Raw genomic sequence first — 57,671 nt, forward strand, 5'->3', positions numbered from 1 at the left:
CTGTGGCTGTTTCAAGTTCAATGATAAGGGACGTTTGCATTGACAAGAAGCGCCTGCCACGGATCAATACCGGCTAAGCAACCTGAAAATACGACGGTCTCATCGAAGGATTATCCATGGCGCATTCACTAAAGACCCAGACCGCTCCCGGTGCCGCAGGCCCAAATCAGCCGGCCCTCGATTCCGAGGAGGTCTGGCAGGCCCGCGTCGATCTAGCCGCATGTTTTCGCATGGCTGCCAGACATGGGTTGGAGGAAGGGATCTGCAATCATTTCTCCGCGGTGGTGCCGGGATATGACGACCTGTTCCTCGTCAATCCCTATGGCTATGCCTTTCGGGAACTGACGGCATCCATGCTGCTGGTTTGCGACTTCCACGGCAATGTCGTCTCGGGGACCGGTCAGCCGGAAGCGACGGCGTTCTACATCCACGCCCGTATCCACAAGAACGTCCCGCGCGCCAAAGTCGCTTTCCACACGCACATGCCCTATGCCACCGCGCTCTCGATGACAGAAGGAGAGCCGCTGATCTTTGCCGGACAGACGGCACTGAAATTCTACGGCCGGACGGCGTTTGACAGGAATTACAACGGTCTGGCGCTGGACGAGCGTGAAGGCGACCGTATTGCTTCAACGATCGGGGATGCGGACATCGTCTTCATGAAGCACCATGGGGTCATGGTGCTTGCTCCCAATATCGCCGAGGCCTGGGATGATCTCTATTATCTGGAGCGGGCTTGCCAGGTTCAGACGCTTGCCCTGTCGACTGGAAGAGAGGTTGTCGCGGTTGATCCGGCCATCGCGGAGGCGGCTTATCGGCAGATGCGGGAGGGTGACCCGGAATCCGCTCGCCTCCACCTTGAGGCGATTAAGCGCACGCTCGATGTAGAAGCACCACACTATCGCGATTGATGCCTATTTCGCCTGCTGCGATATGTGGAAGAATGCGGTCACGCTGATTTTGGTTGTCAGCGCTTTACCAGATGGATGCCCGCCAAGGTGCAACGGACCGACCCGCCCGCTTTCTCGATCGTCGGGATATCAAGGGCGACGGGTTTGGCACTTTCCTCGATCGCGGCGAGCTGATGCCGGTCGAGGCAGGCGAGCGCCGTGGTCGAAAGCGCCAGGATACGGCCGTCCTTTCCCTGAAGCTCCAGGGCGTTGCCGGCAAAGTGCGCAATCTGTTCGTTCGTCAGTGCAACGATGTTCCGGCCGGAACGCTCCAGTCGGGTGACGATCTCCTGCCGTCTGGCCGGATCGGTCATCATGTCCAGCCCGATCATGGCGAAATCGGTGGCGATGCACATCAGGACATTGGTGTGATAGACGGCGACGCCATTTTCGTCGCGGGCGTCGAACACCATCGGCTCGTAGTTGAAATGGGTTGAGAAGCGTTCGAGCGCAATCGGATCGGTGCGGTCGGAGCGCACCGCATAGGCGACCCGGTCGATATGGTCGAGCACCATGGCGCCGGTGCCCTCGAGAAAGAGCCCGTCGGGTTCGAGGCCCGAATAGTCGATGACCTCCTGCACTCGGTATCGGGTCTTCAGCATTTCGATGACGTCGCTGCGCCGCTCGCGACGGCGGCTGACGGCTTTCATCGGATAGATCGCGACGTGACCGCCGGCATGGGTGGAGAACCAGTTGTTGGGAAAGACCGAATCCGGGGTCAGCCGACCGGTATCCTCGAACAGATGCACCTCGACGCCGTGACGTCCGAGTGTCTCGGCCGCCTCGGTTATTTCCCCGTGCGCCACGGAAGAGAGGTCTTCTCTGATGTCCTGGCTGCTCTGAAAATGATTGTCGGCCGCCGTTTCCGTGTTCACGGTGAAATGGTGCGGACGCACCATGGCGACTGCGGAGGGTGCCTGAATGGAATAGGCTGAATGTCTGGACATCATCTTACTCCTACGCCTATCTTGCCCGCTGCAGCATGCCGAAGAGATCGCGCGGATCGTCGGGATCGGCGATGATGTCGAGGTCCTGGTAGAACCCCGTGCCCTTGAGCCGGTCGCGGACATAGCGGAGTGCGGAAAAATCTTCGACTGCGAAGCCGACGCTGTCGAACAGGGTGATCTGGCCGGCCGTGCGCCGCCCCTCCGCCTGCCCGGTGATGACTTTCCACAATTCCGTGACGGGGTAGTCCGGCTCCATCTGCTGGATCTCGCCCTCGATGCGCGTCTGCGGCGGATATTCGACGAAGGTATCGGCGCGCAGCAGGATATCGCGATGCAGTTCGGTCTTGCCGGGGCAGTCGCCGCCGATGGCATTGATATGGACGCCGGCGCCGATCATGTTGTCGGTGAGGATCGTTGCACATTGCTTATCGGCGGTGCAGGTGGTGATGATGTCGGCGCCTTCGATCGCGGATTGCGACGAGGTGCAGGCGGTGACCGTCAATCCGCTGCCTGAGAGGTTGCGCACCATCTTCGCCGTCGCCAAGGGATCGATATCGAAGAGCCTGATATGATCGATGCCGCATACGGCTTTCATGGCAAGCGCCTGGAACTCCGCCTGCGCGCCATTGCCGATCATCGCCATGATGCGTGCGCCCTTCGGCGCCAGATGCCGTGCCGCCATGGCGGAGGTTGCGGCGGTGCGAAGTGCGGTCAGCAGCGTCATTTCCGTCAACAGCACCGGATAGCCGGTCGAGACTTCCGCCAGGAGGCCGAAGGCGGTGACGGTCTGCAGGCCCTGCGCCATGTTCTTCGGATGGCCGTTCACATATTTGAAGCTGTAGATCTCACCATCCGAGGTCGGCATGAGCTCGATCACGCCCTCGCGGGAATGGGAGGCGACACGCGGTGTCTTGTCGAACAGCTCCCAGCGGCGGAAGTCCGCCTCGATGACGTCGGTGAGCTCGGCGAGCAGGGTCTCCAGCCCGATATGATGGACGAGCCGCATCATGTTCTCGACGCTGACGAAGGGAACGAAGGCTTTTTCCGATGGAAGGGGTGACGACATCACGAATTCCTCTGGCGCTGGGCTGATAGACAGAGGCTAGCCTTCCCAAGTGTTGGCCGAAAGCGCAAAACTGTGCTAATTCCGGCAGTCGATTGTACAATTTGTTCAGCCGGATTGCATAAATTTACTAGCCCGGAGTGGGAGACATGGATGTCGCGAAATATTCACCCGATGATCTCGACCGCCGCATCATCGGCCATCTTCGCGCCGACGGACGCGCCTCCCTGACCAAGCTTTCGGATGCACTCGGCGTTGCGCGCGGCACCGTGCAGAACAGGCTGGACCGCCTGATGGAGACGGGGACGCTGCTCGGATTTACCGTGCGGGTAAGAGAAGACTATGATCTGAGCGCGGTGCATGCGGTGATGATGATCGAGGTCGTCGGAAAATCGACGACGCAGGTCATTCGCAGGCTGCGCGGTCTGACGGAGATTTCCGCCCTGCACACGACCAACGGCAACTGGGATCTCGTCGCCAATATCCGCGCGGCGAGCCTTGCGGATTTCGACCGCGTTCTGCGCGAAGTGCGGATGATCGACGGCGTTGCCAACAGCGAGACGAGTTTGCTGCTCAGCAGCGTTTGATCGGGTTTCTCGGATCTGGTGACCAATGCCGGGTCATTCGCGCGATTTTTAGAACTTGCTGAACTGCGGCGTTTCGGTGGCGGTTGCGATAATACGGCTTGCTCGCGTCCGGTCATGCAGACATTGTAGTTGAAATCGGCTTCCGGCCGTATGATGACATAGCATGGATATCGGCGGTGCGCGGCACGGGAGGCTGCATCGCCGGTTGGGAGGGGACCGAACTGACGATCCACTCGGAGGGCTCAAGCTTCGTGATGAAGCCCCGGCTCTCCTCAACCGATAGATTTGCCTCCCATGCCCTACACGACGACGATCGAGAATACGGTCTTCCGCTTTGGTGATTTGAAGGATCTTCTTGCCAAGGCGACGCCGGAGCGTTCCGGCGACCAGCTCGCGGGCATTGCCGCATCAGGTCCGGTCGAGCGTCTGGCCGCGCAGATGGCGCTGGCCGATCTGCCGCTGAAAGCGTTCCTGAGCGAGGAAGTGATCTCCTCCGACGATGACGAGGTGTCGGCGCTGATCGCCGCGCGCCACGATGCGGCGGCCTTTGCGCCGATCTCGTCACTCACGGTCGGCGAATTCCGCGAATGGCTCTTGAAGCCTGAGACCGGGCAGCGGGCGCTCGAGGCGGTTACCTATGGCGTGACGCCGGAGATGGTGGCCGCAGTCTCGAAGATCATGCGGCTGCAGGATCTGATCTCGGTCGCGGCCAAGCGTGAGGTCGTCACCCGCTTCCGCAACACGATCGGCCTGCGCGGACGGCTGTCGACGCGCAACCAGCCGAACCATCCGACCGACGACAGCCGCGGGATCGCTGCCTCGGCCATCGACGGCTTGCTGATGGGATCGGGCGACGCGGTGATTGGCGTCAATCCGGCGACCGACAGCGTCGCGGATTATATCCGTATCGTCTCCCTGCTCGACGAACTGCGCGAGCGGCTGGCGATCCCGACGCAAACATGCTGTCTCGGGCATGTGACGACGGCGATTAGGGCCATCGAGGCCGGCGCGCCGGTCGATCTTGTCTTCCAGTCGGTAGCCGGCTCGCAAAAGGCGAATGCCGGTTTCGGCATCAATCTCTCGCTGCTGAAGGAAGCTTATCAGGCCGGCCGTTCGCTGAAGCGCGGCATGCCCGGCGCTAACGTCATGTACTTCGAGACAGGGCAGGGAGCGGCCCTGTCCGCCGACGCGCATTTCGGCGTCGACCAGCAGACGATGGAGGTGCGCGCCTATGCGGTTGCGCGCGAATTCGATCCGATGCTCGTCAATACGGTCGTCGGCTTCATCGGCCCGGAATATCTCTTCAACGGCAAGCAGATCATCCGGGCGGGGCTAGAGGATCATTTTTGCGGCAAGCTTCTCGGACTGCCGATGGGGGTGGACGTCTGCTACACCAACCATGCCGACGCCGATCAGGAAGACATGGATACGCTGCTGACGCTTCTGTGCGCCGCCAACGTGAACTTCGTCATCACAGTGCCGGGCGCCGACGACATCATGCTCAACTATCAGTCCCTTGCCCATCACGACGCCATTTACTGCCGCGAAACGCTGAACCGTGCGCCGGCGCCGGAATTCGAACGCTGGCTCTGCGAGATTGGCCTGACCGATAGGGCAGGCGCTCTGGTCGGGGCGCCGGCAATGCTGACGGATTATTTTTCCAGTTCAACCCTTGTTGGAGCCTGACATGGCCAATTCCGTCATCAATGCGCGCGCGGCAAGCATCGTCGATCTCAAGGACATGACGGATGCGCGCGTCGCGCTCGGTCGTTTCGGCGCGGGCGCGCCGACAAAGGCGGCGCAGGCCTTTCTGCTCGACCATGCGCGAGCTCGCGAAGCGGTCTGGTCGTCGGTCGATCAGGAAGGTCTGCAACGGCAGTTGCTGGATCTGCAGCTCGATGCCGTCGTGGTCGAGAGCCTTGCCGGAGACCGGAGCCAATATGTCCGCAGGCCCGATCTCGGCCGCAAACTGTCGGCGACATCGCTGGCGCAGCTGGACGCGATCCGGCATGGCGACGATGGGTTTGATGTCGTCATCATCGTTGCCGATGGCCTTTCCGCTAGCGCCGTTGATATCAATGCCGCTGCCGTGGTTGGGGCACTTGCCGACCGGTTGCGCCGGCATGGGTTCTCGTTGGCGCCGGTGGTCATTGCCAGTCAGGCGCGTGTCGCCCTATCCGATCCGATTGGCGAGGCGCTTGCGGCCAAGACGGCCATCATGCTGATCGGTGAACGCCCTGGCCTTTCCGCCGCCGACAGCCTCGGGGCCTATGTCACCTATTCTCCCCGATCGGACACACCCGATTCCCGTCGCAACTGCGTTTCCAACATCCGCGAAGGCGGACTGCCCATCGCGGCGGCGGCCGACCAGATTATCGAACTTGTTATCGCCATGCGGATGACCGGCATCAGCGGTGTCGGGCTCAAGGATGCCGTGGCGAAGCTGGAGGTGACGGCGTAGGTAAAGCTCCCCTGGAGTCGGCTGAATGTTTACAAAAGATCACGAGATCACGTTTCGCACGAACCGGACCGGTGTCTCGTCCGGGTTGATATAGGCATAATCCTGGGCGGTGCTGTAAACGGCAAAGGTCCCGGCCTTGTAGTCGCGGGTCTCGCCGGAGCGTTCGAGGCGCAGCACGCCTTCGGTGATATAGATCATTTCATGCCATCCCTGCGGGTCCGGTTCGGCATCGTAGCGATCGCCGGGTCCGAGCGACCAGAGCCACATCTGGGCTTCGAGGGAGGCCGGGGCCGAGCCCAGGAGTACGGCCAGACTTTCCCCATCTTTGCCGCGCCATGTCACCTGGTTGATGTCGGCCCGCGATGCGCGCGTCGGGTCACGCACCAGATCGACGAAATCCACGCCGAGAGCCGCCGCCAGCTTGTCGAGGCTGGACAGGCTGATATTGGCATCGCCTGCTTCCACCGCGATGATCATGCGCCGGCTGATGCCGGATGCCTCGGCAAGCGCCGTCTGGCTGAGGCCGGCTGATTTTCGCAGGCGGCGCAAGTTGCCGGAAACATGGGCGAGAACGTCGCCACGTTCTTGACTGTGCAATATATTGCTCATAATGTCTTTCTATTCCAATTGCTGTCGCCGTTCAACAGCCTTTCGACGTGTCTGCCAAGGCAGGATCGCGACGGATGCGTTGTACGCGCGATCCGCCAGATACGAGTGAGGGAGCAGGACATGAAGATCCGCGATTTCGGCGTCGAAATATGGATGAACCGCTATGAGACGATATGTGAATGGAACCTCGCCGAGACCTGTGTCGAGTCGTTGACCGTGGCCGAACTGCTGGCGATGGCGGGAAAGACGGAGACGATCCTGTCGGAACTGCTGCCGCTCAAGTTGACCTATGGCGCGATCGAGGGCAGCGATCGGCTGCGACGGCTGATTGCCGGCCTCTATGAAAAGCAGGCCGTGGAGAACGTCGTCGTGACCCATGGCGCGATCGGCGCCAATGCGCTGGTGCATGAAACCCTGGTCGAGCCGGGCGACCGGGTCATTTCCATCCTGCCGACCTATCAGCAGCACTATTCCATTCCGGAAAGTTACGGCGCTGACCTGCAGATCCTCAAGCTTACCGAGGCGAACGGTTTCCTGCCTGATTTGCAGGAGTTGTGGCGACTGGCCACGCCCGACACGAAACTGATCGTCCTCAACAACCCGAACAATCCGACGGGTGCCCTGATGGACCGCGCCTATCTCGAAAAGATCGTCGAAATCGCGCGTATCTCCGGGGCGTGGATTCTCTGCGACGAGGTCTATCGCGGCACCGATCAGCAGGGAGAGGGCATGACCGCCTCGATTGCCGATCTCTATGAAAAGGGAATCAGCACCGGCAGTATGTCCAAGACCTATTCGCTGGCGGGCCTGAGGCTCGGCTGGATCGTCGCCCGGAGTGAATTGATCCATGCCGTATCGATCCATCGCGACTACAATACCATCAGCGTCGGCATGCTGGACGATCATTTCGCGGCCATTGCGCTTGAGAACCGCGACAAGATTCTCGCCAGAAGCCAGGCCATCACCCGAACCAACCTTGCCATTCTGTCCGAATGGGTCGACGGCGAGCCGATGATCTCCTGGGTCAAGCCGAAGTCCGGCACGACGGCGCTTCTCAAATATCATCTGCCGGTGTCGTCCGAAGATTTTTGCATCAGGCTGCTCGAACGGACGGGCGTCATGTTGACGCCCGGTAATGCCATGGACATGGAGGGATATCTGCGCATCGGCTACGCGAACAGCGAGGCGATCCTGCGCGAGGGTCTCAAGCGTTTATCACAGTTTCTGAAGGAGCAACGATAAGTGGTGACCTGATCCAGGGCGCGCTGGCTGATGGCCGGTTGTGCGCTCTCCCGTCAGGCGCTGGTGTCTTGCAAGGCGGATCGACCCGAAAATATTGCCAGGGCCAGAACGATGAGAGTTGCGCCGACCCAATAAGGGGTTGCCGCACCCAGCATGGTACAGATTGCTGCAAGCAGTGGTGCGAACAGCCGCGCCAGCGCTTGTTGCCCTTGATAGGCTCCCTGCAATTGCCCCTGGTTCTCGGGTGAGGGCGAGCTTGTGGCCAAGGCGTTCATTGCGGGCTGGAACAATCCGTCGCCCAAGGTAAAGACCAGGATGGCCGGGATGAGCAGGGCTGTCGAGGATGCGAACGCTATGGCGGCGATCAGGACAAAGCCAACGGCATTGATCAACAGGCCGGCGCGGATAATGCGATGGTTACCAAAGCGGGGCAGCAGTTTTCGCGTCAACATGCCCTGGCTGAGGATGTCCATCACCCCGACGGCGAGCAAGACCATGCCGATGTCAAACGGGCCGAAGTGCAGGATCCGCATAAGATAGGCCGAAAAATTGCTCTGCATCATTGCGCCTGAAAAGAAGAAGAGGAAGGCCGCGGCAAAGGCGATGGAGGTCGACCGCCTGTGAAGTATCGCGGAATAATGCGAAAATGCGCCCAGGGGATTCCACCTTATTTCCTGTTTGCGCAATTCCCGAGGATGGCTTTCAGGCACAGCGACGTAGACCCACAGAATGTTGAGAAGCATGAGAGCTGCTGCGGCGAACAGAGGTATCGAGGGCGAGATTTCACCAAGAAGCCCAGCGGCGACCGGCCCGACGATGAACCCCGCGCCCCCGGCAGCGCCCAGCAGGCCGTATAGGCGCGCCTGTTCGGCCGTCGGTGTCACGTCGGCAGCGCAGGCATAGAGCGTGCTGATGTTTCCGGCGCTCAGTCCGTCGATCACCCTGCCGGCAAACAATATCCAGATCGATCCTCCGATCCCGAATACGAGATATCCGAGTGCGGAGCCGAAAAGCGAGGCGATCAATACCGGCCGCCGGCCAAATCGATCGCCACAAGCACCAAGCACGGGCGCGGCGATGAACTCGCATAGGGCATAGGTCGAGCCGATAAGGCCGATATAGGGGGCGATCTGCTCCTGCTGCACATAGTGGCCGATGAGGAAAGGCACCACCGGATCGACTAGGGTAAGCCCGGAAAAATTAAGGAAAACCGATACGATCAGAACGGCACTGGGGCCGGTCAGACGTGAGGCGAGGCTGTTTCCATTCATAAGGCTGGCTCCGATCGACGGATCCAGCCGGAGCAGCATGTCGTCAGGACAACCACACGGACGAACCCGTGGCGCAATTGCGCCTGGATCGTCGGGGTATCTCAGGGAGAGAAGAGCTCGTCTTCTCGCAAGGACCAGAGCTTCCCTCGCGGGAAGGGCTTGGGCCTACCGAGACCAAGCCTGCCTTTTTCGACGGACGAGCCGTAGCATGAGAGCCACGCCTCGGCAAGAAGCGCCCGCCACTCAAACACAATGGCCGCCCCAGTGTGGAGGCGGCCATTGGTTCGAATAGATGTGGTCCGTCGCCGCCCTGGGACGGCAGTGGATATCAATCCACCGATGTCAGCGTCACCGAGGTGCCGGTGGCGGCGACATTGAGGCCGAGCTGGCCGGTCACGCTTACCGTCTGAAGATGGATCGAGCCGGAGGTGCCGCCGACCAGGATATTGGTGCCGATACCGACGCCGAGCGTCGCCTCGGCGGTTGCGCCCTGATAGAGGCCGCTCAGCGAACCATGATGATAGCCGGCTGTCGGTGCGAACACGGCCCAGACGAGCTTGCTGCGGGTGGTGAAGCCAAGATCGACGCCCATCTTGCGGATGGCGCCGCTATAATGGTCCACGCGCTCCTTGCCGACGGTCGAGTGGAAGGTGCAATCGACTTCCTTGGCTGAGCCGAGCACATAGCCGACGCCGCCGCCGATCTCGCAAGTGAGATAGCCGATCTTCACGCCGTTGCGCTGGTCCTGGTCCTGCTCCTGATAGGAGGGCGACAGGTCAGCCGCGCGTGTCACGGCCGTGCCGGCGACGATCAAAGATGCGGCCGAAAATGCCAGGGTGAGTATTTTTTTCATCTGTTTTCTCCTTGTCAGAGTATTCCGGGTGTCATGCACCCTTTTGATCGAGCCGTTTACGGTCAGCTCTTACTAACGTTTGTCGTCGCAGAAGGATCCCACAAAAATAAGGCGGCCATCGCACTTATCCCGATGATAATATAAGGATCTCCGTAAGCGACGTCATCCCCGCCGGCTCTTCACGTTTTGCGACGGGCTTTATTACACCCATGTTTTGGCCATTGATCACGCAGGATTGAAGATGATGGGCCTTTGGTAGGTCCATCAATCCCGCGTTCAACCGCGGCTTGTTGCCGGCGTGAGGGCAAAGACGTCGACTCGCTCGCCTAGACCCTTGAGGGGGAAGGCGCCGAGACTTTCCATCTCGGCTGCGCAGCCCGCCATATCGACGAAGGCCTTTGAGAGGAGAACGGGCCGCTTGACCTCCTTGGTCAGCGTTTCCAGCCGCGAGGCGATGTTGACGGCCGGTCCGATCACGGTGAAGTCGAGGCGGGTGCTGGAGCCGATATTGCCATACATGACATCGCCGACATGCACGCCGACGCCATAGCGCAGCACCTCGCGGCCATTACGGCTGTTTTCCTCGTTCAGCGCGGCAACCGCCGCCGCCGCCTCGTCGATCGCCCGCAGAAGATTGGCGCAGGCATCGGGATTGCTGAGCGGGAAAATAGCCAGCAGTCCGTCGCCCATGAATTTGAGGATCTCGCCGCCGTGTTTCTCGATCGGCTCCGACATCGCGTCGAAATAGCCGTTCAGAAGCTCGATGACATCGTCGCGCGGCCACATGCCCGAAATCGTCGTGAAGTCGCGCAGATCGCAGATGAGGATGGCGGCGCCGACGGTGGTGCCGCTGCCGCGGGTGGTCGCGCCGGCAAGGATCTGTTCGCTGGCATGCGGCCCGACATAGGTGCGCAGCAGCGTGCGCGCCAATATGTTCTTCAACCGGATCTCCGTCACCAGCGTCAGGGCCGGCAGCAGATCCTTCAGGAAGGTGACGTGTTCTTCGGTAAAGCCGCCCGGCGCGTCGGAGGCGAAGGTGGCGATGTGGCGCTTGCCGAGCGTGTGATAGATCGGCCAGGCAATGTATTCCGTCAGCCCCTCGGCCCGCATTTCGTCGTAGAGGGCATAGGCGAAGCCACCCGGCCCTGGCTGCTCGAGCTGCTGGCGGACCTCGAGCGCGCCATTGAAGATCTCGTTCATCGGGCTCAGCAGGAACTGGGGTGTCTTTTCGACACCATAGCTGAAGGTGGTGATATCGGCTTCCTCCAGCCCCGTGCGCCACAGAATTCGCGCGCCGAGCCATTGCGGATGAAGCGTCCTGAAATGCAGCGTCGCCCTGCCGACGGGGACGCCGGCGGCGCGCAATCTCTCGCAGAGATCCACGAGGATATTGTCGATGAAACGTTGCTCTCGCGTGTCCTGTATCAACCAGTCGAGGATCTTGCTCCGCTTGGTCGGCCAGGTGCCGTCGCGCTCGTCATGCGAATCGGCAGCCGCCTGCGTTGAGAATTGCATTACCCATACCCCACAAATACTTGGCCTGTTTCGGCCGCAACGTTGCTTGCTGCCGAGATGCGAATATACGCCCATTGCCGTTTGGCTGGAACGACAATCGCCCTGGCCGCGGATTTTGTAAATCGCAAGGCAAGGCGCGCTTCATTTTTCTCGGGCGCTATGTCAGGCATCCGCGCGAGATGACTGTACGCCCATGCCGCGCGGCGCTATGTCTGATCCTGATCCATTCCGCCGGTCATCGGTGATCCCAGCGCCGATGCGAAGCCATTTTTGCAGGAGAGCTCTCATGAAACCGTCCGAAGCATCGCTCGTCATCGCGGACGAAGCCAAGATATGGCGCCGCGACATCCATCAGCACCCGGAGATCCTGTTCGACCTGCCCCGCACCTCGGCGCTGGTGGCGGAGAAATTGCGGGAATTCGGCTGCGACGAGGTGGTGACCGGGATTGCGACATCGGGGGTGGTGGCGGTGATTTCGGGCAACAGGGGCGCTGGCAAGACGATCGGGCTTCGCTGCGACATGGATGCACTGCCGATGTCGGAACAGACGAACCTGCCCTATGCCTCGAAAGTGCCGAACATGATGCATGCCTGCGGGCATGACGGCCACACCGCCATTCTTCTCGGCGCGGCCAAGCGCTTTGCCACGGAGCGGAATTTTGCCGGCAAGATCGTGCTCGTCTTCCAGCCGGCGGAAGAGGGCGGCGGCGGCGGCCGTGTGATGCTGGAGGAAGGCTTGCTCGAGCGTTTCGGTATCGAGGAAGTCTACGGCATGCACAATCAGCCGGGGCTTGATGTCGGCTCGTTTGCGATCCGCAGCGGTCCGATGATGGCGGCGGGCGACCGCTTCGTCATCACTATGACGGGGCTCGGCGGTCATGCGGCCACGCCGCATCTTGCCCGCGACCCGGTGCTTGCCGCCTCGCATCTGGTCGTCGCGCTCCAGTCGATCGCATCCCGTTTCATTGATCCGCTCGATTCCGTCGTCGTATCTGTCACCTTTATCAGCGGCGGTGATCGGAAGGCGCTGAACGTCATCCCGCCGGCGGTTGAGATCGGCGGCACGATCCGCACCATGCTGCCGGCGACGCGCCGCGCCGTCGAACAGCGGTTCCGTGATGTGGTCAAGGCGACGGCGGCGCTCTACGACGCCGAAGCCGCAATCGACTGGCGCCCGGGATATCCGGTGACCGTCAACGATGTCGAGAAGACCTCGGTAGCCATTGCCGCCGCCGAAAGCATCGTCGGCGCGGAACGTGTCGATGGCAACTGGCCGATGACCATGGGTTCCGAGGATTTCTCCTACATGCTCGAAAAGCGGCCCGGCGCGATGATCTGGCTCGGCAATGGCGACAGCGCCGATCTGCACAATCCGGCTTACAACTTCAATGACGATGCCATCGCCTATGGCATCGATTATTGGGCCGCCGTGGTTGCGCAGCGGCAGTCGCCCAGCTGATTAAGTGGTAGATATGGGCGAACGGAAGATAAGCGATTGCGGCCGAGAGCCATGGCGACACCTTCTGTTTCGGGGATCTGGCGGCATGAATTGCATCGAAAAGATGCTCGTTTGTCCGCGGCGCTTCCGATGGTGCCTTATCCGGCTTGTCTAGGAAGTGCGGCGCGGCCGAAGATCATGAAAACAGGATAAGTCCCATGTATATCTCCCCTCCGACCCCAGCGGAGAACCTCTATCTCAAGACGGCGACACCGGTGCCGGCAACCGAGCCGCTGCCCGGCGACGCATCCGCCACCGTCGGGATCGTCGGCGCAGGCTATACCGGTCTTTCGACGGCGCTACATCTTGCCGAAAAGGGCATTTCCACCATCGTGCTCGACGCCAGCGAGATCGGCTGGGGATGCTCGGGCCGCAATGGCGGCCAGGTCAATTCGGGGCTGAAGGCCGATCCCGTCGAGGTGGAACATGCGTTCGGGCGCGAGCGCGGCCGACGCATGCTCAAGCTGGCCTATGGCGGGCCCGACGAAGTGTTTGATCTGATCCAGCGCTTCGACATTGATTGCGCTGCCCGCCAGAGCGGCACGATCCGCGCCGCGTTTTCGCAAGCCGGTGGCAAGGCTGCGGCGTCACTCGTCAGCCAGTGTGTCGAGCGCGACGTGCCCGTGGAGCTTCTGAACCGCGAGCAGGTTGCTGAGCGCACGGGGACGACGCGCTATCATTCGGCCTGGTTCGATCCGAGAGGCGGTCAGCTCAACCCGCTTGGCTATGCGCGTGGCCTTGCCCGCGTGGCGATTGCCGCCGGCGCGCGTATTCACACGAGGACGCCGGCCTTGTCCGTTCATCCGGAAGGCCCCGGCTGGCGCATCGATACGCCGACGGGCAAGGTCAGGGTCGAGAAGCTCGTTATCGCGACCAATGGCTATACCGGCGATCTCTGGCCCCGGCTGAAGACGGCAATCGTTCCGGTCTACAGTTCCATCGTCGCGACCGATCCGCTGCCGGCGGAGCTTGCTGCATCGATCATGCCGACGCGTTCGGTGCTTTATGAAACCGGCAGGGTCACCGTCTATTATCGCATCGACGATCAGGGAAGACTGCTGATGGGCGGGCGCGGCAAGCAGGCGCCGAGCGACGCGGCCGGCGATTATGCCCATCTCGTCGCCTATGCGGAACGCCTGTGGCCGGCGTTGAAAGGGCAGCCTTGGCCGCATCGCTGGTACGGGCAGGTGGCAATGACCAGGGATCATTATCCCATTCTCGCCGAGCCGGCTGCGAACGCCTTTGTCGCGCTTGGCTATAACGGGCGCGGGGTCGCGATGGCGACGCTGATTGGCCGGCTCCTGGCGGAGCGGCTTGCTGGTGTTCCGGAAGAGGAGATCGTCTTTCCAATCCGGCGCGATTTCCAGACATTTGCTTTTCATCGCTTCTGGAAGCTTGGCGTTCTTGCCCGTGTCGCCACGGGGCGTGTACAGGATGCGATGGAAAAATGAGTGCCGCTCGATAATTTCAGGGCCGCACATCCGAACAAAGAGGCACTATAGTGAGAGCATATTTGGCAGGCCCGGAGGTCTTTCTTCCGAACGCACGGGAAATCCTCGACCGCAAGATCGCCTTGGCGCGCAGCTACGGTTTCACGCCGGTATCGCCGGGCGACCTGGTGGTTCCGGAGACCGAAACGAAGCGGCAGCGCGGTCTCGCGATCAGCGCCATCAATGAAAGCCTGATGCTGAGCGCCGACCTGATCATCGCCAATCTGACGCCCTTCCGGGGCGTCGCCGCGGATGTCGGCACGGCCTTCGAGTTGGGCTTCATGTGCGCCCGCGGCTGCCCGGCCTTTGCCTTTTCCAACAGCACGAAGAGCCATTTCGAACGGGTGAGCCGCTTCTACGGCGGCTCCATCCATTTGGGTGACGATGGGCGTTATCGCGGCACGGACGGAATGTCGCTCGAGAATTTCGATATGGTCGACAATCTTATGCTGGATGGCGGCATCGAGAGCCGCAGCGGAACGATTATCACGCGGGAAGTGGAGCCCGACAGGCTGTTCCTCGATCTCACAGCCTTCGAAGAATGCCTGCAGGTGGCTGCGGATAGATTGCTGGCGGGTGCAGTGCACGCCGAGCAATCTGCCTAAGAGGTTCGGCTACGTCGGCGGGCCGCATCCAGGTCGACCTGATTTGCCCCCACGCGAAAACAGCAGACGACAATAGGCTTTTTGGCGGATCTGCAAATGTCCTCATAGACCACAGCAGCGCTGGGGTGCAATCAAAGCACGACGACCTTTGTACCCACGCCGACCCGACCATAGAGATCCATCACATCCGGATTTGCCATACGGATGCAGCCAGAAGATACCGCCTTGCCGATCGAGTTGGGCTCGTTGGTGCCATGGATGCGGTAGAGGGTGGAACCGAGATAGAGTGCTCTCGCTCCGAGAGGATTATTGAGGCCGCCATCCATGCGGTCAGGCAGTTCTGGCCGGCGAGCGATCATTTCCTTGGGCGGCGTCCAGGTCGGCCACTCCGCTTTGCGGCTGATCGTCTCCGTGCCCTTCCAGGCGAAGCCCTGTTTGCCGACACCGATGCCGTATTTGAGAGCAGTTCCGTCGTTGAGCACAAGATAGAGACGCTTCTCCTTGGTGGAGATCACGATTGTGCCAGGATCATAGCCGGAAAAGGAGACAACCGTGCGCGGGATGGGTGACCGCGCCAGGCTCGCTCGCCTGTCATCCTTGACGCCAGAATTGAGTTGGGGAGAGATCGCGCCCCGATCGATCGAAGCCCGCCGTTGTGGACGAGGTCGCGACGGGAAATCACCGTCTTCGTCGTCATAATAGCCATAGTGATCACCACGATAATAATAGTCATCGTCGAAACGACGATCATCGCGATAGCGCGGCGGTGTCTCCCGCCCATAGTGCGGAGTAGCATAGCCGCCGTCCAGGTCGTCGCCATAATCCGGCAAATATCGCCATTCCTGGGCATGCACGGAGACGCTTGTCATCAGCACAGCCAGAGCGGGCAAAAGGATCAATCTTGAAGTCTTCATGTCACAACCAACTTCCCGAACAACGCACGGGACTGCGCCCCGCGTCGACGGGGTATGCGTGTCATCGACAATTTCGGAAGCGGCAGGCATAATTGTGGCAGCGGCAATCGAAAGCCGAGATTTTCCGACCTGTTTTTGAAGGCCCCTAGTACAGATGCGCAAGGGGAGGGTCTGGGATTGAGGATTTGAATTGCGTGGGCAAGCATCCGACCCAGGCGGCTATATTGCCGCTAGGCCACGAAATCGGCCAATAAGATTCCTGATGAGCTTGATGGTAATGAGAATTTCAATTACTATCCAATCATATTCAGCGAAAAGGAATTTCCCCATGACTTCACTGGCGGTAACGATGAAAGGGCAGATCACGCTAAAGCGGGATCTGCTGCAGCACCTCGGTATCAAGCCGGGTGAACGGATCGACTTTGACAAGCTGCCAGGCGGCGAGCTTCGGGTGAAAGCGGCAAAGCCGACTGGCACCATCGATAGCTTTATCGGTCGGCATGCGGGCAAGGTCAAAAAGCCGATGACGATTGAGGAAATGAACGAGATTGCCGCCTCTGGTTGGGCGGGGGAAGAATGAAAATTTCGGTCGATACAAATGTGTTGGCTCGTGCTGTTTTGCAGGACGATGCAACGCAGGGCCACGCCGCCGGCAAGCTTCTAAAAGAGGCCTCGCTTATCGCGGTTTCGTTGCCTTGCCTGTGCGAGCTGGTTTGGATACTTCGCCGGGGCGCGAAGCTGCCGAAAGAAGATGTAGCCATAACGATCCGCGATTTGCTGGATGCCGGAAATGTGGTGATGAACCGGCCCGCTGTGGAAGCCGGGCTTGCGATTCTCGAAGCCGGCGGTGATTTTGCGGACGGCATCATGGCCTATGAGGGCAATTGGTTAGGCGGCGAAACCTTCGTCTCATTCGATAAACAGGCGGTCGAACTGCTTGCAGAGCAGGGGCAGACGGCGCGGCTGCTGTCCTAACGAATTGCCCTCATCGGTTGGAAACTCAGTCTCATTGGATCGCCAGTAGCGAGCTACTGATTGAATTCCTCGACACGGCGACCGGCATCAGTAGAGCAATCGAGCTCGTATCGTTCCCGGGATCTGGCGAAGCGCATCCAGTATGTCATCGGCTGTCTGGCCGACGCCTTCGGCTTCAATGACCACGTAGCCCGTGTCGCCGTGCGTCTGCAGGAACTCACCGACGATATTAAGTGCGCGGGATGAAAAAATCGCATTCAGGCTGTTTAGCATGCCAGGGCGATTCTCATGAACATGGATGAAACGCGTGCCGTTTGGACGTGGCGGCAGTTGAACCTGGGGAAAATTGACGGCGCCCAGCGTCGATCCGACGTCGGAATATTCCACCAGCTTCCTGGAGACTTCCCCTCCGATGCGCTCCTGCGCTTCTTCCGTCGAGCCGCCAATATGCGGCGTCAGAATGACATTGTCCAAACCCTGGAGCGGCGTTTCGAAACGCTCGTTGTTTGATGCCGGCTCCCTGGGGAACACGTCCACAGCCGCGCCCGCGAGATGTCCTTCTTTCAAAACCTTCGCAAGCGCTTCGAGATCCACCACGGTCCCGCGGGAGTTATTGATGAAAAGCGCTCCCTTTTTCATTCTGCGCAGTTCGGTCTCGGTTATCATGTTCTGCGTTGAGCTGGTTTCGGGAACATGCATCGTCACGAAATCCGAGATTTCGAGAAGCTCGCCAAGCGTGGCCATCGATTCTGAATTGCCGTGGCGAAGCTTGTCCGAAGGATCGAAATAGCGCACGTTCATGCCCATGCTTTCCGAAAGAACGCTAAGCTGCGAACCGATGTTGCCGTAGCCCACGATACCAAGCGTTTTTCCGCGCACCTCACGACTGCCGACGGCGGATTTGTCCCATCCGCCCTCATGAGCAGACGCCGAACGCGGGAAAATCCGCCGGGTCAGCATTATGATCTCACCGATCACAAGCTCGGCGACCGAGCGGGTGTTCGAATAGGGAGCGTTGAATACGGGGATGCCGCGTCGGCGGGCCGCATCCAGGTCGACCTGATTTGTCCCCACGGAAAAACAACCGACGGCAATAAGCTTTTTGGCGGAGCTAAAAATTTCCTCCGTCAGCTGGGTGCGTGAGCGAATTCCGACAATATGCGCCTCGGCTATGAGACTTTTGAGATCCTTGTCATCCAGAGCCTTCGGCAGATGGGTCACATTGACGTAGCCGGATGACGTAAAGTAGTCCACGGCGCTCTGGCTGATGCCTTCAAGCAGAAGGACGGAAATCCGCTCGCGCGGGAGAGAAAGTTGTCGGGTCATTGAATTGCTTTCGATTCTCGAATTCGACGAAGCTGGGGTCTCTTGTCGGCCATAGAGCACGCAGATATGGCAAATTGTTTAGCGACCATCCAACGGATAGTGCAAGAGCAAACTCCACTCTGGCGGCAGACAGGGAGATATCAGTCCGTTCAATCGCCCCCAAAGGATCCACCGTGAGCAACATTGATATTGCCGGGCGTCGAGCATCGCTCACACAAAGGCTTGAACAATCGGCCCGCATCATCGCCCGTGCCCTATTGCCATTAAGTTTGGGATGCCGATCGAAGTTTTATTCTCAAAATGGCTAAGATCTGCGGGAATCGGAGTGGCGCATGTCTTGCCGGACATATCCGCGGCTTGTGAACGGCCATGCTTTTTTTCATATAGAAATCGGAATTTCACACAAAGTAATGGGCAAGTCGGGGATGAGTTGGAAATGGATTTCCCCATAGTCCTCGACGGTTTGGATTGGCTCTCCAGGCTATGCAAGGATGGAAATCCGAAGGCCATCACGGCCCGATCGCAAGCCGGCACCGTAGCCGTAGTCGTTCACCGCCACGGATGCGTTGTGGATTTCGAAACACCGGCAGGCCGCCGCACATCGGACATGCTGGCCCGCGAAGACCTGCGAGACCTCCTTGCTTCCCTTGACCGACAGATGCCTGTTCTTTTGAGGCTTGCGCCTGATCGATATTTGAAACGCCCGTTATCCGACAGGGTTCTTCCTTATGGCCGGGCTCGCGCCATGGCTCTGATCGATATCGAGGAAGCTCTGCCGTTTCTGCGCAACGATTCCTGCGTGCTTTTGCCTGGGGATCTGCGTGGAGGCGGGACCAGCTATGCTGTGGTCCGCAAATCCATTTTCGATCCGATCATCGCAGCGATTGGCGAGGCCGGCCTTGCGGTGTCGGGAATTGCCCTGGACACAGAAGGTGAGCCTGAGTTCGTCAGCAAGGCGAGCCTCAAGTCCATGTACACCCTCCCTCGGCGGGTCAGGCTTCGCAGGCAGCTGTCGCGCAGCGTGCTTGGAGCCGCTGTCATTTTGTCGGTGGCAACATTCGCGCACGCCTATCTGCGAAACGTCTCGGCGATTTCGCGTCTAGCGGAGATCACGGATAGCAAACAGACGCAGGCATTGGCCGTCCGGAAAAAACTGGAAAGGCAACAACTGGAACAGAAGCTGTTGCAAGCGGCGCGCGCGGGCAAGGCTGAATCCACTCCGGTTACGATGATCTGGGAGGAGCTGACACGGATCCTTCCCGATTCAACATGGCTTACGGATATGTCGATCCGGAACGGTCAAGTCACGATCACCGGGTTTTCCAATTCAGCAGCAGACCTGATAGCGATCCTTGGTGCATCTCCTCTGCTGTCAAATCCCAGTTTCGCATCTCAGGTCCTGAGAGCCCCCGGGCAAGAGGGGGAACGATTTTCGATCCAGATGCGAATAGCGATGCGATGACCGGATTGTTGATCACCGTCATGAACCTGCCGATCATGGCGCAGCGTATAATCGCCATTTCGGCATTGGCGCTCGGTATCACCCTGACATTGGCGACAGCCTGGGCCGCCGTTGCAATCATCAATCAACAAAACGATGAAATCACCGAGGCCAGGCATGCCCTGGCCCGCTTTGACCAATTGATCGCCTTGGGCGGGACGCTCTCCAAGGAACCTGCCACAACGAATGCCTCTCAGGAGTTTCTCGCCGGCGCGACGGAGCCAGTCATTCAGGCCGAACTGCAGAACAAGCTCAATTCGCTCGCCGGCACCGCCGGCGCAACTGTGGTGTCGGTCGGTGGTCTACCGACCCTCGAAAAGAACAAGGTCAGATATGTCGGCGTTCGTGCAAGCCTGCAGGGCCGCCTGGCTGCCATCCACGCCATCCTTCTCCAACTGGAAACAGGAAAGCCCTACATTATTGTCCCGGAATTGATCGTGAACGCAACAAGCGCGGCAAGTGGCGGGCGATTGGCGGAACCGATCGAGCTCAGCGTGCAACTATCATTTTTCAGTCCGCTCAATCCCGCCGAAACAGTGGCGCTCGAGGGAGCAAAGCCGTGATCAGATTGTCGGCCCGCAAATTGCTCTGGGCGCTCCTTTCCTTGATCATTGTCTCGCTCCTGGCTCTTAATATCAGCCTTTTCCGCAGCGATGTCGACATTACAGCGCTTGCCTCCAACGCCTCCGTTCCAGTGGCGATGGATAGCACTGCGGTCGCCGGAGACGTCATCCTTCCCAATGGCCCGGCATTCTCGCAGACGCTCTCAAGACCCTTGTTCAGCCCGACGCGACGGGAGTTCGTTGTGCAAGAAAAGCCGGTCCAACAGCAGGACACAGCCTCCGTCGACAAGGGTGCGGCCATCATCACCCGCCCGGCAATCGCATTTCAGGGCACGCGTACCATCGAAGGAGAGCGCCGTGCACTGGTGCGCGTCGAGGGGAGCCAAGCCGCCGAATGGCTCCCCATAGGAAGCAAGATTGCCGGCTGGACGATCACTAAAATCGACGTAGGTAGTTTGATACTCGCGCAGAAGGGCGAAACGATTTCCTATGATCTGTTCGCGGCGGGCGGGAGCGGGCAGACCGCGACCGGTGAGGTCGAAGAATGAACGGCGCGGACAGCGATCATCCACAATCGGGCTTTGCGCTGGTTGCGGTGCTCGGACTGGTGCTTGTCGCATCGGCCATCCTTGTTCCGTTCTCGATATCAGCCCGGCTGCGGGCTCTGACTGCTGAAAACGCATTGCGCTCCTTTCGCTATTCGCGGATCGAGAAGACGCTTTCCCTCCATGTTGCTGGGCAGCTCGCCACGCGGCGCAAACATGGCGATATCGACATACCCCAGGCGGATGGCATGTCGCGTTGCGATCTCGGCGAATACTCCATCACCTTGGGAGTGCAGGATCACGCTGGCCTGATCGACCTCAATAAAGCGGGAATTCCCCTTCTGAACATCGGATTCCAGGCTCTGGGCTTTTCCGAGGAAAACGCGTCGACGCTTGCACTGGCAACGGACAATTACAGACGTCCGGATCGGCGAGCCGAGCGGGAGCTTCCCGCCGAACTCGTCGGCGAAACCGGTTACAAACATGCTGCATTCGAGGATGTGATCGAGTTGCAGGATCTTGTCGCTTTGCAGTCGGTATCGCCTGCCGCCATCGCGAATGTCTTTACCGTGCAGACTGGCAGCCGAACGCTTTCAAGCAAGGCTGTTTCCGATGCTATCAACCGCGTTCTGGAATCGCGGGCGTCCGGATCGTTGCCTCTGAGCGTATCAACGGCCAAGCCACCCGCCGTGACCATTTTCGTGCGGCTCTTCCGCAACCAGAAACTGGAAGCCAGTTCAGCTACGGTGTTTGATCTCGCCGGCGACGGCTTCGCTTATGTTGCCTCGATCCCCACTGTTCCCGAGGAAGCGGAAACGACGGCCTATTTCGGCCGGGATCTGCCATGTGGAGACTTCATTGCCGAACCAATGCTGACGGCAGCCGCGGATGCGCTCAAATGACAAAGGGACACATGACTCCGGAAGCTTTTCTGAGCGCATTGGAGGCGGCGGGGCACCTCACGTCCGAAGCCGTGCAGCGTGCGCTTTCCGTCCAGGCCGCGACGAGCCATCCCGTCGATATCGTTATGCGCGAGCTGGCATTCATGCCGGATGCACAGCTTGCGGAAGCCATGGCGCTCTTCTGTCAATGCGATTGCTGCGCCGTCATTGCGGGCGTCGACGAAGAGTTGCTTGAGCGCATCGGAACAGTCTTTGCGCAGGCGCATGCGATCATACCTTGCCAGAGGCAGGGCGACAGTCTCAGGCTGATCGTTGCGGACCCGTTTGCATTCTCGACCATTGGGGCTGTTTCCTATCTCGCCGATCTTCCCGCTACCATCAGCGTCGCTCCACGCTTGCTGATCGACGAATTTTTTCGAGAACGGGCCAAAGGCCAAAATTCATCCGAGGCCACGGATTTCCACGATAGCGCCGAAGCGGAGGATGTGGACCGTCTGCTGGATATTGCCCGCGAGGCGCCGACCGTGAAGTTCGTTTCACGCATCCTGCAGCGGGCGGTGGATGAAAAGGCAACGGATATACACATCGAGCCGCTTGAGGACTCGATCAGGATTCGCCTGAGAAGAGACGGTCTGCTCGACACGCTGGAAATCGTGCCAAAGTTTAACGCGGCGGCGGTGACGAGCCGCATCAAGATCCTGTCCCGCTTGAACATTTCCGAACGCCGGCTGCCACAAGACGGCCGCCTTAGAGCCTCGATCAGAGGACAGGAAGTGGACTTTCGTGTTTCGGTGATGCCAAGCATCCACGGCGAAACGATTGTGCTGCGCATCCTTGACCGCTCCAATATCCGGCTGGATCTGGCGGCTCTCGGTTATCAACCCGAAAGCATGGCGACCATCGCGAGGATCGTGCGACGGCCGAACGGGATCATGCTCCTGACGGGTCCGACGGGCTCGGGCAAGACGACAACGCTCTATTCCATCCTCAGCGACATCAATGATGCCAAATCGAAGATCTTCACGGTGGAGGATCCCGTCGAGTACCGGCTTGCGGGAGTAACGCAGTTGCAGGTGGAACCATCCATCGGTTTGACCTTTGCCACGGCGCTTCGTTCGGTCCTGCGTCAGGATCCGGACATTATTCTCCTTGGTGAAATCAGAGATCCCGAGACGGCGAGGATTGCCGTGCAGGCAGCGCTGACCGGACACCTCGTCCTCTCGACACTGCACACGAACAGCGCGGCCGGCGCCATCAATCGGCTGCGCGAAATGGGTGTCGAGAGCTATCTGCTGGCCGCGACGCTCCGGGGCATCATTGGTCAGCGCCTCCTGAGAAAGGCATGCCCGGATTGTTCGAGCCATCCGGCGGGCATCCGCTGCGAGACCTGCAATGGCGCCGGCTATTCCGGCCGGCGTGCGGTCTACGAAATACTGGAAGTCACGGAACCGATACGCGAAGCGATCGGCCGGGATCTGATCCAGAGCGAAATCGAAAATCTGGCGATCAAGGAAGGGATGCGTCCGCTGGCGCAACAGGCAAGTGAACTGGTTGCAGCAGGCATGACCACCATCGCTGAAGTCTCGCGCGTCGTCGATCTGCAAGGAGAGTGAGATTGCCCAATTTCTCCTATGTCGGTTTCTCGAAGGACGGCACCAGGAAGTGCGGCATGCTGGAGGCGTTGAGCGAAGCCGAGGCGCGCCTGCGGCTGCGAGCCGATGGTCTGAAGGTTCTCGAACTCTCAGAGGCGCGCCAACCACGATCCAGAATAGCTTTTCCTGTCGCGCGCATATTGCCTGCAAAAGCAAATTTGCAACGATTTTTTGCCGATATCGCTATGCTGATGGATGCTGGGCTCGGCCTGGACCGGGCTTTGAAGGCCGTTGCAGCAGATCAGGGCAACAACGCCAACTGCATGCTCGCAAAGGAGCTGACTGAGCGGCTTGCCAGCGGCAAGGCCCCATCGGAAGCGTTCCGGACCATTGGAGGTGCGGGTCAAGACATCGCGGCTTTGATCGCGAGTGGCGAGCAGACCGGGAAGCTTCCCGTCATTTTTGGGGTCATCGCAAACAACCTGGAGCGACAGCGCGCGCAACGAAGCCAGATTGCAGAGGCCATCGCTTATCCGGCCTTCCTCATTCTGATGATGTGCGCCGCATTGTTGATCGTGACATTTTTCCTCGTCCCGGCAATCCTTCCCATATTCGAGGGAGCCGGTCGGCCGGCGCCGTTGATGATCAGATCTCTCGATGTCCTGAGGGGGCCGCTGGTGAATTGGGGGCCGGTATTGGCGCTCATGCCCCTGCTGATGGGTCTCGTCGCGCTGCGAAGCACCCGGCGAGCACGGTTGAAGGCTTTCGTCTCCAACGCAGCCATTTCACTGCCGCTGATCGGCACCTTCATCCGAAAGCAGGGTCTCGCGCGCTACCTCCACAGTCTGGCGCTACTGCTTGGAAATGGCGTCGACATGCCGAAGGCTTTGGCTTTCGCCGCGGCAACCTGCCCGATTGCGGCCTATTCCACGCCGTTGGAGACCGTCCGCGAGCGTGTATTGAGCGGCTCGCGGCTACCGGACGTGCTCGGGGAGGCTGCGATATTTCCCTCCGCGATCGTATCGCTCGTCGCAATCGGAGATGAGGTCAACACTCTTTCAACCGTTCTGCTCCGCTCCGCGGAGCTGTTGGAGGGAGAGGCTTTCCGCTCCCAGGACCGGCTTCTAGCACTGATGACGCCGGTCATAACCATTGCCATGGGTTTCCTCATCGGCGGTCTGGTTATTTCGGTCATGAGTGCGCTTCTCGGTATCAACGATCTGAGTTTGCAATGAGCGTGGTGAGACCGCGAGCCGATGGGTACGAAGCCGGCTTTTCGCTTGTCGAATTGCTTGTCGTGCTCGCAATCATCTCGGTCACCGCTGCGATTGCCTTTTCCTCGTTTCCGGGAAGGCGGATGGCCGCGTCTCCGCAGAGCGTGATCCGCGATGCGGGTCATCTTGCCCAAATGATCCGAATGGAGGCGATCAATCGCCGTAGGGAACTTGCTCTGCAAGTCGACGTTCAGGCAAAAACAATTGCCGACGCCGATGGCAGGCGGCGTATCTTCATCCCGGCATCGGCGACTGTCGACGTTGTGACGGGTCGGGAGTTGACCCGGTCGCAAAGCCAGGCCTCGATTGTTTTCTTCCCCGACGGCACATCGTCCGGAGGCGCCATCTCTCTCTCTAGCGACGGCTCTCCGACGATGACACTTCGAATTCCGTGGCTGACGGGCATCTCAACGATCATGTCGGGGAGTGATGATGGCCGCTGATCCCGCCGCGCACGGAGAGGAAGGCTTTTCGCTGATCGAGGTTCTCTGTGCCTTCGTGATCCTGTCGATCTCGGCGGCAATCGTTCTGCAGACGGTGCAACTGGCGACGAAGAGCTCGGCTATGGCGGAAGAAAAGATGACGATCCTGACCATCGTGCCGAAAATCGAACTCGCGATCACGACAGCCGAGGGAGGAGGCGGTTCTTCACCGCGGGGCGAAACAGATGGCCTTCACTGGGAGATTGAGCCCGTACCCTTTGCCGAGGAGCAGGATGACGAGGGGATGGCGCGCTTGCGCGTGTTTCTTCCCGGTGGCGAGCGCCACTACGATTTTTTGATCAATTACCACCCGAGATCGCCGTGAAGATGCCCCCGCTTGATGCTGCCCGGATCGATCGCCAGCGGGGTGAAGATGGTTTCACCTTGATTGAGGTCCTCGTGACATTGGCCCTGGTTGCGGCATTATCGATGATCATCCTGGCCATGGTCAGCCAGTTTCGCGCAATCACGATGGCGCGGGAAAGGAATGACGCGATTATCGAAGTGGAGGCTCTGGCCGGATTTGTCGAAGAGGCCGTTCGCGATGCGCGCCCCTTTCCCTTGATACAGGACGGTCCGCAACGGCACCCGATGATGATAGGAGGCCCGGACAGGCTTGCCTTCGTTGCGGTCAGCCGTATCGGCAGCCGGCAATATGGTCTCAGGGACGTGAGCATCTTTCTCGAGCGCGGCGCCGACCGGCAGAATGATAGCCGGCTAATACAGTCGCTTCGCCCGCGCAGGTCCGGCGAGCAAATTCAGACAGAGGCCGTCGAACTGGCGCGGATAGACGAACTCCAGTTTCGATATTGGACACAGGGCGATGCGTCGCAGGCTCCGGCCGGCGGCGCATGGCGCAGCGAATGGACCCAGACAGATAGATTGCCTGCCTCCGTCGGCATCACGGTTTCAATCACGCGTTCGGGACATAAGGTCTCCGCCGAAAGGATCCTTCATCTGTCCGCCGTGCCGGAATAAGGCTAGAGCTGGTCTGGCGCGCCTACGGGCTGAGATCGGCGTCCTGACCATCGCCGCCCGGCTTCCCGTCCCGCCCGAACGACATCAATGAATAGCCCGACAGACCCTCAGGCCCCTTATACTGGTACGGGTTGCCCCATGGGTCGCGGAGCGCGGCCGTCTGTTTCATGTAGGGACCGTTCCAGGATGTAAATCCGGCTGGGCGCTCCACAAGTGCTGAAAGACCTTCCTCCGTTGTCGGATAGCGACCGGCATCGACGTAGAGAAGTTCAAGCGCGCTTTCCAGGTTCCGCATTTGCGCTTTCGCCGCATCGACGCGCGCCGATCCGAGATATCGCAGCACCTGGGGTGCGGCGATCGCCGCAATGAGGGCGATGATTGCAAGCACGACCAAAAGCTCGACGAGCGTGAAACCATCGTCGTCGGCTCCGGTGTTCTTTTCGGCTATGATGTCTTTTTTCGTCATAGGGAACTCGCAGGTATCAATGAAAACAAGGATGTAACCTCGGATAACCAGGTGAGGACGAGGGCAATTCCGAGAAATGGCCCGAACGGCACCCTGAGATTGCGAAGGGCCGTCGATTTGCCTCGTAGAAAGACGAGCGAAAACAACAGAGCCGTGCTGCTGGCCAGCATGAAAAACAAGGGAAGGTTCCAGGGACTGAACCAGACGGCGGCGCTTCCGATGAATTTGACATCACCCAGCCCGATCCCGATCCGACCGCTTATCCGTCGATGAACCCAGCGTAGGAGCGCAAAGGCCGCCATGGTCGCCAATCCGACCGCGAGTGCACGCAAGGTGTCGAGATCGCCGAATGGAAGCCTGTAAGCAATCCCCAGTCCTGCGAGCAAGACATTCCAATGGTCCGGAATACGCATGATTTTCAGATCGATCCAGGCAATCCGCAGGACCGTTGCGATCATCAGCAGAGCCGCGACCCATTGCTGTAGCGTCAACGGGCCGATCAATATTCCAGCCTCTTCAGGTCCTGCTCCAGCTCGCTGTTGCCGCCGCGTCGCTTCTGAACGGCCGAGCTCAAGTTCAGCTGGTTTCGGAACTCTTCCGTCACATCCCTCGCCTGCCGCACGTCTCGAACGATACGAGGCTTGATGAAGATGATCAGCTCGGTCTTGTTGATCGTGTCCTCCTTGTTTTTGAAGGCATTGCCGAAGATCGGCATTTTCCCAAGGATCGGCACTTGCGAGTGATTCAACGTGTTGCTTTGCTGGATCAGCCCACCGAGCGCAACGCTTTCATTGTCATCGACGATAACCTTGGTGGAGAGCTTTCTCTGTTGGATCGTCGGCGAATCGATGCCCGAGGTCGTCGTCTTCACGACGTTCGACACCTCCTGCTGAATATCGAGCATGACCCGTCCGGAACTGTTGACCCTAGGCAGGACCGTAAGGATCACGCCGGTATCTTTCAGGTCGATCGAACTGACGATCGCGGTATTGCTGCTCGTCGTGGACGCCGACTGTTGCGTGACGATCGGAACTTGATCTCCGACCTGGAGCGTTGCCTTCTGATTGTTCAGGGCCATCAGGGTCGGCGCGGATACGATGTTGACGTTGGTTATGCTCGACAGCGCGTTCAGGGTGGCGCCAACATTGCTGGAGGCAAAAGTCCAGGCAAAACCCGGAAAGCTGGCCCCGGTGCTGCCGTCGGAGAGGTCGGAAAGCCCGACACCGAACTTGCCGTTTTCGAAAAACCAGCGCAGCCCGAACTTCAACTGATCGTTGAGCGTCACCTCGGCGATGACGGCCTCGATGAGAACCTGCGTCGGCATCACATCCAACTGTTTCAAAATCTGCTCAATGTGTTCGTATTCGCGTTGTGTCGTCGATATCAGCAGCGCATTGTTTTCCACGTCGGCGACGACGGATGTGTGCGTTGAATCTCCCGCCGTCGTCGATGCCGACGCGGTTGCTGATGCCATGTTCGTATTGGCAGCGGCAGGCTCAGTGGTCGTGGCATCTCCCGTCAGCGTCGTCGGTGCCATGTCGGGTGCGACCGCGTTTGAGGAGCTTGGCGCGCTCTTTTCCTGGCCCGCAATCACGGACTGCAATACCTGCGCCAACTCTTTTGCCGGACGGTTCTGGATATTGTAGACGAAGAGCTGTTTCTCGTTGGTGCTGGCGATGCGATCAAGCTTGTTGATCCAGTCGGCCGCCTGCGACAGGTAGGCACGGCGGGAGGTTATGACCAGCACGGCGTTCAGTCGGTCGTTCGGAACGAATTTGATCAGTTTTGCATTGGGCCCGTCCTGGGTGCCGAATATGGTATTCAGCTCCTTTGCGACATCAGCGGGCTGCGAGGCCTTGAGCGGGTGAAGCGCCACCGACATTCCCTTCATCCAGTCGACGTCGAAGGTGGCGATCGCATCCCGCATGGCGGAGAGGTCCGCATTGGATCCAGCCAGCATCAGGAGATTGCGTGCCGTGTCGGCGCGCAGAATGGATCCCGGACGACTGATCGGCTCCAGAATGCTCTTCATTTCCTCCGCACCGATGAAGCGCAGTTCGATCACCTGAACCCGAACGCCCGGGCCGGACGGTGTCGCTGAAGGCACGGTGACTGCGGGTGTCGTCGAGAATGAATTGCCGATCGGGACGATCTGATAGGAATCGCCTTTGCGAACGATTGCGGCTCCGTTGACAGCAAGGGCGGATTCCAGGATGTCGACAAGCGCGTCCCGGGATACCGGCTGGCTCGTTTGCAGCGTAACCTTTCCGTTGACACGCGGATCCACGACATAGCTGACTTTGAGAATGTCGCCCAGGATGCTTTTCGCCGCCGCGGAAATGGGGGCATCGACAAGGTTGAGGGTATATCCCTCGCCGCCGGATATTCGCTTTTCAACTGAAAACGCTGGAGCGCCTTGCGAAACGAAGCTCTCGTTCCCCTGCTGGGTCGCTCCGACAAATGCATTTGCGGAGCTCCCGTTGGTGAGCAGGGAGCTGGTTCCGCTCGTCGTCACCGGCAACGGCTTTCCTCGCGCGTCGAGCTGTAGCAGCTTGTCGGAAAAGACGTTGTCGACTGGATCTGAGGAGACACATCCAGCCAGCAAGAGCACAAGTGCTGCGTGAGCAGCCTTTAAAAATTTCATTGGAAAGAACACCTACCGAAAACACATTCTGCGTCTTCCCGCGACGAAGCACGAGCCGATTGAAACGGGCGAAAAACAACCGCCTCCACGGTTTTGGTGGTGCAACCTCCGCATCCGCCAAGATGGCTCGGAAGCAGTCGGTCACAAGGCATCAGCCTTTGTCTTGTTGTTAGGGCACTACCGCCAGGAGGTTACGTCTTTTCGTTTTCTCCTGGCGGGAGCGATACGATGAAGGGTGGATGGGAACGCTTCGGCTAGTCGTCGAAACCGACCGAACTATGCCATCAGGGCGGTGATCCCGGAGGAGTCCAGCGCACCATTGTAGATACGGAAGTCATCGACCAGACCGTTGAAATAAGGATCGGCGCTGTATTGTGACCGTCCGATCCAGTTCTGTTTCGTCGGCCCGATATGGAACGGCGCGAAATACATCGCCGTGTTCGTTCCGACTTCGGTGCCGTCGATGTAAAGGGTGCCGGTGTGACCGGCCAAGGTCACCGCAACATGGGTCCAGCGCCCGGAAGGCATGACGATATTTGCGTCTATCCCCTGCTCACCATTCCCGCTGTTCAGAGTGATGGCGAAACGGGCCTTGCCCGTTGAACCGCGCGGCGTCAGGAACATGTAACGACCTGTGCCGGTTCCGAAGTCGAAAATGCGCGCCCAGTTCTGATTGCCGTTCCAGAAGACCCAAGCCGCAATGGTGAAGTCGGCCAAAGGAAGCACGAGATTTTCCGGTAGCGAAACATAGGCGCTATTGCTGCTGATCAGCGAGACGGCCGTGCCGGTCTTGCCTGTCGCCCAGCTGGCATTGACGAGGGTGCCGCCGTTTCCGGTGGTGGTGCCGGTCCCCTCATCGAAGGCGAACTGGGTTTGTAGCGTTTTTGTCGTGGAGGCCGTCGCTTCATTGGAGGCCGCACTTTCGCCCGAAGGCGTCTCCGCCGTGATCACATAATAATAGACACCGTCGGTCGGGCCTGTATCGGTATAGGTCAGCAGGTCGGTAATCTCGGTCTTCAGGGTCGTGTACGGGCCGCCCGATTGCGTCGCGCGCTTGACGCTATAGCCCGTTGCATAGGCCGTGCCCCACCATGAGAGGACAATGTCGCCCGCGCTGAGCCTGGCGGTCAGGCCGCTCGGGGGATTGCCGGAGGCAATCGCTTCGCGGCTACAGGTGAGAGTGCCATAACCCAACTGGTCGTAGCCGCCGCTGTTGGGACCGTAATTGCCGCCGCCTCCTTCCGGAGCAATCTGATCCATGAACTTGCCAGTATAGGGCGCCGCCAGGCCCTGGCGGTTTACATAGTGATTGTAGACCAGCGTCCAGCATGGTCGGACCGTCCCCTGACTCGCTGTCGAGAAGCCGCTCTGATTGACCTTGTCGACATTGGTGTAGAACAGGTAAGGCACGGTGTAATAGGTCGTTCCGCTTTCGATCAAATTGCCTTTGGCGACGTATTCTGCCGCGGCGAGAACGCGGTTGTTGTCATAGCTGTAGAGGTCGACGCCCTGATTCCAGGCCATTTCGCAGATCGCCCCGACCAGGGCGATACCCAGCGTATTATGCCCCTGATCGCGTCCGGTCTCCTGCCATTGGCCCAGATAACCTGGATGGACGTAGTAGACGGCCTGCATGATGCAGCCATTGCCCGCGCCGGATTTGAAATATTCGACCGCTTCGTCGAAATAGGTCTGGTTGTCGCAGAGCACGCCGATGGCCATGATCGATGCCATGTTGCATAGATCCCAATTGGCCCAATAATGCGTGACCTGCGTGTTGTTGTGCCGATTGATGAAGTCGTGATTGATCGGGTAGAAGACGTTGACCATCATGGTCTGGAAACGCGCGAAATCCGCTGCCGCCCAGCCGGAATATGAGCGCATGATTTCCGCCGCATTGGCAAATTCGTAGCCGTAGATGCCCGCCGCCAGTGCGGCATTGGTATCGCCGCCGATGACCGTCAGGACCGCGGACCAGGCATTCATGATCTGAATCGACTTCTCGGCGTAAGCGGTGTCACCCGTTACCTTCCAGCGCAAGGCGTGCGCGTAGGCCGCAGCGATATCGTTGAAAAGCAAGGTGTAGTTTTGCGAATGAACGCCGTCGTTGCCGCGGTAGACCGCCGCCTGCGGACGCGGATTATAGCCCAGGCTGGCATGCGAATTTGCGGTCAGGACGTTCCAGCCGTTGATCCATGGCGACTCTGCCGCCTTGACCTTTGCCGCCATGCGGGTGAAATCGGCTTCGGTGTGCAGCAGGCCCGGATGGACGAACCCATCCTGGGCAGTCGTTGCGTCCGTGGACGAGGATGTGGCACCGTCGGCGCGAGCACCAACGGCAGACAGGCTAAGAGCGGCGAAGCCCATCAGGAAGCTCCGCCTCGAAAATGCATTCGCGATTATCTGGTCGTCAATTTGATCTGAAAATCCAGCCATACTATATTCCACACAGCTAAAATTGTAGACTACGACCAGGTTTGGCCGCGGACGAAATGTCAGTTTTAGAATTGGGTATCCCGCCTGGCGCGTGAAACGGCGCCAGCCCATAGATCTCTTTCGCTATCAAGAAGCGTTCTGCTGCTCTTCGATTCCCTGACCAGGTCTCGAAGATCGGTTCTGCTCGCCCCATCGATTTGAGCGACGTTTTTCCGTGTGCAAGGCACCTTCAGTCCTGGGCCGACATCATGTCGCTACCCAAATGACGCACCTTCCGCCGCGATAGTCATATCGACGCAGAATTTACAGGCGGACGGACTTCCAATGAAATCACGCCTTCCATGTCCGTCACCTTTCGGCACTGATCAGCGTAGTATTAGGCACCTGTTCCATGTGGCATTTCCGCTGTCAATTTACCCTGGAGGCTCGACGCCAAAAGATGGCGCAAATTGGATAATCTACAGCGCAGCCGTCATATCCGGATGCCGCCAATCCTCAAAAAGTGGTCTTCTGGAAGCTTGGCTTTAAAGCGCCCTCTCGACGAGGTCAGCCGGCTTGCCCGTCAGGAGAAAATTGACATCGAGGGTGTGAACCGGCACCGAAGGTTGCCTCTCAGTCAAAAGGCAGCAAGTAAATGACTTTGCAGGTAGATTGACAAGCTGCGCGGGGTCGCTATCGGCACCAATCGGGACTCCCTTTGATTTCCATTCCGTACATGTAAATCAAGGCTTTATGCCGCAACGTTAGCAGGCTCAACCTTCGAAGCTGTTTCACAGATCGCGCGCAATGCAGGCTCCAACCGTCCGTTCTGCGACGCTGTGCCAATAAGGCATGGGCCTGTTCGGTTTCCGAGATCGATTGGGATGCCCGTGGTTCCCAGGGCACAAAATTCGGATATCTGATCGGGCAGGCGGGCTATTTTCATGATGGTCATAGCGCCGTCGATGGCTGCTTTGCGCTGCTCGATCGAAGTATCGGGGAAAGTGAAGCGCCGTTCACGGAATTGATCCGCATCAGCGGGCAATCATATGTGCGAATTTTCGCCGAGCATGGCCCATATGAGATGAAAAATCATTTGAAGGGAAAGGGATATTGCTGATCTGATGGCAGTGATGGTCGACCGAAGTCCTAGTGGATAGAAGTCGGCGAGCAAGCCTCGTGCGATGAGCTTCATTGTCTGTGCTCAGAGATTTACAGTTGGGAGGTCGCAGCCCCGCGGGTTCAGCATCCGACAGCTTTCGATCGTTTCAAAGCATCACCAGATGCGAGATCAAACAGGGCTTTGCCGGGTGAGGTAAGGAGCATCGCTTGATTTCGATAGTCCAAGGACGACCGTCCGGTGGCGTGCGAAGGAAGTCGATCTTCGCACTCACCCAGGTCCGATGGAAGTCACGCTAGGTTCCGGCCGGCGCTGCGGCAAATCAATGCTTCGATCACAAATCCTTCCCAGCGCAGCATGTTGGGGGGATTGGATAAGCGTTAGACGACGGACTCGGCGGTGTGTCGCCTTTCACCTATTCATTGCAAAAAGATTTTCAAGTTGGGCGACGGGTTTCGTTCGATTGCTCGTTTAACCAACAAAAGCTCTGACGAAAATCCTGAATGACGAGGCTCATTGAGCTTGGAGCACACGATGGTCCGGTACTGGAGAGTGAGAATGGTTGCATTATCAAACATGCTCATGAACCGAAGTCGCAGATGCTCAGGCCCGCCGCACGGTATCGGCTCCTCATCAGCTTGCCGATCGGTAGCAACGTCACTGTAGCCTGGGGTCGAGCGTCTTGTCGGAACGATGACTCTCTTCAAGGACTGTCTGATATGTCAGCAATATTGAATCGCCGCGATGTCTGCTTCGGTCTATCTGCTTTAGCTGTCGGTACGCTCAAACCTAAATTCGTTTTTGCTGAGGAGAAGGCAAACGCGAATGTCACCTCGACGGCTTATTTGTATTTCTCGCAGCAGATTGACGACAAATCCACCCTTGAGCTGACCGGAGGATTGATCAATCTAAGATCTCAAGGTTATAAAACAATATATCTTATGATAAATTCTGCGGGCGGGGATATTTCATCAGGAATATCATTGTATCATTTGTTGTGCTCACTGGATGTAACAATTAATACATACGCGATTTCCAACGTTGAATCCGCGGCAATTCTTCTATTCTTGGCTGGGAAAGAGCGAGTTGCAAATAAAGAATCCATTTTTGCATTTCACTCGGGTCGACTGAGCTTCAATAACGAAAAACTTACCCCCGACGAAATTAATGAGAGATATACCGCGCTCCAAAACGACGATGATCGAATGAAGGAAATATACAAGGAACGGCTTTCAATCAGCGACAAGCAATATGGCGATCTTTTGGGTTCGCAACTTCGATTCGTAAGGGCACCCGAGGCATTGAATATCGGCCTGGCAACACGGATCGGCGAGATAGGCATGCAACCGCATGACGGCCTTTATTTTGTTCAGTCCTCCGCCGGCAAGTAGCTTTTGGTGAAATGAATCTATCGTTCAGCGACTGCATGAACGAGGCCGCTTTCGCTCGGCCGGCGTCCACCGCTTTAAAGAGGGTGCCAGACGTCTCGGCTTGGGGGCGTTGACACCTGTCGCAGGCCCAACGCGGCAAGAGCTTTCAGATAGGTGGGCAGGTCGCCGATATCGACATATCGTCTGATCGGGGAGAGCTGGCAAAGCGACACTGTTCACTTATATCAGGCTCACATACACATGATATTCGACCCGATCGAGATAATCGGGTCGAGCGCGATCCTTAGCGGTAGCGCCATCCACCATGCCACCACTCATGATGAACCCAGTAGCGGTGTCCGTCCCAATATCCACGTCCCGGATAGAAGGCGCCATAGGCCGGGCCGGCTGGTACGACGATAATGCGGGGGCCATCGGGGTGGCAGTAGCCATAGGGGCCTCGATGGAAGCCGATACCGCAGCCATCGCGGGCTTCAGCTGGTGCGACGACAGCAAAGCAAGCGGTGGCAGCCAAGGCCAATAAAGTGATCTTTCTCATATGTACTCTCTATTCTCGAAGAACCTGGTTGGTGTCCCTTCAGTGCTTAAACGGTAGGGATCGGCAAATCCGTCGCTGCTCGCGTTGATATTTGCGCTTGGCTATGAGGGAGGCTGCAGCGTGGACGTATCGATTGGATCGGGCAGGGGATCGGCATCCAGCGTCGCGTTTCTCAAGGGCTTCGATAACTTCGGGCAAATCGCTGACCGATCCCTGCACGATCGGGAACACAACAAACGAGCGGATCGTCCACCAAAATGCTGACACATCTGATCAGCTTTTGGGGCAAAGCCACTGCACCGCGAAGCTGGTGAATCTTCCACAACCGACTATTGAACCTCGAAGCAAAATGTTTATTTTTCCGCGCTGTAAATGTGGGCGCAAAGTTGAACCCCCAGGATTTTGCGAAGCCTATGCTTCGCCCTTGCTCTGCGGATGCCTACGTAGTCACTCGGAGTTTCAGGCAGACAATGACATTCCCAATGATACAGCTTCCGCAAAGAGCTCTCATGCTTTCTCAGGGCGTAATCTCGGTGCCGAAAGCCCTCTTTTTCTCGCTGCCGATCGTGATCGGCCTCACTGCTTTCATGGCGGTTTCTGAAGCTCCGGGCATCTTGAGGGATTGGACGATCAACCAAAATCCCGTCACACTTGATAGCGGCGATATTCGCGACGGAAAATGCACGACCAGAAAGGGCTTCTTCACCACCTGCTCGGCCGATCTCAATTATACGTACAACGGTCAGAGTTATGACAAGGCCGTCGAGATCATGTTCGTCGACATCCATGACGGTGATTACGACACGAATCTCGTCATTTCCGCGGATCACCCGGATTTGGCAACCCTGAGCCTCGGGATTGAGAAGCTCTGGAACCGGATCATAACGCTCGCCGTGTTCGTCGCTCTTCTTGGCGGCGTCAGCATCGCCGCGATTTTCCAGATCTTGCGTGCCTGGCGCGTCCGCAGCCGATTGCGCCAACCTGCTCAACTCGTGCCGGTCCCGGTGGAAATCACGGCATTCGACCGGCGGCGCAAGCGATTGACGGTGACCTATGCGGACAAGATAGCCGAGAAAAAGACTGGGCGAGTGGGACATACTCGTTTCGAGCCGGGACAGGAACCGCTGCTCATCGGCGAAAATGGTGGCAAAGCCGTGGGGCTCGCCGTCTGGCATGGAAATACGTCTCTTCCGATCCTTCTGGATGAGCGGCTAGAGCGGATCGAGATGACGGCAGAAGAGCGCGCCAAAGCTCTCGCGCCGCTGGCTGCCGAACTGGGCGGGCATCCACCGGAACTCGTTGCGCGAGGGAAGAAAGGACCGTCCATCATGACGCGCCTCGCGAGATTCTTCCTCGTGATAATTCTGATTATCGGCGGCATTTTCGGCTACTGGCTTTGGTATGTGACCAGCGCAAGCTCGCAGTTTACGTCGCCCGCCATGGACATCAACAACATGATGCCGGCTCCTCTCAACCGCTGGGGTTGTGATCAGCTGAAGAAGCGTTTCGGCGATCAACATGCGCCCTTTGGATGCACCGCATCAGATTACACCAGCTGGAAGTGACGCCGAACAATGCGGGTTGAATTCTGATAGACGTGGGTTCCCAGTGGGCTCGCGTCTGTCCATTCGAGCCTCGCAAGGATGATACTTCCCGGAAATAGATGCCGGAGGCAGGCCAGATCTCGGCGGAAGCCAATACGGATTAACGATCCACGCATGGAAAGGCGTCGATTATTAAGCGGACAGCGGAGCGCGGTACCGATCCTGATAGGCTCGCGCGCATTCTTTCGAGTTCTTCTTCATCATACGGTCGAACCTACGGGTAAAGGCGGGCTGTCGTTTGACTGTAGCGTAGTCACTCTGGGACAAATGGCTTTCATCAGCGCAGCCTATGAAGGGGAGATGCGAAATCGCCGGCATGCGAGGAGCGACAAGTTGTTGATCGTCTTTCCCCGTCAAGGCATAGCGTTGGAGCGGTAAGGAGTGCCCCGTTTTTTCGCTTGGTGCTGACCATGCCCGGTTTGAGACAGGACAATGAGAAACACTAGTTTCATGACAGTCGCTGGGTCACGCCGAGATGGCAAGCTGGGTGGGTTTTGCACGGAACTCAACAGACAATATCCGCGACCGGTTCACAACCAGTGGCCTGGTAACGGTTCCACGCGATGGCAATGCCGCCTCAAAGTCAACGCGTTTCGAGTATCCGCATCAACCGGCCGCGATAGCTGTCGAGAATAACGGCCAGCACGATAACGGCACCAATTACAATCGGCTTGATGTTGTCGTCAGCGCCCAGAAGCTGCAGACCGGTGGACAGTACCTGTAGGATGCAGGCGCCGACCAGCGTTCCGATGATCGAGCCCTTACCACCCGAAAGGCTGGTTCCCCCGATGATGACCGCGGCTATGGCATTCAATTCATAGCCGATGCCTGCGACCGGGCTGCCGACGTTCAGCCGGAGCAGATAGACCATGGCCGCGATGCCCGCTGTCAGCCCGGAAATCGTGAAGACCGCGACCTTGTACTTCTTTGGCTCATGCCCTGACAGCCGAACTGCTTCCTCATTGGTGCCGATTGCGAACACGAAGCGTCCGAAAACCGTATAGCGCAAGACGAACCAGCCGATGAGGACGACGATAATCGCGATCAAGAAGATCGAAGGGAATACGCCCCAGAAGATCAGATTGCCGAAATCGACGAAGGGTTGCGGCAGTCCGGTGATGGTGGAGTTATCACTGACAACGCGCGCCAGGCCACTTGCGACGTTGAGCATGCCGAGTGTAACGATGAAGGACGGAAGCTTCCACTTTTCGCATACCCACCCGTTGACCGCGCCAAGGATAGCCCCTGTTCCCATCGATGCGAGCGATGCCAGAACAATCGCCTGCCATGGGGAAAGGCGGGGATCGATCATGATGGTTGCGCCGATGACCGTGCAAAGGGCGAGCAGCGAACCGACGGACAGATCAATACCGCCGACAAGAATGACGAAGGTCATGCCGGAGGCAAGCACTGTGTTGATGGCGATCTGGACAAAGATTTTGAGGAAGTTCTCCGGCGTGGCGAAATAGGGTGCCGTCGCCGAGAAGAATGCGAGGATCAGAATGAGGGCGATGGCTACGCCGGCCTCTTTCATCGAGATCCGAATGAGCTTGTCCCAAAAGCGGCTCTCTTTCGGCTCGGTCTTGTTTTCAACGTTCCCGGACACGACTGTACTCCTTGTAAGCAAGTGAGAGGATCTTGCCCTCTTCGAATTGTTCCCGAGATATTTCGCCGGCTATCTTGCCATCCGACAACACGATGATGCGATGGCAGATGCTGATGAGCTCCGGCAGATCGGACGACACGACCAGAACGCCTTTGCCTTCAGCGGCAAATTTCGACAGGAGTTCATAGATTTCGGCCTTCGCGCCCACATCGATCCCTCGGGTCGGCTCATCGAAAATCAGCACCTTGGGGCCACGGAACAGCCATTTGGCAATGACCACCTTTTGTTGATTGCCCCCTGAAAACGTTCGAACCGCCTGACGGATCGAGGGGGTCTTGATATGCAGCTCGCGCACGAGACGCTGCGAATGATCATCCTCCGCCTTTCGGATGATCAAGCCGTTGCGGGAGACTTTGGCAAGGTCCGTTATGGTGGTGTTCTGCGCGCAGCTCATGTCGAGCATCAGGCCCTGCATCTTGCGGTCTTCCGTTGCCAGGCACAGGCCGGCGGCAACGGCGTCCTTGGGTGATCTGATCTCAACCGGTTTGCCATTGATGCGAATTTCGCCGGCAGCCTTGACGTCGGCGCCGAATATCGCCCGAACCGCCTCCGTTCGACCACTGCCCACAAGGCCGGCAATACCGACGATTTCTCCCTTGGAGACGGAGAAGGACAATTCCGGGCTATTGCGCGTCACCTTCAGACCGGAAACGCCAAGCGCCTCGCCAGGAACCACGCTGTCACCGCGAAAAAAGCCATGATCCGAGAGCGTTCGTCCGACCATGAGTTCGACTATTTGCGGGATGCCCAGTCCTGCAAGCGGGCGAGTGATCACATGCTGGCCGTCGCGCAGGACCGTTACATCGTCGCCGACCTCGAAGATCTCCTCAAGCCTATGCGAGATGTACAGGGTCGTAACCCCACGGCCCTTCAGCCGCTTCAGAATTTCAAACAGGCGGTCGACTTCCTTGGAGGTCAAGGTTGCTGTTGGTTCGTCAAGAACCAATAGCTTGCTTTCGTAGCAAAGTGCCTTGGCGATCTCGAGCAGCTGGAGCTGCGCGACGCTGAGCCGGCTGGCGAGCGTCGTCGGAGCAACGTCAAGGCCCACTTCAGCCAGGAGTTCGGCCGCCCTGTGGTTCAATTCCTTGTAGTTCACGAGGCCGTATCGGCGCGGAAGATGCTCAAACAGCAGGTTTTCGGCAACCGTGAGATTGGAAAGAGGGTGCAGTTCCTGGTGAATGACACGGATGCCTGCCTTGAAGGCTTCCAGCGGCGACGCCGGATTGTAAGGCTTGCCGTCGAACACGATGTGACCGTCATCCGGCCTGAACAAGCCGCCGAGCAGATTGATCAGGGTGGATTTTCCGGCGCCGTTTTCGCCAAGCAGGATATGCCCCTTGCCGCGGCCGATCTTTATGGAAACATCCTTGAGCGCGACGACGCCGGGGAAGCGTTTGCCTATGCCTTCCAGCTTCAAGATGAAGTCACCTGGTGTGCCTGACACGTCCACCTCATGCCTGTTTCAGTTTGTTTTGTATGGAGACGGCACCGCCCACGGCGCCGCAGGACCGGTTCGGATACGCCGCCCGCGAAGCGATCGACGAGAAAATCGGTTGGGCAGCGGATAGCGCCGGTCATGAACCGGCGCTTCCTTTGGCTTTGCAGTCGGTAATCCCGACTACTTGAGGTCCTTGGCGGTGATGAGTGTGACGTCCGTCTTGACCCAGCCGGTGAATTTTTCGCCAGCAAGTTCGCGAAGGCCATACTTGATGCCCATGGCCGCCATTTCCGCGCCATACTGTTCGACGGTGGCAAGCATCTTGCCGTCCTTGATCAAAGGCTTGACGGACGGAATATTATCGAAGCCGACGACCTTGATCTTGCCGCTCTGGCCGGACGCATCGAGAGCCTTGACGACGCCGAGAGCCATGGAGTCGTTTGCAGCCATGACGCCCTGAATATCCTTATATTTGGTCAGGAAATTCGTCATGACGGTATTGGCTTCCTCCGTCTCCCAATGCGCGGTCTTGCTGTCGAGAAGCTCGAGCTTGCCGCTCTTGATGGAGTCCATGAAGCCTACCTTACGCTCCTTGGCGTTGTCGGCCTCAGGATTGCCTTCCAGGATCACGACCTTCGCACCCGGCCCCAGATCCTTGGCAAGAGCATCGCCCGCGAGCTTGGCGCCCTCGGTGTTGTCAGGTCCGAAGAAAGCAAGGTCGATACCAGCTGCCTTCTTGGCGTCTGCATCGAGCGGCACGTCGATATTGATGACCTTGACACCTGCCTTAACCGCTTTTGCAAGCGGAGTGGCCATGGCCTTTGAATCAGCAGGCGCGACAACGATGATGTCGTATTTCTGCGTCACGAAGTTTTCGACGGCATCGACCTGCGAGGCGAAGTCACGCTCGTCCTTCATGCCGACGGCCTTGAAGTCGAACTTATCCTTGTTCTCCGCCGCGTATTTGTCGGCGCCTGCCTTCATTTGCTTGAAGAACTCATTGGACAGGGACTTCATGATCAGGCCGACTTTGGGCTTGCTGGCCGCGAAGGCAGGCGAAACGCCACAGGACAGCGCAAGCATCAACGTGCCCGCAAGCCCGATCTTCAGCGCCGCGCGTCGCGGCACATTGCTCAAGACAGAATTACGCTCTTTGGAATTCGACATTTCTTATCCTCCCGATAAACGGCTCAACGCTCAGCTCCACCTGAGTTGTCGACGACAATGAACCGTTTCCACAGCTATTGGGTATCAATGGCCCCAAAAAATGTCAAGGCGCCGTTTAAATGCCTAATATTAATCAGATTTGCTGCTTTGCAGCATGATCGTTTCTGCTCGTAATGAACCGTTTCCATTGCAAGTTTCATTGCTTTCACGCTATAAAACATCAGCGATCACATTTGAGTGCGCCCCTTTGACTAAGGCGATAGAGACCGTTAGCTGAAATCCGGATCAGTGCCTTTGGTTTGTCGTTGAAGGCGAAATGAGAGGACATCAATTTTTGCCATGCCAAAGGTCGGAATTCGGGACGTTGCCAAGCTCGCAGGTGTTTCCACCGGGACCGTCTCAAGGGTTTTGAATGATCATCCTTCGGTCACGAAGGAATCGAGGGAGCGGGTCCGAGGGATCATAAAGGAACTCGGCTATACACCCGACCCGTCCGCAAGAAGCATGCGCAGCAAGGTCAGCCGTCTGATCGGCATCGTCATTCCGGATTTGACAAATCCCTTCTTCGCGGAACTCGTTCAATCCGCCGAGCAGGCGGCAGCAAATCACGGTTACAACATCATCGTCATGACGTCCTTTGATCAGGCGACGAAGGAAGTGAACCGGATTGGGCAGCTGACGAGCCGAAAGGTGGATGGCATTATTCTCGTTCCCAGCAACGATTTTCATACGATAACGCCGCCAAAGGGAGTGCCGATCGTCGTTGTCGACCGCCTCATGCCGGGATATTCCGGGATCGCCGCCGACCACCGCAATGGTGCCAGGCTTGGCGTCGAATATCTTCTGAAACTCGGGCATCGACGCATTGGCTTCATCTCCGGTCCCAAGCAGTCGGTTCCCGCCAATGATCGCCTGAGGGGCTATCTGGATGCGATGGAGCATGTTGAGGGTAGCAGACAGAGCGCAGGATCGCCCCTGATTGCCGAGGCGGCTTTTGACTATGAGAGCGGTCGCTCCGCCGGGAACTATCTCCTGGCGCGTGCCCGCAATGAGCGTCCGACAGCCATATTTACGAGCTCGGATCAGCAAGCGATCGGCTGCATGAGGGCAGCGCATGATCTCGGCATCCCGATACCCGCGGCCCTTTCCATCGTGGGCTTTGACGGCATCCCGCTTTCAAGCATGACGACGCCGCGCCTGACAACGGTAAAGCAGCCGATTCAAAAGATCGCCGCGGCGGCGGTGGCGGCTTTGTTGGATAAGCAACCGGCACCCAGCGCTGATAGCCCGGTCCTGTTCGCTTGCGAGCTTTCGGAGGGCGAAACAACCTCCGCCCCTCAACCCGACTAGGTTCTGTCGCAAACTTTCCGTTTTGCCGCGCCGATCAGATAGTCGTTCCGGACAGCGTGCTGCAGGCGACCCTGTTGCGGCCATTTTCTTTGGCGCGATAAAGCGCGCGGTCGGCATTGTGCAGAAGCGTTGCAGGCTCGGTGACCGCCCCTTCAGTCAATGCCGCGGCGCCTACGCTGATGGTGGCTACCTGGTTCGGGCTAACCCTGTGTTCGATTGCAAGCTCGAGCACGGCCTGCCGAATCTGTTCGGCGATCGCCGCGGCTGCCGGCTCGTCCGTATCTGGCAGCAGTGCGGCAAATTCCTCTCCGCCATAACGTGCGGCAACATCGCCAGGCCTACTGACTATTTTTTGGATTGTCCCGCCAATTCTCTTTAGGCATTCGTCGCCGGCCGGATGGCCATAGCAATCATTGAAAGCCTTGAACCAATCGACGTCGATCATCAGTAGTCCGAGGCTCGTCTTGTCCTGGCAGGCCCGACCAGCTTCGCGCAAGAGCGCGTTATCGAAAAATCGTCGGTTGGCCAAGCCGGTCAATCCATCCTGTTCAGCAAGCGCTTGCAGACGCCGATTGGCGTCCTGCAACTCGTCCTCGATAGCCTTTCGCGCCGAAACGTCTCTCAGCGTTCCGATGATGCCCGTCGGTTTTCCTGTCTTCGGGTCCTTCAGCGTCTTTAGCTGTGCCTCGACCCAAATCCAGTGTCCGTCGCGGTGGCGAAAACGATTGATGACCGACCGGCGCTCCACGCTACCGTTCAGCAATGCTTGAAAAGCAAGAATTATTTGCGGGCGCTCGTCCGGATGGGCCAAGTTCATGGGCTTGTTCCCTATCAACTCCTCCGGCTCGTAACCCAAAATTTCGCGACAAGCTGGCGAAACATAACGGCGCACCAAATCGCGATCGAGTTGAAACACCATGTCGGAACCGTGATCCGCCAACAGACGATAGCGTGCCTCGCTCTCCTTGAGACGCTGCTCTGCTGCCACGCGGTCATCAATATCGCGAGCGACCGAATGAATAGCCACGACGTGTCCGTCGGCGTCGGTGAGCGCTCTGTTTCTCCAAGCCATCCAGCGGGTTTGGCCGTTTGGCAGAATGACCTGGTTTTCGTCTTCTACACTATGATCGACGCTGCATACGTACCGAAGATGTGCAGCTACTGCGGCGCGGCTGTCTTCCGGCACGAAATCGAAGAGACTTCTGCCGATCATTTCATCCGGCTGCAGCCCATAGTGACGCGCGTAGGCATGATTGACGAATCGCAGCACGCCTTCAGGGCTGGCAAGGGAGATCAGCTCTGATTGGTCTTCCACCAGGCCTCTATAGCGCGTCTCGCTGGCAGCCAATTGCCGTTCGACGGTCTTAAGCGCGGTCACATCCGTGACGACGGCCAGAGAGACGCCACCGATTTCAGGAGAGCTGTCGTCCAGCACGGCTGACAACAGGACGTCGATGATCCGTCCGTTCTTGCACACCATCTGATATTCCGCATCATCGATGTGGCCGGTTTCGAAGAAGGCCGGCAAGACTTCATTGATCGCGTGAGCGCGGGATTCGGGCGTCAGAAAATCCGAAGATGGCCTGCCAATCACCTCTTCGCGGGTATAGCCAAGTTTGGCGAGCCAGGCATCGCTGACCGATATCAGCCGGCCGTCCTTGTTGATCGAATGGAGCATGGCGGGGGTGACTTTGGTGCGATGTTCGAGTTCCGCCCATAGTCTGATGACATTGCTGTCGGTTTCTACGTGTTTTGGCGAGGCGTGGGTCACTCGGGAAACCTACCTTAAAGCACGTCATCGTACTTGCGATTCGTTATAATACGGTTGCCATATTCTGACATCGTGGCAAGTCCATGAATGCTGCCTTATCGAAATCTCGTCGCGGGGCTCCCTGCCGCCGTCGATCGCAGCCAGCCCCGATCATTCGCCATGATTTGGATGGAGAGCAAGCCGTAAATCGGTAAGACCGCGATTCCCGTCCTTGCTGCCGGTCGCGGCCACGGCGGTGAATATGCGCTCGGCATCGTCGTACATCTTGAGATTGAGATAACAATAACCGCGAAGCACCATCAAATCCAACCGCTCCTGCTGGAGTTGCGCGCGTTGATCAAGATAGATCAGGGTCTCCTGATAGCGCTTGGCGGTGAATGCGGAAAGCGCGCGGTTGGCCAGGATCGCCACTTGCAGCTCGGCGGCGCGCTGATGGCTGAGAGGTGCCTTGGTTGCGGCAACGGCTGCATTATTGGTGAGCCCGGCACGCAGATAGGCAAGACTTTGCCCGTAAGCGGCATCCTCCCGCATTTTGCCGGCCGGAGCATTCATCGCCGTTTCGAAGGCTGTAATCGCTTCCATTGGCCGGTTGAGATCCATCAGGCACCAGCCGCGCGATAGAGCATCCCCCGGCGTGAGAAGCTGGGAATTGATCGTCGTAGAGCAGCCGCGAGGCTGGCGCGCGTTGCGCCGTACCGGCGGCGTTCGCCTTTCCGATTGACCATATTCAATTCGTGGAGAAGAGCCTCCGCCTGCGATCACGTCGGTCTCGGATTTTGCGGGCGGTGTGGCAAGGGCCGGTGGCGAGGCCGCGGCCGTTTGCGGTGCCGTTTGGTTTGGCGAAGGCAGTGGTGCGGAGCCGACAGGAACTTGAGGCTTGACCTCGTTGAGCCTGGCAATGCGCTCGGATCGTCCCGCCCAAAGTCTTTGGACCTCCGCCACGCCTTGCCGGTCGTTCAGCTGATTGCGGGTAACGGCCAGCCCATAGGCCGACGGTTCGTCATCAGGCTTCCAGTTGAGTGCCGTCTCAAACCAGCGTAGCGCGGTTTGCGGCTGGTTCAGAGAGCGTGCAAACCAGCCGAACTGCTGTGCAGTCGGCACGTATTTCTGCGCGATGACTTCTGTGGCGATACGGCTAAGCACATTTTCGCCAAGAGCGGCCGGCGGCTGCAACGCCATCAGATTGGCTGTCGCCGCGAGGTAGGTCGCCGTCGCGTCCTTGGAGACACCGCGCCATTTATACATGACGTCTTCTGCCTCTTGGGGCTTGCCGTCGGCAATCAGGACCAGCGCAAAGCCTTGCGATGCTGTTGCCGAGTCTCCTTTGTCATGCGCGATCCGGAACCATTTTTCCGCGTCGCCATAGTTCTGGCGGCGTAGATAGTACCAGCCGAGAAGAACGGCATCGGAAGCAAGGCCCTGGCTTTGGCCGACGCGTTCGACCTCCGTCAGATAATTCGGCGCGACGTCCAGCTTCGGATCGTCGTTGCCCTCGGCGACAAACCGTCGCGCGAGGTCGGTGCGGATGCTGTCGAATTCACGCCCGTTATTGCCGTCCGGCTTCTCAAGCGCCAGGATATCCTGCATGGGCTGGTAGGGCAGCAGGGCCGCGGCCTTCTGCACCGTCGCAAGCCTCTCTTGAGGGGCGACACAATTCTTCAGAATATAGGCATAGGTGTCCTGGCCGCGGTTGGCCCGATCCGTTCGGATAAAGGCTTCCGCGACGCGCCATAGAATATCGATGTCGCTGCAGGTGAGCAGGCTTGGCGTGCTGGCGCCAATCTCGACGACGGTCGCATATTGCTTGAGATCGGAGGCATTGATCAGGCGGGTGCGGGCTTCGGCGACATCCAGGCGCTCCAGCAGATCCGAAGGCGGCTGCCATCCGGATTCCGCTGCCTGCCTATCCGTGATCGCCTTGCGCAGCTCGGCATAGCGGCCTTCGGAATAAAGCTGCCACATGGCTTCAAGTTGCTTGTCGCTATTCTGCGGTATGGCCAGTGGATCGGTGGGCGGCACCCAGTTCGGATAAAGCGCCTGAAGTCGGGATATCTCGGCTTGAAGCCGCGCCTTGTCGCCACGACCGGCGAAATAGCGCAGCGCACTTTCGTCGACCTTCGGTGCCGCGGCGGGTTGCGGCGCGCCTGACTGGGGAGCGGTCTGGGCGACGGCGGCAGGCATATCGGTGGTGGTTTGGATCGCTGTCGGTGCATTGGGCAGGACCGCGGAAGGCGCGCTTGCCTGGATGCGATCGGCAATAGTTCCCATCTCGCCGGCTGATGCATCGAACGCCATATCGGCTTGCTTGATGCGTGAGGTTGGCCCCGACGGTATGTCGGAATGATGCACCGCTGATACTCGGAGCTTGTCCTCCATCGTCTCACGGTCTCTCATCGTCATGACAACTGCTGTTGCCGCGACTGCCAAGGAAACCGTAATCAGAGAGGATTTTATAAACACTCCGGATGCTTCTCCTCGATGAAAGCCAGGCCCAGCAATTGTAGGGTCGACGGGTAATAGAGGGACGGTGCGAATTGGCGAACCGACGCGGGTAATTTCGTCCCACTCGTCACACACGCCACAACATCGTTAACAATTCGATAACCGGGCTCCGTCAGCGGCTGCTTCGATCTGCCAGTCGCAAGGTCGATTATGGCCGGGGCATCGCCGTCGCCGGTTATGCCCGCTTGCAATCGTGTCAGCAGCGCCTTGTCCGTTATACCCGCGCGCACGAGATAAAGCGGGATGCGGATGGCATTGTAACCGAATTCTGCGTCAAAACCTTCCGCCGGGCTTGGCTTGGCATGCAGGCTCACCCAGTCCGCCGGCAGCTTTCGTGGTCCGAACTGCATTGACCGCAGTAGCGAGAGACCGTCGTCCTTCAGCTTTTGCCAATTGTCGGAAGGCGCCAGGACCGCCATGACGGGGAGCGCCTCATAAACCCAGTATGACGGGTTGATCACCGGGCCGTCGTCACGATCGGTGGCTCCAAAGCCTTCGGCGCCAGGAAGGAGGACAGTCCGGCCCCCGAGCTGGACGACGGCATGGGAAAGCAGCGCCTGCGCCATATGCGATGCCTCGCTCAGATAATCCTTTTTGCTCCAGGCCGATCCCGCCAGCGCCAATGCATAGGCGATCAGTATGTCACCGTCGGACGCATTGTTGGTGTCAGCGATGTGAGGTGTCGTCGCAGGGTCCCATTTCCAAGCCGCAAGACCATCGTCGCGCAGGAGCAGCTCCGTTCGCGTGAAATACCAGATCTGTTCGAAGTCGGCCGGACTGTTTGAAAGGTAGGCGAGCAACAGGCCGTAGCCTTGCCCTTCGCTATGGCTGATGTTGCCGTTTCCATTGTCGACAATCCGGCCACTTGCGTCGAGGAATTTTGCTTTGTAGGCCTCCCAGGCCTGTGGATCGATTGCGGCATGTTGAGCCGCAAGCGGTTCGCTCATCGCCAAGAAAACGATGCTGCTTAAAGCGGCCATGATGCGCCAGCGCTTCATCCGCGCCTGCCGATCTTTGCGAGAATGCCCGCCGTCGTTATGCCGATCAGCAATGAGGACGCAATCAGCAGCAGCGCATAGGACAGGATATTGCTGGAAAGCCAGTTCGCGGCGATCAGACGATAGTTGGTAAACGACCAGGGTTGCGTCGTCACAAAATCGAAACGGCTTACGGGCACGGTATCGATCTTTCCGGTCTTGGCGGAATAAACGGTAACATGACCGGCAATCTGCGACCATTCGCCCAGCGAGGTGATGGCGTTGGCGCCTGCGCGCAGATCCTTTGCCGAGGGCGCCGCCACGATCGTCCATGTGGAGTTTGCCGTCGCGCCTTCCCCCTGGGCAATCATGAAGCTGTTGAGATTCGAAGGTGTGAAGATCTGCTCGGCCCCTGGAATGAACTGCAGCGAGCTCCAGGAGATGTCGAAATTGCGATGCATCCAGTCCTGGAACGACTGGAGCTGCAGCTGCAACAGGCCGCCTCCAATTCGCGAACGCCATTCGTCGACGGTGGCAGCACTCTCCTGCTGGGCCACTTGTCCGGGCAGGGGAGGACGCCAGGATGCCTGGCTCGCTGCCGCGATGTTCATTTGCGATAATGTCGTGACCGGTATTTGCGAGATGGGACCGATAAAGATCGCGTTGCGGTCCCCGGCGCTGCCCGGTGATGCGATAAGGTCGACCGCGATTGGATGTCCCGCGACGATTGCCATCTGGCCCAACAGCGTTGCCGTTGCGGACAGGGTATCGGTGTCGGTTCGGTCGATGAACAATGCGGTGGAGGTACTGCTGCGGCCATAGGGATAACCCGTGCCGGCGAAAGCCGCGAGATTCGGACGCTGGGCGACCCTGGCGAAATCCGGAATCTGAAACGTACTTGTGTCGAACAGCGCGAAACGCGCTGTTTTGTCTGCCGTCGTGCCGGGCGTGCAGACGTCGTCGTCATTGGTCAGCAGCATGGCTTCCAATGTTACCGTGTTGAGGCCAGGCTTGAAGTGACGCATCGTCACGCGAATGGGCAGCTTCCGGAAAATACCGCCGCCAGGCGAGGTAATCGGCTTGGTCGTGGCAATGCTGCCGTTGACATAGACATCGATATGACTGCCGGGTCGCACATTCTTGGCATAGGCTGCATCGAGATAGATAGTAGCCTCTCCGTAAGCATTGGCATAGAAGTCCGCCGGGATCGCCACATTGAAACTCGTATGGAAACGGCGACCTGAAAATTCCGTCGTCTCTATGCCCAATTGCGAGAATGAAAGGTTCGTGTCCGACAAGATCAACGGCGCATCCGGAGCAGACCATCGCTGGGTCACCAGCAAGTCGCGGCGGATGCCTGGATCCCGGTCGGTCGGTGACACGACGATATCGATCGCAGCCGCGACCGACTGCCACGACGGCCCGCTGATGAGAAGGACTGTCGAACCGGTGCGTGGATCCCGCACGAAGGTTGCAAGGGCCGCATTTTGCGCGGCGGCGGGCGTTGGAAATAACGGTTGCAGTTCGGCGGGCGTACCGACGACGACAGTCATCTTTCCGGGGCCTGGCGGCGGCAATGAATCCGTGCTGAAGGAGAAGGTCTCATTCGGCATTCCGCTGAGTACCGAAAGACCTTGTGCCAGCCTGAGCAGGGGCTTTGTGGTGCCGGGCTGGGCCAACGCCGGTACCACAAGATTGAATTCCGTCTTGCCAGCGCCATCGACGCCGATGGCGCGGATGGCGTCCGTGCCCGACAGCTTTTGCGAATTCTCTTCGGTAAAACTCAAATAGGTCCTGGCGGGATCGATATCGGACCAGAGTTCATAGGTCGATTGAATATTGCAGTCGGTGCGATGACGCTGCGTCGCTTCGAACGACACCAGGTTGGCTCCCGGTTGCAACAGACCGCGTGGAACGTCGAAGCTGACCGTCGACGGATTGTCCGATGATCCGATTTGCTGCTGGCCGATCGGGCGGTTGTTGAGAAAGATTGTCAGTTGTGACGCTTCGGGCGCGACGACCACAGCATTTTGATAGGCGAAATTGAATTTAGCCGCCGCCGCCGCCTGTTCGGGGGTAAGATAGATCGACCATGACTTTCGATCATATTCGCCTTCCAGCCGAAATTTTGCGAAGGGTACGACATATCGCTGGAAACTGCTGTTGGCGGTTGTCGCAGCTGCCGTACTAAGCGCGGGTGTGTTTTGCGCCGGCGCCGGCAGGACTGCCTGCGGCACGGTCGGCGCCGATGTTTGCGGCCGCTCTCGCGACATGTCGAAAGGCAGGGTCTGCGCGGAAGCGAGCGTGGCGGCACCAATCACCAAAATGACAGCTGAAAGGATCGCTTTCATCTGTTACCTGCCTTTGCCTTTTGTTGCTCTGCCTCGCGCTCCGGACGCATGCTGCGGAAGAAATAAAGCAGGCCGCGGCTCGTCTGGTAGAGCGACAATCCCAGGAACCAGATCGTCCCGCGGATAATGCCGGGATTGCGGCGGCGGCCCTTTTGGAATTGCGTCCATTGATCGGAATTTGCAAATACCAGATCCGCGATCAAACGGTGATCTGATGCGCCTTTGGGCACATACTGGCAACCGATCGTCGTGATGTCGCCGGACGGATGGATATTGCGCACCACGACCGGCAACGTTTGCACCTCGCCACCGCCATAGGGGTGGAAGCGGAGTGTCGCCTCCGCACTGACAACCAACGCATCAAGCTCCTTGTTGAATACATTCAGCCGCGCACCATGGACTGAAACGTCCTCGATTGAGGCGGAATGCCACTTGCCGTTGACGCCAAGTTCGCTGCGACGGTCGACCCTGATGCGACGGGAGGAGGATCGTTCGCCACGTTCCGACACAACGCCCAATGCGCAACCGGCCAGGATCAGGTTGATGAGGTTCCAGGCACCGACGACAAGTGTCACATCGGCCTTATAGGGCTCGGCATAGATGCGATATATCGTGATCGCAAGCGCGATGACCTGTACCGCAAAAATGACGAAGAAGGGACGGCTGATCTCGGAAAGGCGGCTGACCGCAATCGATTCATCCTTGGCCGTGACCTTGAAGGTGGGTTTTCGCGGATTGAAGATGACGGAGATGACGGCAGGCAGCAAATGCACCATCTGCACATATTCGTAGAGTTCTGAAATCCACGGCCAGCGGAAGGATCCGTAGAGATAGTTCTGCATCATCAGGTTCACGAGCATGTAGGCAAGTGTGTAGGCGAGGAATTCGCTGCCAGACGCGGTAAAGATCTCCAGATCGAAGAACAGGTAGCAGAGAGGGGCAAACAGAAAGATGGCGCGTGGAAAGGGGAAAAGCCAGAACAGCGTCGAGGACATGTAGCAAAGACGCTGCGGCAGGGTGAGGCCTCGCTTCAGCAGCGGGAAGCGAAAACGCAGGATTTGCATCATGCCTTGCGCCCAGCGACTGCGCTGGCCGATGAAGCTTGCGAAAGTCGCGGGTTGCAAACCGGCAATGAGCGGCTTGTCGACATAGATGCTGTTCCAGCCGGCGCCATGCAGCGCAAGTGCGGTCTCGCAATCCTCGGTGATGCTGATGCCGCTGAAGCCGCTTTGGGACTCAAGCGCCTTGCGGCTCAACACCGCCGCTGAACCGCAAAAGAAGGCCGCATTCCATTTGTCCAGGCCGCGCTGAATGATGCCGTAAAACATCTCATTCTCGCTCGGCATGTTGTCGAAGGTTCGCAGATTGCGCTCAAGCGGGTCCGGATTGATGAAGAAATGCGGCGTCTGGACGAGAAAGAGCTTCGGGTCGTCTTCAAAATAACCGACGGTTTCGAGCAGAAAATCGCGAGCCGGCGCGTGGTCGGCGTCGAAGACGGCAATCAGGTCGCCGTTCGAATGCTGAAGGCCGTTGTTGAGGTTTCCGGCCTTGGCATGCTCGTTGCGCTCGCGCGTCAGATATTTGACATCGAGCTCCTGGCAAAGCTGCTGGAGCTCGTTATGACGCGCAATTGCCGCCTGCGATTCCAGGACCTTGGTGGAGTTGCGTTTCTGTAATGTGCCGCCATCGTCGAGCAACCAGACTGTGAGCTTGTCGGCCGGATAGTCCATCGCCTTGGCGGACGCCAATGTATTGGCCAGAAGGTTGATGTCTTCATTGTAGGACGGGACGAAAACGTCGACGGAAGGAAACTGCTGTACCCTTGCTGCGCGGGCGGGGCGTGAAGGTAGGGGCGTTGCAACGATGAACAAGCTGAGCATCAGCATCGCCACGTTGTACATTTCCGCAAGATAAAGCAGCAGGCCGGGGATGAAGTTTTCGGGCTGGTTGACCGGCGGCAGGGTGCTGGTCGTGCGCCAATAGACATAGCGGAGCACGATCGAAGTGCCTAAGGCGAGCGCAACCAGCCGCCAGGTGCCCTGGCGCTTCAGGACTTTGATCACGGCCATGAAGGTGACGGCAAAGACGCTGGCAATCAGTTGGGTTTGCAGGTTGACCGGCAATGTGATCAGCACGATGCCGCATAGGGAAACGGCAGCCCATATCAAGATGCTTCGTGCTGTCTGCATCGGTGTTCCTTCAAAAGGTATTCGCCGAACGCCATCCTGGCGCTCCAAATGATTAAAAAATCTATTTCATACAGGCAGCGTTGGCCACTGCACCGATACAATCCGGTGAGGGTACGATCGTGCTATAGGTTTGTGTCGCTGCTGGCTGAGCTTGTCCTGTTGTCGTTGTCGGCATTGGGACCGCGTTCGCCTGGCCCTGGCCGTATTGTTCCCCCGGGAATGGCACTCGTGGCCCAATTGCCTGCGGGAGGGTCGCGGCTGGTAAGGCTGGCGGTGAGGCGACGACCTGGCGGCGCACGACCACGGTACGCACAGCAGGAGGGGCGGCTTCATAACCGATCGGCGTCGCGTTGCTGCGATAGCCGCTTGTGTCCGGATAGACGGGATCTCCGGGGCGAACAAGCACCGCGTCGGCTCCGCGCACCGTTCCGTATGGATTGAGTGCTTCGTTCACAAATCCCCCGGCAATTGTATAGCCATAGACTGTACTCAGAAGCTGACGCTCGCTTGCGTGGGCGTCGCATAGTCGGACCCGAACCTGAACCATGCTGAAGTTTTGCAATTGTGCTTGCGTGGAGTGACCGGCCCGAATTTGCTGCCAGGCGTAGAGGCAGGTATCGCCAGCGCGGCTTTGACCGGAAGCATAACCGAACGGACCATAGGTATTCTGCACAAAGGTCGCCGAGCGGGCGAGCCTGACGCCCGGTGTCGCCGCCGCCAGTTCGCGCGCTATCGCATTTTCGCTGACAGCTTTGTAAGGCGTGCTGCCCAGCCCAGGGCTGCCTCCGGATACGCCAAGGAACTGTATTTTCAGAAAATTCTGGCCGACCACCGACGAGGACGTGGCAAGCGAAATCGTCTGCTCCACATCGTCCTTGTGCTTCCGCTCGATCACATTGACGATGGCGGGACCGCCTGGCGGCGGAAATGCCAGCGCTTTTTCGTTAGCAACCGTTTCCGGACCCGTCGATTGCCGTACGCCGCCCGTCGTTGTGCAACTGGTCGCCAGACCGGCCAACGTCAGCAGCGCTATTATTTTGAATAGGTGCATCTTTGTAATCGCGGTCGTCGTCTATCGTCATATTGGCGGGAAAGTTACCCGATGGATTTGAACAGGGCCTTCATCAGAATTGAGATAAGCGCTATTATGGTTAACCATTGGTTAATGGATCGGAAATCCCAGAAATCTAGGCATAAGAGGGGGACTCCGTTGTAGGGAATGACAGTGGATGCGGGACGGAGTTGCTGTTTAATTTCGCATGCTTTTCGCCCAAACAGGATCACGATGCTGCTCCCTCCCCAGAAGCTTTTTCTTTACATGCATGTCAGCAAGGAAGCTGTTCTATCGTCGCCGATCGAAGGAACACAATCGGCGTTCTCTGAGCTCCTTCGTTTTGAGACGAAAGCGCAGACAGCATCCGCAACCGCATAGAAAACTAGGCATGGAAGTCCGTTATGCAAGAGCAGCGGGCGATTTCGTGGATGATTCGTAGGGGGCGTTGCCTGGGGCTAGCCTCGCTTTCGAGTCAGAGTTTACGGTATTTATATACCGTCATATGTTTTGCCGGTAATCTCTTTGTAGACATCCAGCAATATCCGACCTTGGCTGTTCTTTACGCTTTTATCAGTGCCGTGGGCGATCAGTATTTTCGCCATCTCAATCGTTGCGCCTTGATCTTTACTGGCGAGGGCAAAGGCAAATGGGGTTGCGCCCTCAGCGTCTTTGGCATTCGTATCGGAACCAGCTTCTATCAGTCTCTGCAGGATTTCCACGAAACCATACAGTGCAGCGGCATGAAGTGCCGTCAAACCTTTTGGACCACGGCTATCCACGTCTGCCTGCTGACCAATCAGGAAGTTTATCATATCAAGATCGCGTGTAACCGCCGCGCGTAGGATGATTGGACTTCCGTCTCTCCTATCTGCGGAGTTTGGGCTGGAACCTGCGAGAATAAGCTTCTTTATCGTGTCAAAATCTTCGACGACGAAAGCGTCCTGCATTTCATCACCGATGTCGTTGCTCATGCGGACGCTTTCTCTGATAATGCGTTAGATGCCATCCGCCAGTTGCTGGAACAGGCCCGCAACGACCTGCGGATTGATGATCTTGCGTTCGTCGATCGTATATTCCTTGCGCAGTGTCCGGATCTTCAGCTTGCGATAATCATCGCCATTGTCGGTACCGTCGATGAAATGAAAATCCGCAATGGTCGTCAGCGGCTAGGATCGGCGTCCGATGTGGATTGATGTCCTGTCCAGCGCCAGCTTTCGGCCAAATGTGACGCGCTTGCTGGAGAAACGTAAGACGCCATTTTCATAACCTGTCAGCAGAGACCATCGGTCAGTTATCTTTGGTTGTAGGCGTTTTTTCATGCGGTCGAGCAACTTGTCAATCGACGTGAATTTTCCTCCATGATTCTACTGCTGAAGGAACGCCCGCCTGCCTTTGCGTTTGCAGTTGGCATTGAGCAGCCGGAACGTCTGAGAAAGCCGCTCCTTAAAACCACCGCGGAATGATAGTTTTCATAGACCGGCAATCCGGCGCAGATCATCGATCGCGCCGGGTGCTGCGGCCAGGACGACCGACCCCTTGGTCAATCTTTCGCCTTCGGTCGGGAAGGGGTGATACCAGCCGCCGGCCTCCTTGACGAGGCAGTATCCGGCCATGCAATCCCAGGCGTGCATATAGGGCTCGTAGTAGCCGACGAGACGGCCGGCGGCGACATAGGCCAGCATCAGGGCGCCGGAACCGTTGCGGATGAAATTGCCGCCCGCTTCCAGCAAGTTTTCGACCATTTTACCTACAAAAGCCGGGGTGACGTAGTTGTTGGCGCCAATGCCTGTTACAGCGTTGCGAATGTTGCGAGCGGCGTCCAGCGTGAGCGTCTTGCCGTTCAGGGTCGCGCCCATGCTAAGTGCGGCGGCATAGAGTTCATTGTGGCACGGCGCGGAGATGACGCCGATGACGGGGACACCGTCATGCAGCAATGCGATGGAAACGCACCAGTTCGGCATGCCATTGACGAAGGGACTTGTCCCATCGATGGGATCGATGACCCAGGTAAAGCCGGACGTACCGGTCTCCAACCCATATTCCTCGCCCAGGATGCCGTCATTCGGATAGGTCTCGTGAAACCGGTTGCGAATGAGGTTTTCGACATCCCGGTCGGCGATCGACACCACATCCTGCAGGTCACGCTTGGTTTCGATGATCAGCGTTTCGCGGCGGTTGAAATAATCGATCGCCAGCGCTCCCGCTTCACGTCCAACCTCTTTTGCCCGCGCAAGACGCGCTTCCAGGCCGGCGACAACATGCTCTGTCATGCAAGTTCCTCTTTAGAAATGGCAGCTTTCAACCGCCGATGATGGCGATCCCGCGATCCTTGAAGCGGATTGCAACGTCGGTCGAAGGCTCAAACGGTGTCTCCACCGCGGGATCGACAACGAAGAGCGTGCCGCTGTTGATTTTGACTTCATATTCCACATGGTCGCCGAGATAGGCGGCATGGGTGATCCGGCCGTTAAACGAGCTTTCCGGTGCGTAGGGAGCCAGGGTTACGGCATTGGGGCGGATCGCCAGTTGCGCCGGCCCCATGCGCAGATTGCGGCCGGGCACGCGATGCTCCAGGCCCTCGATATTGATGGTGGCGCGGCCGTCTTCTATGCCGATGATGTCGCAGGGCACGACATTGGCTTCACCCATGAAGTCCGCGATGAAGGCGGATGCCGGCGTGTCATACAGTTCCCGCGGCGTACCTTGCTGGGCAATCTTGCCTTCCTTCATGATGATGATGCGATCGGAAACGGCGAGAGCCTCGTCCTGATCATGGGTAACGTAGACCGCGGTGAAGCCGAGGCGTTGCTGCAACTCGCGGATCTCGGTGCGGACGCGCCGGCGCAGGCGGGCGTCAAGGTTGGAGAGCGGCTCGTCGAGAAGCAGCACCTGCGGTTCCAGCACAAGCGCGCGAGCGACCGCGACGCGCTGCTGCTGGCCGCCGGATAGCTCGGCGGGAAGGCGCTGCCCCATTCCGGCCAGGCCCACGAGCTTGAGCCCGTCTTCAGCCCGCTCGCGGGCCTCCTTGCGTTTGATCCCGGAGGATTCCAGCCCGTAGGCGACATTGTCCAACGCCGTCATATGCGGAAAGAGCGCGTAGGACTGAAAGACCATCGACACATCGCGCTCGTTGGCCGGCAACATCGTCACATCCTTGCCGCCGATCAGGATGCGGCCGGCGGAGGGATGTTCGAGCCCTGCGAGCATGCGTAGCGTCGTCGTCTTGCCGCAACCCGAAGGACCGAGCAGCGTCACGAGAGTACCCGGCTCGATGGTCAGGGATAGGTCCGGTATGGCGGTGAATGCCCCGAAAGTCTTGGCGACGTTCTCAAAGACGACGGAACCGGGGGAGTTCATGTTCATGCGGTTTTCTCCTGACGGATAGGTGCGGACGATGTGGTCGCGACGCGGTTCTCGCGCCGCAGACGCCGTTCGCCGACCAGAAGCTGGAAGCTTGCGATAATGACGATCATCACGACGATGAGCGCGGAGGAGTAGGCGATGGCAACGCCGTATTCGCCGTTTTCGACAAGGCCCACGATATAGGCGGTCGACATGTTGTATTGCGCGCTGACCAGGAAGATGACCGCGCTGATCGAGGTAATCGCGCGCACGAATGAATAGACCAGCGCAGCGGTGATCGCCGGCCGCAACAGCGGCAGGATCACCTTCCGGATCGTCCGGAAGCTGTCCGCGCCAAGCGTCAGCGACGCTTCATCCAGGCTTTTGTCGAGTTGGCTCATGGCCGCGACGCCACCGCGCACGCCGACGGGCATGTTCCGGAACACGAAGCAGGCAACCAGGATCAGCGCCGTTCCCGTCATCTCCAGCGGCGGCAGGTTGAAGGCCATGATGTAGCTGATGCCGATGACGGTGCCGGGGATGGCAAAGCTCATCATCAGCGCGAATTCGAAGAGATTGCGGCCGACGAATTTCTGGCGGACGATCAGATAGGCGGTGAGCAGGCCGACGGCTGCCGTCAGCGGCGCGGAAATCAAGGCGATTTCCATCGTCGTCCAGAAGGAATTCCAGGCAACGCCCGTCCAGGCAAGACCGCCGTCATCGCGCCAGCCGATCGAGAACGCCTTGACGTAGTGCTGGATCGTCAAGCTGTTATCCAGACCCCAGGTCCGCACGAACCCGCCAAAGAGGATCATCGTATAGACGATGATGGTGAAGAGCATCCAGGGGATGACGATCGCATGGACCGCGATGGAGAGGCCGCGAGGCAGGGCGATATGGGCACCGGAATCGCCCTTGCCGGTGACTGTTGCGAAGCTCTTGCCCGCCAGCCAGAAGCGTTGGGCGATGAAGGCCGACATGGTGAAGAACAGCAGGATCATGGCCAGGACGGCTGCCCGCGACGGATCGTTCTGCGAGCCGACGACAGCGAAGAATATCTCCGTCGACAGCACGCCATGGCTGCCACCGAGAACCATGGGATTGCCGAAGTCGGCCATGCTTTCGATGAAGGCGATCAGGAAGGCGTTTGCGAGGCCGGGCTTCATCAAGGGCAGGGAGACGCGCCAGAACGTGCGCCAGCGATCGGCCCTGAGCGTTTGCGATGCCTCCTCCATGGACGGGCTGACACCTTCGACGACGCCGATCAGGACAAGGAAGGAGATCGGAGTGAAGGACAGGACCTGGGCGATCCAGATGCCGGTCAGGCCGTAGAGCCAACGGCCAGGCTCCGTTCCAAAGACAGAGGCGAGGGTTTGCGTGACGACACCGGCACGCCCGAAAAGCAGGGTAAGGGCAAGGCCAACAACGAAGGGCGGCGTGATGATGGGAAGGATCGTCAGGAGCCGAAGCCCCTTCTTGAACGGAAAACGGGTCCGCGTCGCGACCAGCGCAAAGCAAAGACCCAGCAGGGTCGCGCCGCTGG

At 58.5% G+C, this 57,671-nt stretch carries 49 protein-coding genes and 2 pseudogenes (1 of these 51 running past the window's edge); 25 read left to right on the top strand and 26 right to left on the bottom strand.

What is annotated here, in order from left to right; translation table 11 throughout:
- The first annotated feature begins 116 nt into the window (after nt 1-116).
- On the top strand, nt 117-911 hold the full coding sequence (locus RRH01S_RS14240; protein ID WP_007688689.1) for an aldolase: 795 nt from the start codon (nt 117-119) through the stop codon (nt 909-911).
- Nucleotides 912-967: 56 nt separating this feature from the next.
- On the opposite strand, the gene ctlX is transcribed toward RRH01S_RS14240, so the two are convergent.
- A complete protein-coding gene (gene ctlX / locus RRH01S_RS14245) occupies nt 968-1,900 on the bottom strand; it encodes a citrulline utilization hydrolase CtlX (RefSeq protein ID WP_042472232.1) in 933 nt (310 codons plus the stop codon).
- 13 nt (nt 1,901-1,913) lie between these two features.
- Nucleotides 1,914-2,963 (bottom strand): ornithine cyclodeaminase, encoded by a 1,050-nt coding sequence (ocd, locus tag RRH01S_RS14250; protein ID WP_042472236.1) that lies wholly within the window; start codon nt 2,961-2,963, stop codon nt 1,914-1,916.
- A 146-nt stretch (nt 2,964-3,109) separates the two neighbouring features.
- Here ocd and RRH01S_RS14255 point away from each other — a divergent pair, with 146 nt between their 5' ends.
- The 3 genes from RRH01S_RS14255 (at nt 3,110) to eutC (ending at nt 6,008) form a co-directional block, all read left to right on the top strand.
- Entirely contained in the window at nt 3,110-3,547 is a 438-nt protein-coding gene (locus RRH01S_RS14255; RefSeq protein ID WP_007688685.1) for an Lrp/AsnC family transcriptional regulator, read from the top strand.
- A gap of 294 nt (nt 3,548-3,841) precedes the next feature.
- Nucleotides 3,842-5,233, top strand: a complete 1,392-nt coding sequence (locus RRH01S_RS14260; RefSeq protein ID WP_042472240.1) for an ethanolamine ammonia-lyase subunit EutB — start codon at nt 3,842-3,844, stop codon at nt 5,231-5,233.
- A gap of 1 nt (nt 5,234) precedes the next feature.
- Entirely contained in the window at nt 5,235-6,008 is a 774-nt protein-coding gene (eutC, locus tag RRH01S_RS14265) for an ethanolamine ammonia-lyase subunit EutC (protein WP_007688679.1), read from the top strand.
- Between the two features lie 39 nt (nt 6,009-6,047).
- Here eutC and RRH01S_RS14270 read toward each other — a convergent pair whose 3' ends face one another.
- Entirely contained in the window at nt 6,048-6,617 is a 570-nt protein-coding gene (locus RRH01S_RS14270) for a helix-turn-helix domain-containing protein (protein ID WP_007688678.1), read from the bottom strand.
- A 120-nt stretch (nt 6,618-6,737) separates the two neighbouring features.
- On the opposite strand from RRH01S_RS14270, the gene RRH01S_RS14275 reads away from it, so the two are divergent.
- On the top strand, nt 6,738-7,859 hold the full coding sequence (locus RRH01S_RS14275) for an aminotransferase (RefSeq protein WP_042472247.1): 1,122 nt from the start codon (nt 6,738-6,740) through the stop codon (nt 7,857-7,859).
- A gap of 53 nt (nt 7,860-7,912) precedes the next feature.
- Here the strand turns inward: RRH01S_RS14275 and RRH01S_RS14280 are convergent, their stop codons facing one another.
- The 3 genes from RRH01S_RS14280 to RRH01S_RS14290 all read right to left on the bottom strand — a co-directional run bounded on the left by RRH01S_RS14280 (nt 7,913) and on the right by RRH01S_RS14290 (nt 11,498).
- Nucleotides 7,913-9,130, bottom strand: coding sequence for a tetracycline resistance MFS efflux pump (locus RRH01S_RS14280; protein ID WP_015918172.1), 1,218 nt, complete (start codon nt 9,128-9,130; stop codon nt 7,913-7,915).
- Nucleotides 9,131-9,458: 328 nt separating this feature from the next.
- Complete coding sequence (locus RRH01S_RS14285; protein ID WP_007688673.1) at nt 9,459-9,983, bottom strand: DUF992 domain-containing protein; 525 nt, start codon at nt 9,981-9,983, stop codon at nt 9,459-9,461.
- Nucleotides 9,984-10,259: 276 nt separating this feature from the next.
- Nucleotides 10,260-11,498: an adenylate/guanylate cyclase domain-containing protein gene (locus RRH01S_RS14290; protein WP_042472250.1), complete on the bottom strand. Its 1,239-nt coding sequence runs from the start codon at nt 11,496-11,498 to the stop codon at nt 10,260-10,262.
- A gap of 286 nt (nt 11,499-11,784) precedes the next feature.
- Here RRH01S_RS14290 and RRH01S_RS14295 point away from each other — a divergent pair, with 286 nt between their 5' ends.
- From RRH01S_RS14295 to RRH01S_RS14305, 3 genes are all read left to right on the top strand, one after another.
- Nucleotides 11,785-12,957 (top strand): M20 aminoacylase family protein, encoded by a 1,173-nt coding sequence (locus RRH01S_RS14295; RefSeq protein ID WP_042472254.1) that lies wholly within the window; start codon nt 11,785-11,787, stop codon nt 12,955-12,957.
- A gap of 197 nt (nt 12,958-13,154) precedes the next feature.
- Complete coding sequence (locus tag RRH01S_RS14300; RefSeq protein WP_042472257.1) at nt 13,155-14,447, top strand: NAD(P)/FAD-dependent oxidoreductase; 1,293 nt, start codon at nt 13,155-13,157, stop codon at nt 14,445-14,447.
- A 50-nt stretch (nt 14,448-14,497) separates the two neighbouring features.
- Nucleotides 14,498-15,091 (top strand): nucleoside 2-deoxyribosyltransferase, encoded by a 594-nt coding sequence (locus tag RRH01S_RS14305; protein ID WP_015918168.1) that lies wholly within the window; start codon nt 14,498-14,500, stop codon nt 15,089-15,091.
- A gap of 131 nt (nt 15,092-15,222) precedes the next feature.
- On the opposite strand, the gene RRH01S_RS14310 is transcribed toward RRH01S_RS14305, so the two are convergent.
- Nucleotides 15,223-15,732, bottom strand: a complete 510-nt coding sequence (locus RRH01S_RS14310; RefSeq protein ID WP_374188755.1) for a L,D-transpeptidase — start codon at nt 15,730-15,732, stop codon at nt 15,223-15,225.
- Nucleotides 15,733-16,333: 601 nt separating this feature from the next.
- Here RRH01S_RS14310 and RRH01S_RS14315 point away from each other — a divergent pair.
- Nucleotides 16,334-16,585 carry an AbrB/MazE/SpoVT family DNA-binding domain-containing protein gene (locus RRH01S_RS14315; RefSeq protein WP_007688665.1) on the top strand — a complete coding sequence of 84 codons (252 nt, stop codon included), beginning with the start codon at nt 16,334-16,336 and terminating at the stop codon, nt 16,583-16,585.
- Complete coding sequence (locus RRH01S_RS14320; protein WP_007688664.1) at nt 16,582-16,980, top strand: type II toxin-antitoxin system VapC family toxin; 399 nt, start codon at nt 16,582-16,584, stop codon at nt 16,978-16,980. The genes RRH01S_RS14315 and RRH01S_RS14320 overlap by 4 nt, the downstream gene beginning before the upstream one ends.
- A gap of 87 nt (nt 16,981-17,067) precedes the next feature.
- Here RRH01S_RS14320 and serA read toward each other — a convergent pair whose 3' ends face one another.
- Nucleotides 17,068-18,306 (bottom strand): phosphoglycerate dehydrogenase, encoded by a 1,239-nt coding sequence (serA, locus tag RRH01S_RS14325; RefSeq protein WP_007688663.1) that lies wholly within the window; start codon nt 18,304-18,306, stop codon nt 17,068-17,070.
- Nucleotides 18,307-18,742: 436 nt separating this feature from the next.
- Here serA and RRH01S_RS14330 point away from each other — a divergent pair, with 436 nt between their 5' ends.
- From RRH01S_RS14330 to RRH01S_RS14370, 9 genes are read left to right on the top strand one after another with little or no spacing between them, the layout of a single operon-like run.
- A complete protein-coding gene (locus tag RRH01S_RS14330) occupies nt 18,743-19,768 on the top strand; it encodes a PilN domain-containing protein (protein WP_042472264.1) in 1,026 nt (341 codons plus the stop codon).
- Nucleotides 19,765-20,370 (top strand): type II secretion system protein GspM, encoded by a 606-nt coding sequence (gene gspM, locus RRH01S_RS14335; protein WP_042472268.1) that lies wholly within the window; start codon nt 19,765-19,767, stop codon nt 20,368-20,370. Before RRH01S_RS14330 ends, gspM begins: the two co-directional genes overlap by 4 nt.
- Nucleotides 20,367-20,918: a hypothetical protein gene (locus RRH01S_RS14340; RefSeq protein ID WP_042472271.1), complete on the top strand. Its 552-nt coding sequence runs from the start codon at nt 20,367-20,369 to the stop codon at nt 20,916-20,918. The genes gspM and RRH01S_RS14340 overlap by 4 nt, the downstream gene beginning before the upstream one ends.
- Complete coding sequence (locus tag RRH01S_RS14345; protein ID WP_042472275.1) at nt 20,915-21,817, top strand: hypothetical protein; 903 nt, start codon at nt 20,915-20,917, stop codon at nt 21,815-21,817. Before RRH01S_RS14340 ends, RRH01S_RS14345 begins: the two co-directional genes overlap by 4 nt.
- Nucleotides 21,814-23,430, top strand: a complete 1,617-nt coding sequence (locus RRH01S_RS14350; RefSeq protein ID WP_042472278.1) for a GspE/PulE family protein — start codon at nt 21,814-21,816, stop codon at nt 23,428-23,430. The genes RRH01S_RS14345 and RRH01S_RS14350 overlap by 4 nt, the downstream gene beginning before the upstream one ends.
- Entirely contained in the window at nt 23,427-24,644 is a 1,218-nt protein-coding gene (locus RRH01S_RS14355) for a type II secretion system F family protein (protein ID WP_234711696.1), read from the top strand. Before RRH01S_RS14350 ends, RRH01S_RS14355 begins: the two co-directional genes overlap by 4 nt.
- Nucleotides 24,641-25,126, top strand: a complete 486-nt coding sequence (locus tag RRH01S_RS14360) for a GspH/FimT family pseudopilin (protein WP_042472283.1) — start codon at nt 24,641-24,643, stop codon at nt 25,124-25,126. Before RRH01S_RS14355 ends, RRH01S_RS14360 begins: the two co-directional genes overlap by 4 nt.
- Entirely contained in the window at nt 25,116-25,490 is a 375-nt protein-coding gene (locus tag RRH01S_RS14365) for a type II secretion system protein (protein ID WP_042472286.1), read from the top strand. The genes RRH01S_RS14360 and RRH01S_RS14365 overlap by 11 nt, the downstream gene beginning before the upstream one ends.
- Nucleotides 25,491-25,492: 2 nt before the next feature.
- A complete protein-coding gene (locus RRH01S_RS14370) occupies nt 25,493-26,143 on the top strand; it encodes a prepilin-type N-terminal cleavage/methylation domain-containing protein (RefSeq protein ID WP_037221539.1) in 651 nt (216 codons plus the stop codon).
- A gap of 22 nt (nt 26,144-26,165) precedes the next feature.
- On the opposite strand, the gene gspG is transcribed toward RRH01S_RS14370, so the two are convergent.
- The 4 genes from gspG to RRH01S_RS14390 form a co-directional block, all read right to left on the bottom strand.
- Complete coding sequence (gspG, locus tag RRH01S_RS14375; RefSeq protein ID WP_007694731.1) at nt 26,166-26,609, bottom strand: type II secretion system major pseudopilin GspG; 444 nt, start codon at nt 26,607-26,609, stop codon at nt 26,166-26,168.
- Entirely contained in the window at nt 26,606-27,067 is a 462-nt protein-coding gene (locus tag RRH01S_RS14380; protein WP_234711697.1) for a prepilin peptidase, read from the bottom strand. The genes gspG and RRH01S_RS14380 overlap by 4 nt, the downstream gene beginning before the upstream one ends.
- A gap of 41 nt (nt 27,068-27,108) precedes the next feature.
- On the bottom strand, nt 27,109-29,253 hold the full coding sequence (gene gspD / locus RRH01S_RS14385; protein WP_015918156.1) for a type II secretion system secretin GspD: 2,145 nt from the start codon (nt 29,251-29,253) through the stop codon (nt 27,109-27,111).
- Between the two features lie 276 nt (nt 29,254-29,529).
- Entirely contained in the window at nt 29,530-31,620 is a 2,091-nt protein-coding gene (locus RRH01S_RS14390; protein WP_080705440.1) for a LamG-like jellyroll fold domain-containing protein, read from the bottom strand.
- An 845-nt stretch (nt 31,621-32,465) separates the two neighbouring features.
- On the opposite strand from RRH01S_RS14390, the pseudogene RRH01S_RS34830 reads away from it, so the two are divergent.
- Both RRH01S_RS34830 and RRH01S_RS14400 read left to right on the top strand, forming a co-directional pair.
- Nucleotides 32,466-33,001 (top strand): annotated as a pseudogene (locus RRH01S_RS34830) (hypothetical protein); the annotation flags it as partial.
- 290 nt (nt 33,002-33,291) lie between these two features.
- Nucleotides 33,292-34,179 (top strand): ATP-dependent Clp protease proteolytic subunit, encoded by an 888-nt coding sequence (locus tag RRH01S_RS14400; protein WP_042472294.1) that lies wholly within the window; start codon nt 33,292-33,294, stop codon nt 34,177-34,179.
- A gap of 283 nt (nt 34,180-34,462) precedes the next feature.
- Here the strand turns inward: RRH01S_RS14400 and RRH01S_RS14405 are convergent, their stop codons facing one another.
- Nucleotides 34,463-34,717, bottom strand: coding sequence for a GCG_CRPN prefix-to-repeats domain-containing protein (locus RRH01S_RS14405; RefSeq protein WP_007694743.1), 255 nt, complete (start codon nt 34,715-34,717; stop codon nt 34,463-34,465).
- 509 nt (nt 34,718-35,226) lie between these two features.
- Here RRH01S_RS14405 and RRH01S_RS14410 point away from each other — a divergent pair.
- Nucleotides 35,227-36,282 (top strand): hypothetical protein, encoded by a 1,056-nt coding sequence (locus RRH01S_RS14410; RefSeq protein ID WP_234711698.1) that lies wholly within the window; start codon nt 35,227-35,229, stop codon nt 36,280-36,282.
- 622 nt (nt 36,283-36,904) lie between these two features.
- On the opposite strand, the gene RRH01S_RS14415 is transcribed toward RRH01S_RS14410, so the two are convergent.
- From RRH01S_RS14415 to RRH01S_RS14425, 3 genes are all read right to left on the bottom strand, one after another.
- Nucleotides 36,905-37,927: an ABC transporter permease gene (locus RRH01S_RS14415; protein ID WP_015918151.1), complete on the bottom strand. Its 1,023-nt coding sequence runs from the start codon at nt 37,925-37,927 to the stop codon at nt 36,905-36,907.
- Entirely contained in the window at nt 37,911-39,431 is a 1,521-nt protein-coding gene (locus RRH01S_RS14420; RefSeq protein ID WP_047526074.1) for a sugar ABC transporter ATP-binding protein, read from the bottom strand. The genes RRH01S_RS14415 and RRH01S_RS14420 overlap by 17 nt, the downstream gene beginning before the upstream one ends.
- A gap of 174 nt (nt 39,432-39,605) precedes the next feature.
- Nucleotides 39,606-40,592, bottom strand: a complete 987-nt coding sequence (locus tag RRH01S_RS14425; protein WP_034515714.1) for a sugar ABC transporter substrate-binding protein — start codon at nt 40,590-40,592, stop codon at nt 39,606-39,608.
- A 339-nt stretch (nt 40,593-40,931) separates the two neighbouring features.
- Between RRH01S_RS14425 and RRH01S_RS14430 the strand changes: the two genes are divergently transcribed.
- On the top strand, nt 40,932-41,942 hold the full coding sequence (locus tag RRH01S_RS14430; protein ID WP_007694751.1) for a LacI family DNA-binding transcriptional regulator: 1,011 nt from the start codon (nt 40,932-40,934) through the stop codon (nt 41,940-41,942).
- A 34-nt stretch (nt 41,943-41,976) separates the two neighbouring features.
- Here the strand turns inward: RRH01S_RS14430 and RRH01S_RS14435 are convergent, their stop codons facing one another.
- The 6 genes from RRH01S_RS14435 to bcsN form a co-directional block, all read right to left on the bottom strand.
- A complete protein-coding gene (locus RRH01S_RS14435; RefSeq protein ID WP_042472305.1) occupies nt 41,977-43,713 on the bottom strand; it encodes a sensor domain-containing diguanylate cyclase in 1,737 nt (578 codons plus the stop codon).
- 150 nt (nt 43,714-43,863) lie between these two features.
- On the bottom strand, nt 43,864-46,113 hold the full coding sequence (locus RRH01S_RS14440) for a tetratricopeptide repeat protein (RefSeq protein ID WP_174010757.1): 2,250 nt from the start codon (nt 46,111-46,113) through the stop codon (nt 43,864-43,866).
- Between the two features lie 50 nt (nt 46,114-46,163).
- Complete coding sequence (locus tag RRH01S_RS14445) at nt 46,164-47,213, bottom strand: family 8 glycosyl hydrolase (protein WP_042472309.1); 1,050 nt, start codon at nt 47,211-47,213, stop codon at nt 46,164-46,166.
- The gene (locus tag RRH01S_RS14450; protein ID WP_042472311.1) at nt 47,210-49,543 is read right to left on the bottom strand and encodes a cellulose biosynthesis cyclic di-GMP-binding regulatory protein BcsB; all 2,334 of its coding nucleotides are present in this window, start codon (nt 49,541-49,543) and stop codon (nt 47,210-47,212) included. Before RRH01S_RS14450 ends, RRH01S_RS14445 begins: the two co-directional genes overlap by 4 nt.
- Nucleotides 49,540-51,732 carry a UDP-forming cellulose synthase catalytic subunit gene (gene bcsA, locus RRH01S_RS14455; RefSeq protein WP_007694761.1) on the bottom strand — a complete coding sequence of 731 codons (2,193 nt, stop codon included), beginning with the start codon at nt 51,730-51,732 and terminating at the stop codon, nt 49,540-49,542. Before bcsA ends, RRH01S_RS14450 begins: the two co-directional genes overlap by 4 nt.
- Nucleotides 51,733-51,793: 61 nt before the next feature.
- Complete coding sequence (gene bcsN, locus RRH01S_RS14460) at nt 51,794-52,783, bottom strand: cellulose biosynthesis protein BcsN (protein ID WP_015918143.1); 990 nt, start codon at nt 52,781-52,783, stop codon at nt 51,794-51,796.
- Nucleotides 52,784-53,017: 234 nt separating this feature from the next.
- Between bcsN and RRH01S_RS33465 the strand changes: the two are divergent.
- A pseudogene (locus RRH01S_RS33465) lies at nt 53,018-53,140 on the top strand (Fic/DOC family N-terminal domain-containing protein); the annotation flags it as partial.
- Nucleotides 53,141-53,274: 134 nt separating this feature from the next.
- Here RRH01S_RS33465 and RRH01S_RS14470 read toward each other — a convergent pair.
- Entirely contained in the window at nt 53,275-53,757 is a 483-nt protein-coding gene (locus tag RRH01S_RS14470; RefSeq protein WP_042472316.1) for an ankyrin repeat domain-containing protein, read from the bottom strand.
- Nucleotides 53,758-53,799: 42 nt separating this feature from the next.
- Between RRH01S_RS14470 and RRH01S_RS14475 the strand changes: the two genes are divergently transcribed.
- Nucleotides 53,800-53,979, top strand: coding sequence for a hypothetical protein (locus RRH01S_RS14475; RefSeq protein ID WP_041723653.1), 180 nt, complete (start codon nt 53,800-53,802; stop codon nt 53,977-53,979).
- Between the two features lie 276 nt (nt 53,980-54,255).
- Here RRH01S_RS14475 and RRH01S_RS14480 read toward each other — a convergent pair whose 3' ends face one another.
- The 3 genes in view from RRH01S_RS14480 to RRH01S_RS14490 are tightly spaced (at most 28 nt apart) and all read right to left on the bottom strand, a layout consistent with a single transcriptional unit that may run on beyond the window.
- Nucleotides 54,256-55,056, bottom strand: a complete 801-nt coding sequence (locus RRH01S_RS14480; protein WP_034515697.1) for an inositol monophosphatase family protein — start codon at nt 55,054-55,056, stop codon at nt 54,256-54,258.
- A 28-nt stretch (nt 55,057-55,084) separates the two neighbouring features.
- Nucleotides 55,085-56,149 carry an ABC transporter ATP-binding protein gene (locus RRH01S_RS14485; protein WP_034515696.1) on the bottom strand — a complete coding sequence of 355 codons (1,065 nt, stop codon included), beginning with the start codon at nt 56,147-56,149 and terminating at the stop codon, nt 55,085-55,087.
- Nucleotides 56,146-57,671 carry the 3' portion of an ABC transporter permease gene (locus tag RRH01S_RS14490; protein ID WP_034515694.1) on the bottom strand. 700 nt of this gene lie beyond the right edge of the window, so only the last 1,526 of its 2,226 coding nucleotides appear in the window; the start codon falls outside the window, past its right edge — the gene reads right to left on this strand; its stop codon occupies nt 56,146-56,148. The genes RRH01S_RS14485 and RRH01S_RS14490 overlap by 4 nt, the downstream gene beginning before the upstream one ends.

This window comes from Rhizobium rhizogenes NBRC 13257 (assembly GCF_000696095.1).
GTDB classification, from domain to species: Bacteria; Pseudomonadota; Alphaproteobacteria; order Rhizobiales; family Rhizobiaceae; genus Rhizobium; species Rhizobium rhizogenes.

What these genes read in the sequence shown, in the direction of transcription:
- RRH01S_RS14240 (WP_007688689.1), top strand. Translation starts at nt 117, where the DNA reads ATGGCGCATTCACTAAAGACCCAGACCGCTCCCGGTGCCGCAGGCCCA.
- ctlX (WP_042472232.1), bottom strand. Translation starts at nt 1,900, where the DNA reads ATGATGTCCAGACATTCAGCCTATTCCATTCAGGCACCCTCCGCAGTC.
- ocd (WP_042472236.1), bottom strand. Translation starts at nt 2,963, where the DNA reads ATGTCGTCACCCCTTCCATCGGAAAAAGCCTTCGTTCCCTTCGTCAGC.
- RRH01S_RS14255 (WP_007688685.1), top strand. Translation starts at nt 3,110, where the DNA reads ATGGATGTCGCGAAATATTCACCCGATGATCTCGACCGCCGCATCATC.
- RRH01S_RS14260 (WP_042472240.1), top strand. Translation starts at nt 3,842, where the DNA reads ATGCCCTACACGACGACGATCGAGAATACGGTCTTCCGCTTTGGTGAT.
- eutC (WP_007688679.1), top strand. Translation starts at nt 5,235, where the DNA reads ATGGCCAATTCCGTCATCAATGCGCGCGCGGCAAGCATCGTCGATCTC.
- RRH01S_RS14270 (WP_007688678.1), bottom strand. Translation starts at nt 6,617, where the DNA reads ATGAGCAATATATTGCACAGTCAAGAACGTGGCGACGTTCTCGCCCAT.
- RRH01S_RS14275 (WP_042472247.1), top strand. Translation starts at nt 6,738, where the DNA reads ATGAAGATCCGCGATTTCGGCGTCGAAATATGGATGAACCGCTATGAG.
- RRH01S_RS14280 (WP_015918172.1), bottom strand. Translation starts at nt 9,130, where the DNA reads ATGAATGGAAACAGCCTCGCCTCACGTCTGACCGGCCCCAGTGCCGTT.
- RRH01S_RS14285 (WP_007688673.1), bottom strand. Translation starts at nt 9,983, where the DNA reads ATGAAAAAAATACTCACCCTGGCATTTTCGGCCGCATCTTTGATCGTC.
- RRH01S_RS14290 (WP_042472250.1), bottom strand. Translation starts at nt 11,498, where the DNA reads ATGCAATTCTCAACGCAGGCGGCTGCCGATTCGCATGACGAGCGCGAC.
- RRH01S_RS14295 (WP_042472254.1), top strand. Translation starts at nt 11,785, where the DNA reads ATGAAACCGTCCGAAGCATCGCTCGTCATCGCGGACGAAGCCAAGATA.
- RRH01S_RS14300 (WP_042472257.1), top strand. Translation starts at nt 13,155, where the DNA reads ATGTATATCTCCCCTCCGACCCCAGCGGAGAACCTCTATCTCAAGACG.
- RRH01S_RS14315 (WP_007688665.1), top strand. Translation starts at nt 16,334, where the DNA reads ATGACTTCACTGGCGGTAACGATGAAAGGGCAGATCACGCTAAAGCGG.
- RRH01S_RS14320 (WP_007688664.1), top strand. Translation starts at nt 16,582, where the DNA reads ATGAAAATTTCGGTCGATACAAATGTGTTGGCTCGTGCTGTTTTGCAG.
- serA (WP_007688663.1), bottom strand. Translation starts at nt 18,306, where the DNA reads ATGACCCGACAACTTTCTCTCCCGCGCGAGCGGATTTCCGTCCTTCTG.
- RRH01S_RS14330 (WP_042472264.1), top strand. Translation starts at nt 18,743, where the DNA reads ATGGATTTCCCCATAGTCCTCGACGGTTTGGATTGGCTCTCCAGGCTA.
- gspM (WP_042472268.1), top strand. Translation starts at nt 19,765, where the DNA reads ATGACCGGATTGTTGATCACCGTCATGAACCTGCCGATCATGGCGCAG.
- RRH01S_RS14345 (WP_042472275.1), top strand. Translation starts at nt 20,915, where the DNA reads ATGAACGGCGCGGACAGCGATCATCCACAATCGGGCTTTGCGCTGGTT.
- RRH01S_RS14350 (WP_042472278.1), top strand. Translation starts at nt 21,814, where the DNA reads ATGACAAAGGGACACATGACTCCGGAAGCTTTTCTGAGCGCATTGGAG.
- RRH01S_RS14360 (WP_042472283.1), top strand. Translation starts at nt 24,641, where the DNA reads ATGAGCGTGGTGAGACCGCGAGCCGATGGGTACGAAGCCGGCTTTTCG.
- RRH01S_RS14365 (WP_042472286.1), top strand. Translation starts at nt 25,116, where the DNA reads ATGGCCGCTGATCCCGCCGCGCACGGAGAGGAAGGCTTTTCGCTGATC.
- RRH01S_RS14370 (WP_037221539.1), top strand. Translation starts at nt 25,493, where the DNA reads ATGCCCCCGCTTGATGCTGCCCGGATCGATCGCCAGCGGGGTGAAGAT.
- gspG (WP_007694731.1), bottom strand. Translation starts at nt 26,609, where the DNA reads ATGACGAAAAAAGACATCATAGCCGAAAAGAACACCGGAGCCGACGAC.
- RRH01S_RS14380 (WP_234711697.1), bottom strand. Translation starts at nt 27,067, where the DNA reads ATGATCGCAACGGTCCTGCGGATTGCCTGGATCGATCTGAAAATCATG.
- gspD (WP_015918156.1), bottom strand. Translation starts at nt 29,253, where the DNA reads ATGAAATTTTTAAAGGCTGCTCACGCAGCACTTGTGCTCTTGCTGGCT.
- RRH01S_RS14390 (WP_080705440.1), bottom strand. Translation starts at nt 31,620, where the DNA reads ATGGGCTTCGCCGCTCTTAGCCTGTCTGCCGTTGGTGCTCGCGCCGAC.
- RRH01S_RS14400 (WP_042472294.1), top strand. Translation starts at nt 33,292, where the DNA reads ATGACGAGGCTCATTGAGCTTGGAGCACACGATGGTCCGGTACTGGAG.
- RRH01S_RS14405 (WP_007694743.1), bottom strand. Translation starts at nt 34,717, where the DNA reads ATGAGAAAGATCACTTTATTGGCCTTGGCTGCCACCGCTTGCTTTGCT.
- RRH01S_RS14410 (WP_234711698.1), top strand. Translation starts at nt 35,227, where the DNA reads ATGCTTTCTCAGGGCGTAATCTCGGTGCCGAAAGCCCTCTTTTTCTCG.
- RRH01S_RS14425 (WP_034515714.1), bottom strand. Translation starts at nt 40,592, where the DNA reads ATGTCGAATTCCAAAGAGCGTAATTCTGTCTTGAGCAATGTGCCGCGA.
- RRH01S_RS14430 (WP_007694751.1), top strand. Translation starts at nt 40,932, where the DNA reads ATGCCAAAGGTCGGAATTCGGGACGTTGCCAAGCTCGCAGGTGTTTCC.
- RRH01S_RS14440 (WP_174010757.1), bottom strand. Translation starts at nt 46,113, where the DNA reads ATGACGATGAGAGACCGTGAGACGATGGAGGACAAGCTCCGAGTATCA.
- RRH01S_RS14445 (WP_042472309.1), bottom strand. Translation starts at nt 47,213, where the DNA reads ATGAAGCGCTGGCGCATCATGGCCGCTTTAAGCAGCATCGTTTTCTTG.
- RRH01S_RS14450 (WP_042472311.1), bottom strand. Translation starts at nt 49,543, where the DNA reads ATGAAAGCGATCCTTTCAGCTGTCATTTTGGTGATTGGTGCCGCCACG.
- bcsA (WP_007694761.1), bottom strand. Translation starts at nt 51,732, where the DNA reads ATGCAGACAGCACGAAGCATCTTGATATGGGCTGCCGTTTCCCTATGC.
- bcsN (WP_015918143.1), bottom strand. Translation starts at nt 52,783, where the DNA reads ATGCACCTATTCAAAATAATAGCGCTGCTGACGTTGGCCGGTCTGGCG.
- RRH01S_RS14470 (WP_042472316.1), bottom strand. Translation starts at nt 53,757, where the DNA reads ATGAGCAACGACATCGGTGATGAAATGCAGGACGCTTTCGTCGTCGAA.
- RRH01S_RS14480 (WP_034515697.1), bottom strand. Translation starts at nt 55,056, where the DNA reads ATGACAGAGCATGTTGTCGCCGGCCTGGAAGCGCGTCTTGCGCGGGCA.
- RRH01S_RS14485 (WP_034515696.1), bottom strand. Translation starts at nt 56,149, where the DNA reads ATGAACATGAACTCCCCCGGTTCCGTCGTCTTTGAGAACGTCGCCAAG.